This window comes from Paraburkholderia sp. DHOC27 (assembly GCF_003429005.1).
Taxonomy (GTDB): Bacteria; Pseudomonadota; Gammaproteobacteria; order Burkholderiales; family Burkholderiaceae; genus Paraburkholderia.
In genome coordinates this window covers 1,361,010-1,418,680 of the sequence record NZ_QVQV01000001.1, presented here as the reverse complement: position 1 = coordinate 1,418,680, position 57,671 = coordinate 1,361,010, and the positions used below count along the sequence as shown (strand labels likewise).

The 57,671-nt window shown below is 63.6% G+C and carries 51 protein-coding genes (2 of these 51 cut by a window edge); 18 read left to right on the top strand and 33 right to left on the bottom strand.

The window, feature by feature from the left end:
• The 5 genes from D0B32_RS06235 to D0B32_RS06215 all read right to left on the bottom strand — a co-directional run.
• Positions 1–1,160, bottom strand: the 5' portion of a protein-coding gene (locus D0B32_RS06235) for an acetoin dehydrogenase dihydrolipoyllysine-residue acetyltransferase subunit (protein WP_117332789.1). Its footprint begins 280 nt before the window's first position; the window shows 1,160 of its 1,440 coding nt (coding positions 1–1,160); the start codon lies at positions 1,158–1,160; its stop codon lies off the left edge, out of view.
• A gap of 1 nt (position 1,161) precedes the next feature.
• On the bottom strand, positions 1,162–2,208 hold the full coding sequence (locus D0B32_RS06230; RefSeq protein ID WP_117332787.1) for an alpha-ketoacid dehydrogenase subunit beta: 1,047 nt from the start codon (positions 2,206–2,208) through the stop codon (positions 1,162–1,164).
• The gene (locus D0B32_RS06225) at positions 2,205–3,245 is read right to left on the bottom strand and encodes a thiamine pyrophosphate-dependent dehydrogenase E1 component subunit alpha (protein ID WP_117333486.1); all 1,041 of its coding nucleotides are present in this window, start codon (positions 3,243–3,245) and stop codon (positions 2,205–2,207) included. Before D0B32_RS06225 ends, D0B32_RS06230 begins: the two co-directional genes overlap by 4 nt.
• A 29-nt stretch (positions 3,246–3,274) precedes the next feature.
• Entirely contained in the window at positions 3,275–4,606 is a 1,332-nt protein-coding gene (locus D0B32_RS06220) for an NAD(P)H-dependent oxidoreductase (RefSeq protein WP_220444904.1), read from the bottom strand.
• Between the two features lie 507 nt (positions 4,607–5,113).
• Positions 5,114–6,103, bottom strand: coding sequence for a sugar-binding transcriptional regulator (locus D0B32_RS06215; RefSeq protein ID WP_220444903.1), 990 nt, complete (start codon positions 6,101–6,103; stop codon positions 5,114–5,116).
• Positions 6,104–6,190: 87 nt separating this feature from the next.
• Between D0B32_RS06215 and D0B32_RS06210 the strand changes: the two genes are divergently transcribed.
• Together D0B32_RS06210 and D0B32_RS06205 are read left to right on the top strand one after the other, a co-directional pair.
• Positions 6,191–7,072 carry a hypothetical protein gene (locus D0B32_RS06210; protein WP_117332783.1) on the top strand — a complete coding sequence of 294 codons (882 nt, stop codon included), beginning with the start codon at positions 6,191–6,193 and terminating at the stop codon, positions 7,070–7,072.
• Positions 7,073–7,106: 34 nt separating this feature from the next.
• Complete coding sequence (locus D0B32_RS06205) at positions 7,107–7,709, top strand: hypothetical protein (protein ID WP_117332781.1); 603 nt, start codon at positions 7,107–7,109, stop codon at positions 7,707–7,709.
• 12 nt (positions 7,710–7,721) lie between these two features.
• Here the strand turns inward: D0B32_RS06205 and D0B32_RS06200 are convergent, their stop codons facing one another.
• Both D0B32_RS06200 and D0B32_RS06195 read right to left on the bottom strand, forming a co-directional pair.
• Entirely contained in the window at positions 7,722–8,510 is a 789-nt protein-coding gene (locus tag D0B32_RS06200) for a phytanoyl-CoA dioxygenase family protein (protein ID WP_259294894.1), read from the bottom strand.
• Positions 8,511–8,611: 101 nt separating this feature from the next.
• Entirely contained in the window at positions 8,612–10,636 is a 2,025-nt protein-coding gene (locus tag D0B32_RS06195) for an arabinofuranosidase catalytic domain-containing protein (protein ID WP_259294893.1), read from the bottom strand.
• A 139-nt stretch (positions 10,637–10,775) separates the two neighbouring features.
• On the opposite strand from D0B32_RS06195, the gene D0B32_RS32240 reads away from it, so the two are divergent.
• On the top strand, positions 10,776–11,033 hold the full coding sequence (locus D0B32_RS32240; RefSeq protein ID WP_147329500.1) for a hypothetical protein: 258 nt from the start codon (positions 10,776–10,778) through the stop codon (positions 11,031–11,033).
• Positions 11,034–11,228: 195 nt separating this feature from the next.
• Here D0B32_RS32240 and D0B32_RS06190 read toward each other — a convergent pair whose 3' ends face one another.
• Entirely contained in the window at positions 11,229–12,101 is an 873-nt protein-coding gene (locus tag D0B32_RS06190) for a class I SAM-dependent methyltransferase (protein ID WP_117332777.1), read from the bottom strand.
• Between the two features lie 33 nt (positions 12,102–12,134).
• Positions 12,135–12,764, bottom strand: coding sequence for a nucleoside/nucleotide kinase family protein (locus D0B32_RS06185; protein ID WP_117332775.1), 630 nt, complete (start codon positions 12,762–12,764; stop codon positions 12,135–12,137).
• Between the two features lie 243 nt (positions 12,765–13,007).
• On the opposite strand from D0B32_RS06185, the gene D0B32_RS06180 reads away from it, so the two are divergent.
• The gene (locus tag D0B32_RS06180; protein ID WP_404935522.1) at positions 13,008–13,643 is read left to right on the top strand and encodes a nitrogen fixation protein NifQ; all 636 of its coding nucleotides are present in this window, start codon (positions 13,008–13,010) and stop codon (positions 13,641–13,643) included.
• Positions 13,644–13,672: 29 nt separating this feature from the next.
• On the opposite strand, the gene D0B32_RS06175 is transcribed toward D0B32_RS06180, so the two are convergent.
• From D0B32_RS06175 to D0B32_RS06160, 4 genes are all read right to left on the bottom strand, one after another.
• Positions 13,673–14,743 (bottom strand): substrate-binding domain-containing protein, encoded by a 1,071-nt coding sequence (locus tag D0B32_RS06175; protein ID WP_117332773.1) that lies wholly within the window; start codon positions 14,741–14,743, stop codon positions 13,673–13,675.
• 48 nt (positions 14,744–14,791) lie between these two features.
• The gene (locus tag D0B32_RS06170) at positions 14,792–16,030 is read right to left on the bottom strand and encodes an SfnB family sulfur acquisition oxidoreductase (RefSeq protein ID WP_117333482.1); all 1,239 of its coding nucleotides are present in this window, start codon (positions 16,028–16,030) and stop codon (positions 14,792–14,794) included.
• Positions 16,031–16,142: 112 nt separating this feature from the next.
• Complete coding sequence (locus tag D0B32_RS06165) at positions 16,143–17,198, bottom strand: ABC transporter permease (protein WP_117332771.1); 1,056 nt, start codon at positions 17,196–17,198, stop codon at positions 16,143–16,145.
• Positions 17,198–18,703 (bottom strand): sugar ABC transporter ATP-binding protein, encoded by a 1,506-nt coding sequence (locus tag D0B32_RS06160; protein WP_117332769.1) that lies wholly within the window; start codon positions 18,701–18,703, stop codon positions 17,198–17,200. Before D0B32_RS06160 ends, D0B32_RS06165 begins: the two co-directional genes overlap by 1 nt.
• 383 nt (positions 18,704–19,086) lie before the next feature.
• Here D0B32_RS06160 and D0B32_RS32455 point away from each other — a divergent pair, with 383 nt between their 5' ends.
• Entirely contained in the window at positions 19,087–19,257 is a 171-nt protein-coding gene (locus tag D0B32_RS32455) for a hypothetical protein (RefSeq protein ID WP_181969728.1), read from the top strand.
• 39 nt (positions 19,258–19,296) lie between these two features.
• Here the strand turns inward: D0B32_RS32455 and D0B32_RS06155 are convergent, their stop codons facing one another.
• A complete protein-coding gene (locus D0B32_RS06155) occupies positions 19,297–20,187 on the bottom strand; it encodes a LysR family transcriptional regulator (protein ID WP_117332767.1) in 891 nt (296 codons plus the stop codon).
• A gap of 108 nt (positions 20,188–20,295) precedes the next feature.
• Here D0B32_RS06155 and D0B32_RS06150 point away from each other — a divergent pair, with 108 nt between their 5' ends.
• The gene (locus D0B32_RS06150) at positions 20,296–20,763 is read left to right on the top strand and encodes a cupin domain-containing protein (protein ID WP_181969727.1); all 468 of its coding nucleotides are present in this window, start codon (positions 20,296–20,298) and stop codon (positions 20,761–20,763) included.
• 37 nt (positions 20,764–20,800) lie between these two features.
• Here the strand turns inward: D0B32_RS06150 and D0B32_RS06145 are convergent, their stop codons facing one another.
• The gene (locus D0B32_RS06145) at positions 20,801–21,829 is read right to left on the bottom strand and encodes an AraC family transcriptional regulator (RefSeq protein WP_117332763.1); all 1,029 of its coding nucleotides are present in this window, start codon (positions 21,827–21,829) and stop codon (positions 20,801–20,803) included.
• 56 nt (positions 21,830–21,885) lie between these two features.
• On the bottom strand, positions 21,886–22,857 hold the full coding sequence (gene tehA, locus D0B32_RS06140; protein ID WP_117332761.1) for a dicarboxylate transporter/tellurite-resistance protein TehA: 972 nt from the start codon (positions 22,855–22,857) through the stop codon (positions 21,886–21,888).
• A gap of 243 nt (positions 22,858–23,100) precedes the next feature.
• Between tehA and D0B32_RS06135 the strand changes: the two genes are divergently transcribed.
• Positions 23,101–24,690: an FAD-dependent monooxygenase gene (locus tag D0B32_RS06135; RefSeq protein ID WP_117332759.1), complete on the top strand. Its 1,590-nt coding sequence runs from the start codon at positions 23,101–23,103 to the stop codon at positions 24,688–24,690.
• A gap of 282 nt (positions 24,691–24,972) precedes the next feature.
• On the top strand, positions 24,973–25,236 hold the full coding sequence (locus D0B32_RS06130; RefSeq protein ID WP_117332758.1) for a hypothetical protein: 264 nt from the start codon (positions 24,973–24,975) through the stop codon (positions 25,234–25,236).
• A gap of 46 nt (positions 25,237–25,282) precedes the next feature.
• On the opposite strand, the gene D0B32_RS06125 is transcribed toward D0B32_RS06130, so the two are convergent.
• Positions 25,283–26,329: a LuxR C-terminal-related transcriptional regulator gene (locus D0B32_RS06125; RefSeq protein WP_117332756.1), complete on the bottom strand. Its 1,047-nt coding sequence runs from the start codon at positions 26,327–26,329 to the stop codon at positions 25,283–25,285.
• A gap of 344 nt (positions 26,330–26,673) precedes the next feature.
• On the opposite strand from D0B32_RS06125, the gene D0B32_RS06120 reads away from it, so the two are divergent.
• From D0B32_RS06120 to D0B32_RS06095, 6 genes are all read left to right on the top strand, one after another.
• Complete coding sequence (locus D0B32_RS06120) at positions 26,674–30,012, top strand: adenylate/guanylate cyclase domain-containing protein (protein ID WP_181969726.1); 3,339 nt, start codon at positions 26,674–26,676, stop codon at positions 30,010–30,012.
• Positions 30,013–30,222: 210 nt separating this feature from the next.
• Positions 30,223–31,254, top strand: a complete 1,032-nt coding sequence (locus D0B32_RS06115) for a gluconate 2-dehydrogenase subunit 3 family protein (protein ID WP_117332752.1) — start codon at positions 30,223–30,225, stop codon at positions 31,252–31,254.
• Positions 31,255–31,274: 20 nt separating this feature from the next.
• Positions 31,275–33,098, top strand: coding sequence for a GMC oxidoreductase (locus D0B32_RS06110; RefSeq protein WP_117332750.1), 1,824 nt, complete (start codon positions 31,275–31,277; stop codon positions 33,096–33,098).
• Positions 33,099–33,102: 4 nt separating this feature from the next.
• A complete protein-coding gene (locus D0B32_RS06105; protein ID WP_117332748.1) occupies positions 33,103–34,296 on the top strand; it encodes a cupin domain-containing protein in 1,194 nt (397 codons plus the stop codon).
• Positions 34,297–34,313: 17 nt separating this feature from the next.
• The gene (locus D0B32_RS06100) at positions 34,314–35,576 is read left to right on the top strand and encodes a cupin domain-containing protein (protein WP_117332746.1); all 1,263 of its coding nucleotides are present in this window, start codon (positions 34,314–34,316) and stop codon (positions 35,574–35,576) included.
• 14 nt (positions 35,577–35,590) lie between these two features.
• Positions 35,591–37,543, top strand: coding sequence for an alpha amylase C-terminal domain-containing protein (locus tag D0B32_RS06095; RefSeq protein WP_117332744.1), 1,953 nt, complete (start codon positions 35,591–35,593; stop codon positions 37,541–37,543).
• Between the two features lie 9 nt (positions 37,544–37,552).
• Here D0B32_RS06095 and D0B32_RS06090 read toward each other — a convergent pair whose 3' ends face one another.
• The 16 genes from D0B32_RS06090 to D0B32_RS06015 form a co-directional block, all read right to left on the bottom strand.
• A complete protein-coding gene (locus tag D0B32_RS06090; protein WP_117332743.1) occupies positions 37,553–38,212 on the bottom strand; it encodes a DUF3800 domain-containing protein in 660 nt (219 codons plus the stop codon).
• 204 nt (positions 38,213–38,416) lie between these two features.
• Positions 38,417–39,079, bottom strand: coding sequence for an ankyrin repeat domain-containing protein (locus D0B32_RS06085; protein ID WP_117332741.1), 663 nt, complete (start codon positions 39,077–39,079; stop codon positions 38,417–38,419).
• A 15-nt stretch (positions 39,080–39,094) separates the two neighbouring features.
• The gene (locus D0B32_RS06080) at positions 39,095–39,715 is read right to left on the bottom strand and encodes a cytochrome c (RefSeq protein ID WP_117332739.1); all 621 of its coding nucleotides are present in this window, start codon (positions 39,713–39,715) and stop codon (positions 39,095–39,097) included.
• Positions 39,712–41,445, bottom strand: coding sequence for a PQQ-dependent dehydrogenase, methanol/ethanol family (locus D0B32_RS06075; RefSeq protein ID WP_117332737.1), 1,734 nt, complete (start codon positions 41,443–41,445; stop codon positions 39,712–39,714). The genes D0B32_RS06080 and D0B32_RS06075 overlap by 4 nt, the downstream gene beginning before the upstream one ends.
• A 269-nt stretch (positions 41,446–41,714) precedes the next feature.
• Positions 41,715–42,668, bottom strand: coding sequence for an MxaL protein (locus D0B32_RS06070; RefSeq protein ID WP_404935521.1), 954 nt, complete (start codon positions 42,666–42,668; stop codon positions 41,715–41,717).
• On the bottom strand, positions 42,665–43,258 hold the full coding sequence (locus D0B32_RS06065) for a tetratricopeptide repeat protein (RefSeq protein ID WP_117332735.1): 594 nt from the start codon (positions 43,256–43,258) through the stop codon (positions 42,665–42,667). The genes D0B32_RS06070 and D0B32_RS06065 overlap by 4 nt, the downstream gene beginning before the upstream one ends.
• Complete coding sequence (locus tag D0B32_RS06060) at positions 43,255–44,241, bottom strand: VWA domain-containing protein (protein ID WP_117332733.1); 987 nt, start codon at positions 44,239–44,241, stop codon at positions 43,255–43,257. Before D0B32_RS06060 ends, D0B32_RS06065 begins: the two co-directional genes overlap by 4 nt.
• The gene (locus D0B32_RS06055) at positions 44,238–45,107 is read right to left on the bottom strand and encodes a calcium incorporation protein MxaA (protein WP_259294932.1); all 870 of its coding nucleotides are present in this window, start codon (positions 45,105–45,107) and stop codon (positions 44,238–44,240) included. The genes D0B32_RS06060 and D0B32_RS06055 overlap by 4 nt, the downstream gene beginning before the upstream one ends.
• Before the next feature lie 116 nt (positions 45,108–45,223).
• Complete coding sequence (locus D0B32_RS06050) at positions 45,224–46,087, bottom strand: DUF58 domain-containing protein (protein WP_117332729.1); 864 nt, start codon at positions 46,085–46,087, stop codon at positions 45,224–45,226.
• A 3-nt stretch (positions 46,088–46,090) separates the two neighbouring features.
• Positions 46,091–47,110 carry a MoxR family ATPase gene (locus tag D0B32_RS06045; RefSeq protein WP_117332728.1) on the bottom strand — a complete coding sequence of 340 codons (1,020 nt, stop codon included), beginning with the start codon at positions 47,108–47,110 and terminating at the stop codon, positions 46,091–46,093.
• Between the two features lie 288 nt (positions 47,111–47,398).
• Positions 47,399–47,950, bottom strand: coding sequence for a DUF3280 domain-containing protein (locus D0B32_RS06040; RefSeq protein ID WP_259294892.1), 552 nt, complete (start codon positions 47,948–47,950; stop codon positions 47,399–47,401).
• Positions 47,947–48,909, bottom strand: a complete 963-nt coding sequence (locus D0B32_RS06035) for a LysR family transcriptional regulator (RefSeq protein ID WP_117332726.1) — start codon at positions 48,907–48,909, stop codon at positions 47,947–47,949. The genes D0B32_RS06040 and D0B32_RS06035 overlap by 4 nt, the downstream gene beginning before the upstream one ends.
• 15 nt (positions 48,910–48,924) lie before the next feature.
• The gene (locus tag D0B32_RS06030) at positions 48,925–49,737 is read right to left on the bottom strand and encodes a hypothetical protein (RefSeq protein ID WP_404935520.1); all 813 of its coding nucleotides are present in this window, start codon (positions 49,735–49,737) and stop codon (positions 48,925–48,927) included.
• The gene (locus D0B32_RS06025; RefSeq protein WP_117332724.1) at positions 49,734–50,645 is read right to left on the bottom strand and encodes a substrate-binding domain-containing protein; all 912 of its coding nucleotides are present in this window, start codon (positions 50,643–50,645) and stop codon (positions 49,734–49,736) included. Before D0B32_RS06025 ends, D0B32_RS06030 begins: the two co-directional genes overlap by 4 nt.
• 82 nt (positions 50,646–50,727) lie before the next feature.
• Entirely contained in the window at positions 50,728–51,147 is a 420-nt protein-coding gene (locus D0B32_RS06020; protein WP_117332723.1) for a c-type cytochrome, read from the bottom strand.
• A gap of 227 nt (positions 51,148–51,374) precedes the next feature.
• Positions 51,375–53,192, bottom strand: a complete 1,818-nt coding sequence (locus D0B32_RS06015) for a methanol/ethanol family PQQ-dependent dehydrogenase (RefSeq protein ID WP_117332722.1) — start codon at positions 53,190–53,192, stop codon at positions 51,375–51,377.
• A gap of 544 nt (positions 53,193–53,736) precedes the next feature.
• Between D0B32_RS06015 and D0B32_RS06010 the strand changes: the two genes are divergently transcribed.
• From D0B32_RS06010 to D0B32_RS05990, 4 genes are all read left to right on the top strand, one after another.
• Entirely contained in the window at positions 53,737–54,126 is a 390-nt protein-coding gene (locus D0B32_RS06010) for a 4a-hydroxytetrahydrobiopterin dehydratase (RefSeq protein ID WP_117333480.1), read from the top strand.
• Positions 54,127–54,223: 97 nt separating this feature from the next.
• Positions 54,224–55,267, top strand: a complete 1,044-nt coding sequence (locus D0B32_RS06005; protein WP_117332721.1) for a beta-ribofuranosylaminobenzene 5'-phosphate synthase family protein — start codon at positions 54,224–54,226, stop codon at positions 55,265–55,267.
• Positions 55,268–55,350: 83 nt separating this feature from the next.
• The gene (locus D0B32_RS06000; RefSeq protein WP_117332720.1) at positions 55,351–56,316 is read left to right on the top strand and encodes an NAD(P)-dependent methylenetetrahydromethanopterin dehydrogenase; all 966 of its coding nucleotides are present in this window, start codon (positions 55,351–55,353) and stop codon (positions 56,314–56,316) included.
• Between the two features lie 69 nt (positions 56,317–56,385).
• A protein-coding gene (locus D0B32_RS05990) for an ATP-grasp domain-containing protein (RefSeq protein ID WP_259294891.1) crosses the window boundary here: on the top strand, positions 56,386–57,671 show its 5' portion. It continues 142 nt past the right edge of the window; 1,286 of the gene's 1,428 nt are visible here — the first part of the coding sequence; the start codon lies at positions 56,386–56,388; its stop codon lies off the right edge, out of view.

Genomic DNA, 57,671 nt, shown 5'->3' with positions numbered 1-57,671 from the left:
GCCGCGAGACGCTCGCGCACCTCGGCAGGCTCCAGTTGCTGCACCGCCGTCGCGAGAAAACCTTCGTCCATGCGGGCCGGGTTCGCGAACAACTGCTTGAGCCAGGCGGCCAGACTCGCACGCTGCGTGGCCTGCGTGACGCCGCGAATGAACGCCCCGTTGCTCTCCGGTCCGAGACCCGCCGGTGCGAGCAGCGTCAGCGAAGCGATTTCCAGGTGCGGCCGTTTTGCATTCCCGATGGCGTTGTTCTCCAACGTATTCGACGCCAGTGCCAACGCCAGCGCACCGCCAAACGAATGCCCTACAAGGTGACAACGCGTGATGCCCGCGTCAAGCAGGGTTTGCGCGAGCGCGCCGACCATTTCTTCGAGCGAGCCGGCTGCGTCCGCACTGGATTTGCCGTGCGCGGGCAAGTCGATGGCCAGCATGCCCTGGGTGGGCGCGGCGATGCGCGCGACGGCCTGCGAGAACGGCCGCCAGCTATTGGACTCGGCCGCGAAGCCATGCAGCAGAACCAGCGGGTCGCCACTGCCCTTGCGTAGGGTGATGCTGTGCAGCGGCGCGTGTCGTGTGCCGCTGGGTGTGCCACCGCGTGTGCCGCTAAGTGTGCCACCGCTTGCAGACTCGCCAGTCAGCGCGGCCTTGCGCAGGACGTCTTGCGCGGCCACGCGTCCGTGCGGTCCCGAGCCGCTTATGTCGACCAGCCAGAGCCCATGCTCGCGGGCCAGCCGTCGGGCCGCCGGCGTCGCACGCAGGGGTTGCGGCGCGTTGGGTGCGAGGGCTTCCACTGCATCCGAAGTGCCTTCCGCTTGCGTCGTCTCTACCTGCTCAGCTTCACCTTGTGACGCTGCCACGGCAGCGTCATCCGCCCCACTCTCCCGCTCCTGGTCTCCTGCTCCATCTCGTTCTACCAGCGCCTCACCCGCCGCATAAATCCACGCGACCGCCGTGCCCACCGGCACGGTCTTGCCGACCGGCGCGTTGATCTGCCGGATGATGCCGCTCGCCGGCGCGTCGATTTCCATCGTCGCCTTGCTGGTCTCGATCTCGAAGATGAGTGTGCCTTCGCGCACCTCGTCGCCTTCGCTGACATGCCACGCGGCAATCATGCCCTCGGTCATGTCCATGTCGACGCGCGGCAGAATGACTTCGGTCGGCATCTCAGCCCCTCCCGCCGACGATGCGCCGTGCCGCCGCGACGATGTCGTCGATCTGCGGGACCGCCGCCTTTTCCAGCTCCGGGTTATATGGCAGCGGACAGTCGGCGCCGCCCAGCCGGATCACCGGCGCATCGAGATAATCGAAGGCTTCGCTTTCGCAGGCAATCGCGGCGATCTCCGCGCCCACGCCGAGTTGCTGCACGCCCTCGTAGACGCAGATGAGACGCGAGGTCTTGCGGATGCTCGCGATAATCGCCTCGCGGTCGATGGGCCGGATGCTGCGCAGGTCGATCACTTCGGCGTCGATGCCTTCCTGCTCCAGCACGCCCGCCGCTTCCAGCGAACGGACCGCCATCATCGAGGTCGCCACGATCGTCACGTCCCGGCCCGCGCGGCGCACTGCCGCCTTGCCGATCGGCACCGTGTAGTAGCCCTCCGGCACCGGCCCTTTGCTTTTGTAGAGCAGCTTGTGCTCGAAGATCAGCACCGGATCGGGGTCCTCGAGCGCGGCGAGCAGCAGGCCCTTCGCATCATGCGGGGTGCTCGGCTGCACCACCTTCAGACCCGGGACGTGGGCGAACCACGCTTCGAGACTCTGGCTATGCTGGGCCGCCGCGCCGGTTCCCGAGCCGGCGGGGAAGCGCATCACCACGGGCACCGATGCTTCACCGCCCAGCATGAAGCGCATCTTGGCCGCCTGATTGACGATCTGCTCCATCGCCAGCGTCGCGAAGTCGGAGAACTGGAATTCGTAGATGGGCCGCGAGCCGGTCATCGCCGCGCCCACTGCCACGCCCGCGCCACCCAGTTCGGAGATCGGCGTATCCATCACGCGTTCGGCGCCAAAGCGCTGATAGAGATCGCCCGTGACCTGAAATGCGCCGCCGTAGACGCCGATATCCTCGCCCATCAGAAACACGCGCTCGTCGCGCTCCATGGCGATGGCCATCGCTTCCTGAATGGCCTGCGCGTAGGTCAGCTCGCGCACCGCATCCTGCGACCCGCTTTGTTCCGCCGCCTGTACTTGCTCCAGCACGTCCGTGGTCATTGCTCGCTCCCGCCGCTGGTTGCATACACATAACGGGTCAGGTCGGCGCGGGTCGGCGCCGGGCTGTTCTGCGCGAATTCGAGGCCGGCTTCGATCTGCGCCTCGACTTCTTCGCGTAGCGTGGCGACGCTCGCGGCGTCGAGCACACCGCACTGCACCAATTCGCTTTCGAAGCGCACGATCGGATCGCGCGCGCTCCATGCGTCGATTTCCTCACGCGTGCGATAGCGGTTGCGATCGCTCTTTGAGTGCCCGCGCAGCCGGTAGGTCTCGCATTCCAGCAGCGTCGGCCCTTCTCCCTTGCGGGCGCGGGCAACGGCCTGCTCGCTGGCATCGAGCACGTCCGCGAAGCTGTTGCCATCCACCGTCACGCCGGGGATGTCGTAGGCCAGCGCGCGCTGCGCGATATGCGCCACCGCCGTGGAACGCTCCACCGACATCGACATCCCGTAGCGGTTGTTCTCGCACACGAAGATGACGGGCAGCTTCCAGATGGAAGCGAAGTTGAGCGACTCGTGGAACGCGCCTTCGTTGTTGGCCCCGTCGCCGAAGAAACACATCACCACGTTGTTCCTGCGCTGTTTTTTCACGGACAGCGCCGCGCCTACCGCGATCGGCATGCCGCCGCCTACGATGCCGTTCGCGCCGAGGTTGCCACGGCTCACGTCGGCGATGTGCATCGAGCCGCCGCGGCCGCGGCAATAGCCGGTCTCCTTGCCGAAAAACTCCGCGAACATCCGCTTCGGGTCCGCGCCCTTGCCGATGCAGTGTCCGTGGCCGCGATGCGTCGATGTGATGTAGTCCTGATCGGTTAGCGGCAGCGTCGCGCCAATCGCGCTCGCTTCCTGACCGATGGACAGATGCATGGTGCCGTGGATCAGCCCGCGCATATAGGCCTGCTCGGCGCTTTCCTCGAACCGCCGCACGAGGTACATCTTGCGCAGCGCTTCGCGCAACGTTGCCGGATCGTGACGGCGAAGCACCGGCGGCAACGGCGTGGCCGTCATGGCCGGCATCGCTTCCAGGGTTTGCTGCATGTCCATCCTCCCAAACTCGGTTGTGCGGCTCAGGCGACGGCGAGCGGTTTGCCGTACACCATTTCGTCCTGCAGGCGGCGCAAGGCCACGATGGGCGAGCTGGTATCCACCGCGCAGTTCCGATAGGTCAGCAGTTCGCCGCGACGGATCGGCTGCATAACACGGCCATTTTCGATCAGCCCACACGGCACCGCATGCTGCGTGCGTGCATCGCCCACGGTCATGGCCCACGCGCGATAGGTGTATTCGCCGATCGCGTCGAGCCGCTCGCCCGGCTGCAGATCCTTCTTCGCCACCGCGCACACCTCGACCACCGGCACCGGCAGCGGCTCCATGTCGGCGCGGCGATACAGCACCGAACGGGCGCAGGTGAGCGGCACTTCGAGACTGGTCAGGTGATACGGACGGTAGAACGTGTAGTACGGTCCCTCGCCAAGCTTCAGGTCTTCCATGCGTTCGCGCAGACGCGGATGCGCCAGCTCCGCGACCACGAACACGCCGGGCGCCACGCCCTTGCCGATCGTGTAATCCACCACGCCCTTGCGCGACAGGATGCCGCCGTCGGCCTCCGGACACAGCACCTTGTGCAGTTCGTCGAGCGTCGCCGACGGCCCGTGCATGCCGGGCACGTCAGGCGTAAGACCCGTGGCGTTACCAATGGCCGCCATTTCCACCGCCGTTTTCGAACCGTCGACGAACTCCACCAGCATGCGAGGGTTCATGTTGCGACGCTTCGCTTCGTCCATATAGAGGTCCGGCGTCGCGTCGATATTGAGCGGGTTGTTCTTGCCCTTGCCCGCGGCGACGATCGGATAACCCAGCGCGCTGACGAACTGGATCAGCTCGATGGTGGAACTCGGTTCGTCCCCCGCGCCGAGCGAATACACCACGCCCAGACGCTCCGCTTCGCGCCGCAGATACGCGCCGATGGTCACGTCCGCTTCCACGTTCATCATCACGAGGTGCTTGCCGTGCTCCATCGCGACGAGGCCGATCTGCGCACCGACCGCCGGCTTGCCGGTAGCGTCGATCACCACGTCGATCAGGCCGCTCGTGCACACCGCGTCCACGTCCTGCGTAATCGCGATCTCGCCCGCTTCGATGGCCTGCTCGACGCCGGCGCGCGTATCGACCATCCGGTAGCCGGTGTCCGAACCATTCGCGACGCGCACCGCCGCGCGGGCCGCTTCGGGACGCAGATCGGCAATCGCGCCGATCTGAAGGCCGTGCATCTGCCGCACCTGGGTCACGATATCCGTGCCCATTTCGCCGCTGCCAATCAGACCAATGCGGATCGGGCGACCAGAGGCGGCGCGCTTTTCGAGGTCGGCCGCGAGGCCGCTGGGGGTGATGTTATGCATGGGCATAGCTCCTGAATTGCGGCGCATGAGCGCCCGACGAAGTGCGGATAGACAGTGAACCGGTCTCGACCTGATGCAGAACTTATGTATTTCACAATAGCACTTTGTTCACACCAGGGACAAGGACGTGTTGCGCTGAAAAGGGTGTTTTGGGCTCGGGATTAACCCGTAGGCGAGTGGCGCGAATTCGCGCTTTGGTCGAGGTGGTGGGGACTTGCGGGGATGGGCCGGATTTTCTGCGCGGTGCGCTTCGCGTGGGTCGAACACGCGCGAGAAGGCGGCGGAGGCAAGGCGCGACGCCTTGATCCGTCAGGATTGGGGGATACGTTCGAGGAAAAGCCGAGGCGTGTGCCAGATGCGCACGTTGATCGCGCGGTGATAGCAAGGTAATAGCCGCTGAGCACTGGCGTCAGTCAGTGACAGTCACGGAGGCATGCAGTATTGAAGGATGCTGCTCTACGACGTTGCTTTAACCAGCTAACAAGCCGGTCAGCGCATCGCACGCACTCAACCCGGCCCTGCCAGTTTCAGCACGTCTTTCGCGGTGTACTCATCGGTGATGAACACCGTGGGCCTGACGATCTTCAAGGCACCGGCAATCGCCTGCACCTTGCTCGCGCCACCGGCTGCCAGCACGCGCACGGGCACCTTCGCGATGATGTCGAGCGGCACCGACATCACGCGCTCATTGATCGGATGATCGACCAGCTTGCCGTCGGCGTCGAAGAAGTTGAACAGCACGTCACCCACCGCGCCCGCCTTGATGACCGAGGCGCGGTCGGCATTCGAAATGAACTTCGACACATGCGAGGTAGCATCCGGCCCCGTGCCGGCGGCGCTGAACACGACCGCATCGAGCGACTTCGCGAGTTCGAAAATATCGCCGAGTCCACAGTGCTCGATCAGCGTCTGACGGGTGGCCGCGCTATCTACCACCAGCGGCGCGGTCATCAGATAGCAGTCGGCCTGATAGAGCGAGGCGAAGCGCCACGCGAACTCGGCCGGATTGAACTTGCGCGCCTTCATGATGCCGCCGAGCAGCGACACCACCGACACGTTCTCCACGGTGCGCTCGTTCATGAACGCGAGCGAATTCACGAGCGTACGACCCCAGCCCACGCCGATGCGCATGTTGGCGCGCACCAGCGACGAAACATAAGCGCCGGTAGCAGCCGCCACCGGTCCAGTGGCATCCGCGCCGCGCGCCGACAGCGGCACGACGATGGCCTCGTCGATACCGAAGCGGCTTTCGAGCAGTCGCTCGGCCTCGACGCAGTCCGCCAGGCGATCGCCAATGGTGATCTTCACCTCATTGCGCTCGCGTGCGGCAGCCAGCAGACGCACCACCGTCACGCGCCCCACGCCCAGTTTCAGCGCGATTTCGTTCTGGGTCATTTCCTCGACGAAATACATCCACGCAGCGCGCAAACGCAGCCGGCGCGCGGGGTTTTGCTCGTCGTTTTCGACGCCCTCCGTGGCAACGCTCGCTTTCTGCAACCTCGGCTCCCATGATGAAAAAAAGTCAGTCTAACGGCTGAACACTTGTGCTATCTTAACTTCAAATGTTGCAACATTGAGACGCTCATGGAGTCAAAATCGCCTTTGCCGCAGCATCTGGGCCGCGACATCAGTCAAATCGGGCTGGCGCTGCGAGACTGTGCGCGTCAACTGCGTTACGCGGCGCGCAACGTGCCGGGGCCGGTGAAAAACGACAGACCCATTGCCACGCGCGCAACCTCATCCGCAGCAGCGCCTCTCAAACCCCCTTCTTATTTGTCGCTCGAATCGGTCGCGCATCTGGCGGACGATCTGATCGAGACGGCTGAGTCATTCGCGAGTCACGCGGTCCCTACCTTGCAGGACCACTGGAAGTCGCCGGTTCCGCTCGAACCGCTCACCACGTACCTCGAACTGTCCACGGGTTCGGCGAAGGCACAGCGCAAATTCTCGATGACGTTTTACGCCGCCGCGAAACGCATGATCATGCAAAGCGGCGCAACGGATGTGCTGATCTTCGAACACCGCATCAGTGCCACGCTCGAACGCATGAGTGTCGCGCTGACCGGGCCTGAACTCGCCACGGAAACCGGCAAGCCGGCGGAGAAGATGCTGACTGCGGCGATTGCCTCGCGCAGCGCATTGTGCCTCGCATGCGCGCAACTCGTGCTGTCGTTGCTCGAAATGCAGCCCATTCGCAGCACGCGTTTCGATTCGCTGCCCGATGCAAATGCACCGTGGTGGCTCGTCACCGAACCGAACGAATATGTGTTCCTGATGCTCGCGCTGACCTCGCTTGCCAAAGATACCTGCCCGTCAGGTGTGCCAGGCGAACCCGATGCGGCCGTGCGTTTTTTCTCCGACGTGGTGGGCGCGCGCGAATCAGCCTTCAGACAGGCCCTCAAAGGACCCGAACCGCTGCAAGCGTTGAGCCGCGAAATCGAATACGTGATCACGCATCTTTGCTGAAACCGGCGCTTGTCCGCGCCGAGGAGCCGTGTGAATGAGTCAGCCGATCTGCAGCATTGGAGCGCAGGAAATCGCCACCTGGAAGCGCGTGCAAAAGCTGACCTTGTGCCGCCAGCTACTGCAACGCTGCTGCGACGAGTACGGCGAGCGCCACGCGCTGCAAATGGAGATCGACGACCGCAACTTCACCACCGCGTTTTTCGCGTGGCTGGATGTGGTCACGCATCATGCGGACTATCGGCATCAGAACCCGCTCGACTATTTTCACTTCGCGTTTGGCGTGCTGCTGCGCGACCTGCTGCGTGAAAAAGCGGTGCGTGTGAAAGGCGATGCCTCCACGCAGTTGCGCCCCTCGCCCGGCAATATCGCGGACTGGTGGCCGGCCGGCTACGTGCTCACCTACTTTTGCGCTGGCACGTTGAAGCTGACGGTGCGCGAAGAATGTGGCGTCGAGGTGCAAACCTCCGACGCGCTGACACAACCCACGGTGTGGCAATCGTTCCGCGAGAATATCGTCGAGGAACCGGGTCTCGCCATCGCCTACTTCGACAAGTTCATGGGCGTCGAGCCGAACTGGCGCGAACCGAGCCAGCTCATGAACCGGCCTGCTCTCGCGCGGAGTGAATCGAAGGTCTGAGCGCAGACACATTCAGTAGGCGAAGCGCAGATAGCTCTCGCCACCCTCCAGCACATCGACACCATCCACCTGCGGCATGTAGCGCAGCAGGCGTTTGCCGCGCGCGCTCAGCGTCTGATACACATTACGTGGCACGTCGATGTGCACCTCGGGCCTGAAATACCAGCTCCGGCTGTAACCGATCACCACCATCGGACGCGGCGAATCCGTGTTGTTTGGCGTGCCGCGATGCAGGGCCCTGACATCGCGAATCATCACGTCGCCCAGTTGCATGGGAATGGCATGCAACGGCAACTCGCCCGCCGCATACGCCTGCATGGCATCCTGCGCATTCATGCGGTGCGTACCCAGCGTGGTTTCGAACGGACCGTTCTCCGGCGTGACATCGCACAGCGGAAAATTGACGGCCAGCTGAAACGACGGCGTCTCCGGCAGATCGTCGAACAGCGCGGGCGTGTCGCGATGGATGTCCTGATAGGTCGAGCCTCGCAGCGGCGTATCCGAAGCGAGCTGACACATGACCGGGTCCTCACCCGCCACGCGTTCGACGATGGCGAGCACATCCGGGTCGCAGAAGATCTGCTCATCGGCGAACACACCGGCAAACGGCAGCGTGATGTAGTGACGGTTGGCACCGCGCACCGCCGTGGTCGCGTGCTCGAGCCGATGCGCGAGAATGGCGTCGAACGCCTGCCGCCACAACACCAGTATGTCTTTGCGGAAATGCTGTTTCAGCAGCACCATGCCATCACGTTCGAACTGGCTCGCGTAGGCGTCGAGCGCTTCGTTTGAATAACGCACTGAAACGGTCCCCCTGAATGAAAAACACCATCCTGCCTCCACAGGATGGTGCCATGAAACAACCTCATCAACAACGAGACTCAACCCAGCGACTCAAGACTTCAGGACGACGCTCCCGGGGTAGGCGGCACGATGGCCAGCGCCGGGCAGTAGTGCGTCGCGCTCAGATACGGCGTTTGCTGTGCACGCACGCCAGCGGCGCTCGAGGTGGGCGGGTCGATATAGACGGTGGCGTTGTTCGAACCAGCCGGGGCCGTGAACGTCATCGTCACCTTCCACCAGTTGCCCACCTTCACCGCGCTGATCGACGTGGCCTGACCCGAACCCCACGTGCCGCGCACCGCAGCACCCGTGTTGGTATTGATCACCCAGCCGAACTCCGTGCCGTTCGAGTCATCCGTTTGCACGGAACCGCCCGGGAACACCGTTGCGTTGGTCGTGGCCGCGACGTAGTCCGTGAACGTGTACGTTTGACCACCCTGCACACGGATGATGTCGTGGATGTTGGCGACTGCCGAGCCGTTGGTTGCCGTCACGGCTGCTGCGTCCTGCTTGTTGCCCGAGATACCCGTTGCAGCCACCGCGGTACCGCCATTGGATTGCGTCCAGGCATCAGGAACAGCGAGATTCAGCGGCGAATTGACCAGATTGTTCGCATAGCAGGCGGCCTTGACCGGATCGGCCGGCGGCCCGTAGAAGCTGGCGATGCTGGTCTGGATCTGGTTGTCCGTTGCATCCGACGACATCTTGGTCAGCACGGCGCCTTCGAAGAATTCGATCGGCGCTGCGCTGCCGTCGCCGCCTTCGCCGAGCGACAAACCACCTTGCCATTGGCCGTTAAAGGCATGACCGGCCGGATTGCTGAAGATATACGCTTCCGGCGGCGCGGCTTCGAAGTCCGTCGTCAAGGTCGCCTGACTCGATGCCCCGCCCTTCACCGCGAACAGATTCGACGCCGTTACCGGAGAGTATTTGGCGAGCACCGTCATGAACTTCTCGCCCTTCGGCTGCTGAGGTCCGTACAGATACACGCCTGCCTCTGCGTCGACACCCGGCCAGTTGATATCGAGGCCATTACATACCGGGTCCTTGGTCGTGGGCGATTGCGTGGTATCGCCATCGCAGTAGCCGAACACTGCCGCAGCGCCGTTCGAGTAGGCGAGCGCAAACATTTCGCCTTCGATTTCGCCCTTGGCGTAAGTGGCGGGATTCGCGCTGCTTTCCATGTTGCCGTACGTGCCGCAGCAGGTGGACGACTGGTCATAGTGCGCGCCTGCCACCATGTATTCGGAGATCTCGCTGTCGCCAATCGACTGGTTCACCGTGCCGAAGCGATTGCGATAGGCCTGCCCCGCCAGCGTCGCGAGAGCCGGAATCTGACCGCCTTGCAGGTTCATGAAGGTGAGTTTGGCAGGCGTGCCAGGCAGTGCCGGCAAGTCGTTACCAATCGAGACCTGCTGCGACGGCGCCGCCGTGGTCAGTGCCGTAGGCGGTTGCAACAGTTGCACCGTCAGCGTGCCCGTACCCGGCAGCGTGATGGTCGCAAAACCGTTCAGCACCGGTACGCTGATTGCCTGCGAGGTCGCGCTGCGCGGGATGGTCAAGGTTTGTCCACCGCTCGCGGTGAGCGACAGCGTGCCCGTCACGTTGCCGAACGCGCCGCCCTTGAGTGCCGCGACCTGATCGATCTGGTCGTACAGATAAGTAATGGAACAGGTCGTGTTGTTGCAGAAGGAGTTGATGCTATTGACGTTGGCCGAGCCGATCTGGCTGCCGCTACCGCCGCGCGGCAAAGTGCTGGCGGTGTACGGATAGATGTTCTGGGTCTTGCCGTCAGAGGCGCGTTGCAGTTCGAACAGCGGGCCCGCGTAGTTCTTCGTCAACAGACGCACCACGCTATGGGCCGCGGAACACGCCGTGCCTGCCGTAGCAGCGGCGTCGCAGGGTAACGGCGTCTTCGACGCGAAGTCGGCTGAGGCATCGGCATTCGCCTCTGCCGGTGTACTGGCCGCCGGCGTGCTGCTGGGCGACGTACTGGTATTCGCCACGCCCGCCGCCTGCGAGCCCGCGCCGCTGTCGCCGTTACACGCGGCGAGTGCGACGGTCATCCCTAACAAAAGGGACATTAATCCCATTCCTCTGGACATCATGACTCCTCCTATGAAACCAAGCTTCGGATTGGACCCAGCAAAACATTAGTTGTACAAACTTATCTGGAAACGTCACTACTCAAGCAAGTGGTTCGGAACTGTCGATCGAGCGCCAGTGTTTTCTATCAAGCCGGAATGGAACGATGCGTTGCGCGCGTCGCGCCATACCCGGCATGCGGTTGAAACGGCAGTGAAACGTTTGCGCAAAAGCGCAGGGTTTAACCGCGTCATTCGTCGCGGCACGCCGCAACCCAGACTCGTCGTCTCCTGTACGTGGTTTGAAGCCTTCGTCCGGATGGACGCTACGCCGGTTGCCGGATACGGTCTGACGCTGCGTGCGGAATCATCGAGTAATAATATTACTCAACATTAGTGATTTTCATTGTTGGGACAATCCCCTATGCCGTGGGCTGAATGATGCAGTGCAGCGTCGCGCGGCAGCGCGGTGGGACACGGCAACGGTCAGCACGGCTGAATATTATTGCTAATATCACCGCGATAATTTTCTGGATTTATTACGTTTTTATTGCAGCCGTTCCAGCGGGCCGTTGCTCTCGCTGCCCTTCATTTACGACCGGTCAGCGTTCGCCACCAGCAGTTCCTCGGCATGGTTGGGTGGACGCAAGCCATCGGTGCGGTCCGCAAAATAGCGCTGGGTCAAATCTGCGGCTGAGACATGCCGGGCAGCGCCGAAACCTGCGTCATGGGCGAGCCTCAACATGTCTTGCGGCGTGAAGAAACTCAGAAATGGCGTGCCGCTTGCGCGCGCGCCCTTCTCCGCCATCTCGAGACCGGGACGCACCTCGGGGTCAGCCAGTTCCAGCGGCAACAGAAACGACATGACGAGCGTCGAGCCTGGCGCGAGCGCCGCAACCTCGCGCAGCGTGGCCGCGTTGGCCTCTCTCGTGAGATACATGCTGACGCCTGTGGACACCACCACGGCCGGCCGGTGCGCGTCGAAACCAGCCTCGACGAGTGCATCGTGCCACGACGAACCGGCCTCGAAATCGACCGGTACGAAACGCAGCCAGTCGGGCTGCCCGAAGCCGCATTCGATCAGCCGTTGACGCTTCCACGCCTGAGGGCCCGGCCGGTCGATCTCGAACACGCGCAGATGCGACGCCACCTCCGGCCTGCGCTGCGCGAAGCTGTCCAGCCCGGCGCCGAGAATCACGTATTGACTCACACCGTGGCGGGCCTGCTCGATGACCAGATCCTCGATGAAGCGCGCCCGTGCAACGATCGAAGCACGAAACGGCCGCGTGAACTGCGGGTTCATGTCGCCGCGCGCACGCCAGTCGTCCGGCGGCGCGAGCAACTTCAAACCGACATCGTCTTTCAGCACAGGCGGCACGGCGTCGACTTCGAGGTGCAAGGCGCGCCACAGGGCGACGCGCGCGGCGGTGCTGTCAGGACCTTGGTTCGATGTGTCACTACTCATGATTCTGGCTTCCCTGCAGCGACCCGGCGGCGACTAAACCGCCGCGCCGTCTTCGTCGATCACATAATCCGCGCGCGGACGGGTGGACTGGATGAGCCGCGCGTTGACTTCATCCGTGGCTTCTACCCAGTCCCGCGCGGCCTCCGGCGAACGGCCAAAACGCACGTGACGCGCGATCAGGCGTTGACGGCGCACTTCGTCGTCGATATCGACGAACCAGACTTCGTCCAGCAGCGGGCGCACCTTGCTCCAGTGGCCGCGTTCGAGCAGCAGATAGTTGCCCTCGGTGATGACGATGGGCGTGTCGGGTTGTACGGGAATGGCGTTGGCGATCGGCTCCTCGATCTCGCGGCGAAATACCGGCGCATAGACGATCTCATCGGGGCGCTGCGCCCGCAGACGTTGCAGCAAGGCTGCATAGCCCGCGCTGTCGAAGGTATCCTCCGCGCCTTTGCGCGCCGCCCTGCCGAGCCGCGCGAGTTCGACGTTGGCGAGATGGTAGCCGTCCATCGGCACGATCACGGCCTGGGCGCCGAAATGCTCCGCCACGCTTTCGGCCAGCGTCGACTTGCCCGCACCTGGCGCGCCCGTCAGTCCGATCATCACGCGGCCGCCGCGCGCAACCTGCGCGCGGATCCGCGCCAGATGAATTTCGATTGTCATTGTTCGAGTCCAGCAGAATCAATTAGGGGTTAAATGCGTCGCTGACTGCGAGCGTGCCAGCATGACGGCTGGCGCAGGCGCAGTGCAAAGTCATTGAAGCGAATGGTACCCGAGCCGGGAGCGAATGGTCGACATTCGCGGGTAACATAGATGCAAGGGTAGACGTGCGGGTGCGCACGAGCAACCCGGGGCATCGCCCGACGCGCTGCCCCACATCCACAACCGGCGCTGCAGGAGTCAAGCATGAGCGCGAGCAGCAGCACGAACGGGGCAAGCATCGACGCCACCGTCAAACACGCCACGGCCGACGAGTTCGCCTCTTCCAGCCGTGCGCGCGTCGAACAACTGATGCTCAGTTGTCCGGATCAAACTTCATTCGCCGCTCGCCTGTTTGCAAAACTCATCGCCGCACGCGAGGTGCGCGGCGAATTAGCCTTACTGGGTCTGTCGCATGAAGAGTTGCGCGCGCTTTTTCATCGGCATTTCGGGCTTGAAAGCGCTCCTCTCGATGCGACGAGCCAGGCGACCCGCGTGCTTGTGCAGGAACAAGCCGGGTTCGTCGCCGCGTTACGCGCGTTGATTCTGCAGTATGCCAATGCAGCGGTTGACGTTGACGATGCGCGTTGCCTCGCCGGCATCATCGCGCACGCCTGCCTGCGGCCCGATCATCTTTGGCGCGATCTCGGCCTCGCCGGGCGTGACGAAGTCTCCGCGATGCTCGAGCGCTTCTTCCCTGCTCTCGCGGCACGCAATGTCGATAACCTGCGGTGGAAAAGATTTCTTGCCCAGGAGCTTGCCTTGTCGCTGGGCCAAACGCCTGGCCCAGCGCCCGGCTGTCCGGGTTGCGAGGACTACCGGTTTTGTTTTCCGCTGGCGTAAGCCGGAATCGCCTCGCGACGGCGCTTACATCACTCGGCGACGGGAATCCACGGCGCCGTTGCCGCGTCGCTCGAACGGAAGGCCGGGAATTTCGCACCCAGTTCCGCCACGGTCTTGATGTTGTTCTTCACGAGGTCATTGCGCGTGATCAGCGTGGGTTTGACGATGATCGAGTGACCCGGATCCTGGCCGGCCACCAGCAACGCAGCGGTTCGCACCGACACGGCCCCCACCACGGCCGGATTGGTCGCCGCCGTTGCCACCCACGCGCTGTTGGGCGCGCGGATCGCTTCGATATCCGCCGTCGAAATATCCGCGCTGTAGATGCGCACCTTCGACGACAGTTTGGCCTCGTCCGCGGCGAGATTGGCGCCGCGCGCAAACTCGTCGTACGGCGCAAATACCACACGGATATCCGGATGCGCGCGATACACAGCGGCCGCCTGATTCGCCACCGATTGCGCAATCGGATTGTCGACCGTGCCCCAGCGCGCTTTCTCTTCGACCTTCGGATGCGCGCTCTTGAACTCACGCCACACCGCATCACGCCGGTCCAGCGGCGCAAAGCCCGCCACGTACACATAGCCCGCTGAAAACGCGTCGCCGTTGTCCTTCACGGCCTGATCGAGCAGCAAGGCCGCCAGATCGTGATCGCTCTGTTCGATCTGCGGCACTTTCGGATTGGCGAGATCGACGTCGAACGCCACCACCTTGATGCCTTTATCGAGCGCGCGTTGCACGACGTCCTTCAGCGATTCCGGCAAACCGTGATTGACGATGATCGCCGACACGCCGAGGCTGATGGCCTGCTGAATCTGCTCGCGCTCCTCGGCGGCATCCTGACGTCCTTCATAAATACGCAGATCTACCCCTAGCGCTTTGGCCTGCTTTTGCGCGCCGGCTTCATAGGCCTGGAAAAAGTCCCCTTCCGACAAATAATTGATCAGCGCGATTTTCACGCCACCCTTGTCGAATGGTGCCGGTGCACCCTTGAGCGAATCGGCGTGTGCATGCAAGCCGCCCAGCACGGTAGCGGAGAGCACCGTCAGCGCGCCGACGACGCGGCGAACCGAGGCCCTTTGGCGAAGCAGAGATTTCATGTCAGTCTGTCCCAGCAGGTGTGAAGTGAACTGCAACGAGAGCGCGGATTAATTCCACGGATGACGGGCCGGTTTGACGCCGTTCAGATAGTAGTTACCGACGAGGTGATACTTCCAGCGCACAGGGTCGTGCAGCGTGTGCGTGCGCGCGTTGCGCCAGTGGCGGTCGAGTCCGTGCTCGCTGAGCGTGGCTTGCGTGCCCGCGAGTTCGAAGAGCTTTTCGCTGGCGAGCAGCGCAATCTCCGTGGTCAGCACTTTGGCTTCGCCCACTGCCACGGACGCGCGCGCCACGTCGTCTTCGGTCGTTTCGGCTTGCGCCGCTACTGCGTCGATCACGCGAGCTGCGCGTTCGAGCAGTGCTTCAGCCGCATGCAACTGAATGTGCAGATGACCGATCTCGCGCACGGTGAGCGGATCGTCGCTGGCACGCTCAACGCTGCTATCCAACCACGGCCGCGAACGGGTGCGCACGAACGCGAGCGTATCGGCGAGCGCGGCTTTGCCAATACCCGCGTCGATCGCCGCCTGAATGATCTGCGAGATCGGGCCGTTGAGGGTCGGCAAGTCGGATACCTGATGCGCGGGAAACACATGCGAGGCCGGTACGCGCACGTCTTTCAACACCACCGTGCCGCTCGCCGTGGTGCGCTGACCAAAGCCCGACCAGTCGTCGATTACCGTCAGCCCAGGCGTGTCTTTGGGAATGTAGGCGAGCCAACCCTTGCGCCCGGCATCCAGCCCAAGCACCGGCACGAAGTGCGCAAACAATGCGCCGGTCGAATAGAACTTGGTGCCGTTGACCACATACTCGTCGCCATCGCGATCCACACGGGTTTTCAGATCAAGCACGTTTTTCGTGCCCTTTTCCGAAAACCCATTGCCAAAGCGTTTGCCGCTCAGCACCTCGGAGAAGAAGTATTGCTTCTGTTCCTGCGTGCCCGTGAGTGCGATTACGTCGACGAGGCCGAGATGGTTTTGCGGCAACTGCCCGAGCGACGGGTCAGCCGCCGCGATGATCTTGATGACCTCGGTCAACGTCACGAACGACACACCCGCTCCGCCATAGGCCTTCGGCACCGTGATAGCCCACAGTCCCGACTGCGAAAACCACTCGATCTCTTCATGCGGCAGACGCCGTTCGCGGTCGCGCTCGGCCGCGCCCTCGGCGAGCCGCGCCGCCAGTTCGTGTGCCACTTCGATGGCCTGCGCGTCGCTCGTGATAACCCGCGCAGTCCTGGGCTGCGCGCCCTGCGCATGTAATGCGCTTGCCTCATCTGATTCTGCCATCGCCATCTCCAGTTCGATTTTCGATGAGTCAATTTATCAGCGGCGCACGCCCGGACAAACTGACCGATTCGGCAATCCATATTCCTTCGGATGGCAAAACGATTTCAGAAAATCAGTTTCGCACCTCACCACGGCCGCCCACACTGAACGTGAAAGCCAGCGCCAGCACCAGCAGCACGCCTTTGATGAAATCCTGCATGTAGTACGGCGCATTCAGCATCGTCAGACCGTTGAGCAGCACGCCGACGAACACCGCTCCCACCACCGTGCCGAATACGTTGGGCCGTTTGACGCCCCACACTGCGTAGCCCACCAGCGAAGCCGCCACCGCATCGAGCAGCAGCGAATGACCCGCGCTGACATCGCCGCGTCCCACGCGCGCTGCGATCAGCACGCCACCGAGCGAGGCGAGCGTCGCTGAGGCGACGTATGCGGCGATCCGGTAGCGCGCAGTGGGCGCGCCCGCCAGCCGCGCCGCAGTCTCGTTGCCGCCAATGGCGTAAATCACACGTCCCCAGCGGGTCGTTTCCATTACGAACCATGCCAGCGCCGTCAAGACGGCGAGCAGCACGACCGGCAACGGCACGACGTCGAACAGACGCAAACGGCCGAGCGCAAGAAACGCATCGGGAAAGATGCCGCTCGCTTCCGTGCCGTCCGGCATGATCGTGCCGGTGGCGAGCGAGCGGCCTCCGGTGGGAATCAGTTGCAGACCTGCGAGCAGGAACAGGGTGCCGAGCGTGGCAAGCTGATCGGGTACCCGCAGGCGGGTGATCAGGAGTCCGTTGAATAGTCCTGCCGCCACGCCGAGCGTAACGCAAGCGGCCACTGCCGCCAGCGCGCTGCCGTGCCAGACGACCAGCACATAGCTCGCGGCCATCTGGGCCGTCGCCGCCACGCTGCCCACCGAAAGATCGAAGCCGCCCGCTGCCAGTGTGATGGTCACGCCGATCCCGAGCAGCGCGACAATCGAAACCGCCTGCAGAATGCTGAAGAGATTGTCGACGTTGAGAAACGCGGGTTCCTTGATGGCGAACACGGCGACGAGCACCGCCAGCACGACGACGATCCCCGTGCGTTCGAGATGCTCGCGCACCCGGCGTGAAGTGACCCGTGGATGCTGGCTCGCGGCTACGTCGGGAGCGATGGAAGGTGTGCCGGATTTCATCACGATGCGAGAAGAGTGTGAGGGGAAAGGGACGAACCATTGAGCGTGGCCCGATCGAAATGAATCACGCGGTCCGCGATCTCGAAGGCTTCCTCGAGGTCGCTGACGAACACCAGGGTGGCGCGTTCAGGCGCATGACGCCGCAAGGTATCCACGATATCCGCACGCGCGCCGGCGTCGACACCCTGAAACGGCTCATCGAGCAGCAGCAGACGCGCGCGCTCCGCATGCCAGCGCGCCAGCACCACTTTCTGCTGATTGCCGCCAGACAGACGCGTGAGCCGGTCAGCCGGATCCGTGCAACGGATGCCAAAGCGCGCAATCGCATCACGCGCGGCTTCATGCTCCTCGCGGCGGCGCACCGTGCCGCCTGCGAACCAGCGCGGCAAAAAAGGAAAGCTGAGCGTGCCGGCAATGGAAGCGAACGGCACGCTGTCGGGAAAGAGCGAGGTCCGCCAGCGGTCCTCTCCCGCGAGGAACACGCCGGCACGGATCGCGTCTGCCGGCGAGCGCGGGCGCCAGGGCCGGCCGTCCAGCGTCATGGCTCCGCTGACGGCCTGCGTCGCCCCGAAGATCGCGCGCGCGAGGCGCGATTTGCCGCCACCCACCGGACCGGCGATAGCGACGATCTCGCCGCGCCGCACGTCCAGATCGAACGGCATGCTCGCGGGTGTGAGTTGCAGGTCGCGCAGGCTGAAATACGGTGCCTGCGACGCCGCTTCCGCTAAATCTCCTGAAGACCATGTTGGCAACGGCTTGCGCTGCTTCGGCAGGGGCCGCCCGATCATCGTTTCGATGGCGTGATCGAAGTCGATGGGCGGCTTCAGATCGGCCACGAGGCGGCCATCGCGCACGATCGTCACGCGATCCGCGATACGGCGCAAATCGCCGAGCCGATGCGACACCAGCAGGATCGCCACGCCCTCCTCGCGCAACCGGTCGAGCAGCGCGAACAGACGTTCCGCTTCGGGCGCCGACAGACTCGCCGTGGGTTCGTCGAGGATCAGCAGTTTGGGAAGCGTGGCGAGCGCGCGCGCGAGCGTCACGAGTTGCTGGTTGGCGAGCGACAGCGAACCGAGCGGCGCGGCCAGATCCACCTCGAGGCCGACTTTCTGCGCGAGGGGCCGGGCGGCTGCCAGACGCGCCGCCGGCGACACGCGCCATGACGATGCGGGGTCGCACAAACGGTCGAGCAGCAGATTGTCGGCAATCGAAAGCGTGGGTACAACCGCGTCCGCGACGGACTGATGGACCGTCGCGACACCGAGCTGCTTCGCGGCCTGCGTCGAAGCAGGCCGGTAAGGCTCGCCGCAGAATGTCAGCGAGCCGCCGTCGGGCGCATAGACGCCGCTCAGGATCTTCACGAAGGTAGACTTGCCCGCGCCGTTGGCGCCCATCAACGCGACCACTTCGCCGCGTTCAATGGAGAGATCGAAGCTGGCGAGAGCCGTGGTGGCACCGAAGGAGCGGGAAACAGCGACGGCTTTCAGAACAGGCGATGGCATCGGAGTAGTGGCGCAAGCCGCCTTGCATGGCACAGCGGGCCATCCTAGCGCCCCGCCTGCGCACTGCCAACGAAGCGTTGTTCATATCGTTAGGTGCGCGCGTACACATGGAAGAAATTGCCACTACCCGGCAAACAGTAACGCACGCGTTCCGCTGGCGAAAAGCATGTCACGCGTGACTTCGCCTGGTTCACGCCGCTTCAGCCTGCTTCTATGCCGCGAGTGGCATGCCTTTATATCCGCCACGCTGTCCAGGCGCGAATTCTGCTTGAACAGAAACCGGCTGTTCACTCGCGCCAGACCGCTGGCCCGACGGCGGCACCGGGATGAAGCGTCGTATCGCAGGCAACCCGTCGCCGAAGTCGACCATAAAGGAGAAAACAATGACCCTGGTCATCTATCTAGTTGGATGGATCATTCTGATTGGCGGCGTCTGCTGGGCGCTCGTCGCCATGCACGTCTCGCAGCACACCATCGAAATCGTCGCCGTGATCATGCTCGGCCTCGCCATCATCACGGGCGCGACCCGCACGCGCAATCGCGACCGGTCGTAGGGTTCGCTGCCGCGTGGAGCGGCGCGGCGCAAGCGCACGTTAACGGCTGCCTTGCGCCGCCAGTTCATCGATCAAGGCACGCACGCGCGCCGGCATCATGCGCGTGCCGGGCACCAGCACGTTCACCGGTAACGGCGCAGGCCGGCAGGCGGGCAGCAATTCGATGAGACGTCCCTCGCGAATGTGATGCTCCACCATGTGCTCGAGCACCTGCGCGATACCCGTTCCCGCCAGCACGGCTTCGACCATGGCATCGCCGTGGCTGCTCGAGAAACGCGCGGGCGGCCGCAGTTGAACCGGCTCGCCGTTCTCCACCAGTTCCAACGGACGCGCGCGGCCCGAGGTGGGCATGCGAAAGGCGATGACGGGATGCGCCTCGATATCGGTGACCGTGCGTAACTTGCCATGACGTTTGATGTACTGCGGCGTCGCGCATAGCATCAGATGCTGTTGATCGAATTGCCGCGCCACCAACGCTGAATCTTCGTTGTGGCCAATCCGGATCACGGCATCCAGACCCTCCTGTACGAGATTCACGCGTTCATCGCTCAGGCGCATTTCAACGTCGAGCGAGGGATGCTGTGCCAGCAGGCGGCTAAGCACCGGCACGATCCTGCGCGTGCCATAACCGATTGGCGCGCCCACACGCAGCGTGCCAGCCGGGCCCGCATCGCCGCCTGTGACGAGCGTCTCCAGCGCGTTGATTTCTTCGAGGAGCGACGCGCAGCGCTCGAACAGCCGCGCGCCTTCTTCCGTGAGACGCAGCGAACGCGTGGTGCGATGGAAGAGCCGCGTCCCCAGATCGCTTTCGAGCCGCGCCACGCTCTTGGCCACGGACGACGGCGCGAGGCCGAGTTCGCGCGCAGCCGCGGCGAAGCTGCCGTTCCTGGCCACTGCGGCGAAACTCAGGAACTGGTTGAGGTTTTTCATGTTCGATTCACGATATTGTGTCGTCAGTCAAACGACATGAGCGTTATTTTTCCCGAAGGGCAGCCGCACTATAGTGGCCTCTCACATAGCCTGCTCTTCGAGGAAACCATGTTCGTACTGAATACCGATGCACCTGAGTACAACTTCGCGGGCACCCGCGTTCGTCTGTTGATGTCCGGCCAGCAGACCGGTGAGACGTTCTGCATGATGGAGATGTTTAGTCCGCCCGGCAAGGGCACGCCGCTGCATGCCCACTCGCGCGAAGAAGAAACGATCACGATGCTCGAAGGTACGCTCGATGTGCTGATCGAAGGCGAGACGGTAAAGCTGCACGCCGGCGACACCCTGCTCGTGCCGCGCAACGTGCCGCACAGACTCGCCAACACGGGCGAGGTGCTGTCGCGCTACCTGGTTGTGTGCACACCGGCCGGCTTCGACGGCTTCGTTGGCGATTGCGCCGACGCCCAGACAGGTCCCATTACAGCAACCCCGCCGCGCCCCGAAGACATCGCCCGCATGCGTGAGGCCGCGCCGCGCTTCGGCATTTCGCTGATGCCGATGCCGCAACCCAGCTAATCATCAGGTTTGCTAAAGAAATAGCAGCACGGCTTGCCTAGCCGTCCTGCTGCGCATCGATCTTGCCGCCCAGGCTTCGATACCGCGATGGCGTCACGCCGATCAGCCGCTTGAATACGCGCTGAAACGCCGCGTTGGATTGATAGCCCACCATCTCGCCGATTTCCGGAATGCCCAGTGACGACTCGGTGAGCTGGTGACCCGCCAGCGTCATGCGAATGTCGGTGAGCATGTCGGTTGCGGAGCGTCCAATCACGTCCTGGAACTGGCGCACGAAGGTGGCACGCGACATGTTGCAGAGCGCCGCGAGTTGATCGAGTGTCCACGGTTTCTCCGGCGCGTCGAACATCGCGGAGACCGCCGGCTGCAGGCGTGGCCGTGCGGCGAGCGCCAGCAAGCCGTGCGGCGGCGCGGTGCCGGTGCTCGCGAAGCGCAACGTCAAGGCGAATAGCGCCGCGGACAGATGGCTCACCAGCGCGGTACTGCCGGGGCCTTCGTCCACGGACTCTTCGCGCATCAAACCAACCAGCCGCGCCAGCCGTGTGCCGGTGAGCGCGTCCGCGCTTTTGTCGTGGCTGTCTTCCGCGCTGCTGTGGTCAGCGCCGTTGCCGCCACCACCGCTCGCCCCATTCGCGCCCGCATCGCCGGGCTGGGCGCTGCGTACGACGAGACGCCCCGGCAAATGCTCACGCAACAGCCGGTCGGGCACCGCGCCGATCAGAAACCGTCCGCACAGAATATCGGCGCGTGGCCCGGACCCTTCGTTCTCCTTGACCATCAGCGCAACCTCGCGCCGTTCCGCTGCGGGCACGGGCGATCGCCCGCTGCCATCGTGAATCCGATGCGCGCTGCCCGTCGGAAAGAGCACGATGTCCCCTGCTCTCAGTTGCTCAGTGGGACCCCCGCCGTATTCCAGCACTGCCTGACCGGATAGCAGCACATGATAGGGAATCTCGCGCACGGCGGCTTTGCCATGATCGATTTCCCACGGCGCGCCGAAGTGGCAGCGCACGTCCAGACGGCCGCTGACGGGGATGAGAGACAGCACACGACTAAGCAAATCCATAAGGGCCGGTTGAATGGAATCTTGTGTAGGGTGACGCGTCGAACGCTCACGTCATGTCACTTCATGAACAGCTTGCCGAGCACGAGCAGCCGCAGCGTCGCGAGAAAGAGAACGGCGATCGCGAAGTTGAGCAGCACGAAGAGCGGCAATGCCAGCACATCCACCAGCGGATGCGCATGCACGCTGGCGGCGTGCATGCTGGCGAGCACGAATGCCGTCGCGCCGAAGCTGAACGCCCAGTACGAAGGCGCAAAGCCCGTCTCCATGAACCACGGCAGCAAACGCACCAGCAAAAGCAATTGCAGCGCAGCGTAACCGAAGAACGCCAGAAACACCATGTCGATGCTGTTGTGCGTTAGCGAAACATAGGCAATCGACGCCACCGCCGGCGGCGCAAGCTGAATGCCCAGCGTCGGCCGGATTGCGGGCGCGAGCGGCTCGGCCGTGTAAAGCCGGTTGATGATGACCGACTCCAGCGCGAACCATGAAAAGAGCCCGGCGCCGAAAAACAGCCTGGCGGCGTCCACGTAGCCCAACGAACTCAGTGCGATGGCGGAGACGAAATTACCGGCGACGGTCGGCAAATACATCACGGCGGTCGTATCTTCCAGCTTGCGGCCGCCGCGTAACAGCGCGCCAGAGCGGTAGGTCGAGAAGCCCAGTTGCGCGGCGGCGCCCAGCATCACGAGCATCGTCCCCAGCGCCTCGTTCCACGTGGCGAACCACGCACCCACCAGCACCGTGGAGACCGGCAAGAGGCCGATGAAACAGCATTGAACGGGATGGGCGAACTCGGTGAGCGCGTCGTCGCGGTCGCGCCACCACTTCGCTGCATAGCCGACGAGCAGGAACAGCCACAACACAGCGGTCAGCGCGAACAACGCGTCGCCGATCCGCTCGTCCACGCCCCACACGACATGCGCGTAACGCCAGCAATTGCTAAAGCCTGCCATTCCCAGGACGATTCCAAACGACGACGCCGGAATCGAAAAGTGCCGCACCTGCGGCGACACTGAAGCAGTGGACATGATGGCCTCCGCAGTTTGTCGTGGATCGGGTGGGACCGGGCCGCCCGGCGAGACGCCTCCACACTAGCGAACTCATTGTCGTCCGGCAACCGGAAGATAATCAGCATCCCATAGTTTGGTCGCATGTCTCTCGCGTCATCTTTGAGCTTGCGTTCCGCGCCGATGCTGACCAGGCTAGAAGTATTCCGCGCGGCCGTGGTGCACCGCCGCACCGGCGCGCATCACTTTTACGAGGAGTGAGTCATGAATCAGCACGCCCCCGTTTTGATCGTCGGCGCTGGGCCGACCGGCTTGACGCTGGCGTTGACACTGCGCGGTTACGGCATCCCGGCGCGGGTGATCGACAAACTGGACAAACCCGCGGATCTCTCGAAGGCGCTCGCCGTGTGGCCAGCAAGCCTCGAGGTGTTGAGCAGCCTTGGGGTTGGCGCTGCGTTCGAACGGGAAGCGGCCGCGTTGAACGCCGTGGTGTTCGGTGACGGTGCGCGGCGGCTCGCACGCATCTCCATGCAGGACGGCATCGACAGCGCTCATCCAAATCCCGTGTTGCTGCCGCAATCCCAGACCGAAGCCATTCTCACTGCGCGCTACCTCGAGATGGGTGGCGTGATCGAGCGCGGCGTCGAACTCACCGCGCTAAACGACGCCAACGGTACGAGCGACGTCGTCACGGTAACGCTCAAGCATGCCAACGGCGCAAGCGAGACTGCCACCGCGGCTTGGCTGATCGGCGCGGACGGCGCACGCAGCGCGGTACGGCACGCACTGAACATCGACTTCGAGGGCGACACCGAAACCGACCTGTACCTGCTCGGTGACGTGCGCATCGAAGGCGCCGAACTCGATCGGCACAGCATTCATATCTGGTGGCACGACGGCGGCACAGTCGCGCTGTTTCCGTTTGCACATGACGTGTGGCGCATCATCGCCCGGCGCGTCGGCGACGATGCGGCATCACTCAAGGACAAGCCACCCACCCTCGACGAACTGCAGCAGAAAATCACGCGCCACGGGCCGCCGGGTGCAACACTCTCTGATCCTGGCTGGCTCTCGACGTTCGGCATCAACGAACGGCTCGCGACGCGTTATCGCGTGGGCCGCGTATTTCTGGCTGGTGACGCTGCGCACATTCACAGTCCCGCCGGTGGCCAGGGCATGAACACCGGCATCCAGGACGCCGCCAATCTCGGCTGGAAGCTTGCATACGTGCTGCAAGGCCGCGGCGATGCTGCCACGCTGCTCGACAGCTACGAAGCCGAACGGCGCCCCGTGGCGCGCCACGTAATCGACAATGCGGCGCGGCTGCTGCATGTGGGCATGGCGCCGCATCCATTTGCACGTCTCGCGCGCGACGCCGCCGTTTCCGTGCTCGACCACGTCCCTGCATTGCAGGAACGTTTGCGAACCGAAATGGCGGAGACCGACATCACCTATCACGATGGTCCCCTGCTCGCGCTCGCCGGCGTCTCGGGGCATCAGACGCGTGGCTTGCCCGGCACCCGCGCGCTCGATCTGCGCTGGACCGACACGTTAGAGGGAGAAACGCGTACGTTGTGGCCGATGCTGGATGCGCGCCACACCTTGATCGTGTTTGCCGACAACGACACGTCGCGCGCTGCAACGCTGGTTGCACCGTTCGACGACGCCGTGCAGGTCGTGACGCTCGCGGCCGCCAGCGACCCTTCCGGCGAAGCGCGCCGGCGCTACGGTTTCAGCGACGCCGGCTGGGTGTTGATACGCCCTGACCAGGTCGTTGCCGCGCGCGGCGAGCCCACCCATCTGAGCGCGCTCGAACGCTATCTGAAAGACGTGATCGGCTTGCGCGTGCATTGAACGAAATCATCCCGCGTGCAGCACTTTGTATTCAGACGTTGATGATCGCTGCACGCGTAGTCATCTTGCCGCTGAGTATCACCTAAGTGATATAGGCAAGCGCGCGCACGAAAACCATACTCGGTTAATCCTGCCGCGTGCTCAACATTCCACTCCTGCCTCGCGATCCCACTCGACATCGCAAGACAGCGCGACAGGTCGTCCTGGTGGACGCGGTTCGCGCGTTTGCTTTTTGTAATTCGCAGCTTGCTGTTGCGTCAAGATGATCTAAAGGAGGTCCGCATGAAAACCATTTCACTCGTTGCTGGAGGACTGCTCTGCGCCTGCGTCTGGCACGCCAATGCACAAGACAATCCCGCCGGCACGACCACCACCGCGCAGGCCGGCGCCGTCACTTCGGAAGGGCCGGACGTTGCGGCCACTTCCATGTCGGGCGGTCCTGCCATGATGCATGGAAAAACGCGCGCGGAAGTCTATCAAGAGCTCGTACGTTCGCAGCAGGATGGTGAAGCCGCGCGCATCCAGGAACTCTACAAGGGCAACTGAATTCGCTCATGCAGCGGCGGGCGGCGGCAGTGTCGACAAAGCGCGCTTACATCCTTGTACGCGATTTGTCAGCCTCGAGCCGCCGCGTGATGAGACGGATCAGATAGGTCGCAAACTCGGGGTCCTGGTAATACATCCGCATCGCGTCGGTCGCCGAGACCACCAGCAATTCGCAGTCGCTCTTGCAACGCGCCGTACAGGTACGGCGATGGTCCGGCGAAAACAGGCCAATCTCTCCGAGTATCGTGCCCGCCCCGACTTCCACACCGATTTCCTGCAGGCCGATGGTCCCGCGCATGATGTAGTAAAGCGCGTCGCTCGGCGCGTCCTTGTGGAACAACACATCACCGCGTCTAAAGTGGCTCGGCGACAAGTGCGAAAGCAGACGCCTGATGGTGAGTTGCGCATCGAGCGCATGATGAAGCTGCGCATCGCCCACCTTTTCCAGCCGTGCTGCCGCGATGCTTGCCTGACCACGGCTGCCCACCTTCAGCGCCTTGTACACGGTATACAGATGCACCTTGACGGTGCCTTCCGCAATGTTGAGCTGACGCGCAATCGACTTGTTCGATTCTCCGCGCGCGGCCAGCGCCAGCACTTCGATCTGGCGCGGCGTGAGCACACAGGCGTTGTTGCCAGCGCCAGCGCCAGTGCCGCTGGCAGGACGTGAGGCTCCATGCGCTGCGGACGGTGAACCGATGGTGTTGGTGAAGGTGAGCAACGCGGGCGGCAGATAGGTCGCCCCCGCCTGCACGACCCGCAACGCGCTGGTGAGCGCGCTGGCCGGTTCCGACTTGTCGAAGCAACCTGTCACGCCCACGGCGATGAACGCGTCGATCGTCGCTTGATCGATCTTCGTCAGCAGCGCGAGCACGGGCAGGCGCGGCATGACGCGACGCAACGCACCCGCGGCACCGAGCGATTCGCCCTGCTGATCGCCATCTATGACGAGCAGGTCCGCGCCCGTTTCGCTTTCGGGCGCGTCGGTCCCGTAGTCGAAGCATTTCACTTCGGTGTGCGCCTCCAGTTCACCGAGCAGACGCGCAACGCCTTCACGAAACAATCCCGGCGGCGCGACGAAAATAATCAGCATGGGCCTCACTTGTTTCGCAATGTTGGATACGCAGGCACTCACGGCGCGCGTTTCGTACGACGATTGGGGTAGGTGCCTCGGGCCGGATTTCGCGGCTGTCCGCTGACGCAACGCTATTCGTTATACATCACACTTAAGGAACGCCAATTAAATCGTAATGCAACACGAAGCCGTGTTTAGCGCTATCGTAAACATATTACGAGAGCGATCCGGCCCCACTCCTGAGTGCAGGGCGCCGGCTCGTTGCGTAGAGAATGACGGCACTGAGGCAACGTCCTCCCTTTCATAACCCCGCCGCTTCGCTACGCGAGTTCATCGTCCGAGCCCGACAGCGAGCCCGAAACATGAAATGTGCCTTGTGTCATCACGAGTGCCCGGCAACCGCCAAGTTTTGCGAAGAATGCGGTGCGGGTCTCACGAGTCAGCCGCTCGCGGATGATGGCACGCCCGCGCCCGGCCCCACGCCGCCCTCCGCTGCGGCGCTGGACGCTGAGCACCTGAAGCACGCCGAACCTGAAGTCCGTGGCGTCCATACGACACGGCAGGCCGCGCCCGTGTTCGAGGACCGCCGCCAGGTCACCGTGCTGTTCGTGGACATTTCCGGCTTCACCGCGCTGTGTGCGCGCAGCGATCCCGAACAGGTTCGGGACATGCTGCGGCGCTTCTATACGACGATGGAAACGGTGGTCGCGCGCTACGGCGGGCAGGTGTTCGACCGCATCGGCGACGCGGTGATGGCCGTGTTCGGCGCGCCGGTGGCGCATGGCAACGACCCTGAGCGGGCGTTGCGGGCCGCGCTCGACATGCACGAGGCCGCGGCGGAGGTGCCGGACTGTCATGCGCAACCGTTGCGCCTGCACGTCGGCGTGGCGCGCGGCGAAGTCGTGGCGGGTGTGATTGGCGGCGACAGCGCCGAGAGTGGTGCCCACTACTCGATCACCGGCGACACGGTCAATCTCGCGGCGCGTCTGCAAAGCCTGGCCACAGCGGGCGAAACGCTGATTTCGGATGACCTGTACCGCTCGGCATCGACGCTGATCGAGGTCGACGCGCACGGCGCGCACGACGTCAAAGGCCTGCCCTCGCCCGTGCAGGTGTGGCGGGTACGCAGTCTGCGGCCCGCCGCGCGTGCCTTGTCGCCGTTCGTCGGACGTCAGGCGGAATTCGCGCGGATCGTCGCGGCGCTCGCTGCGCTGTCGCAGAGCGGCAGCGGCGTCACCATCCTGATTCGCGGCCAGGCCGGCATCGGCAAATCGCGCCTCGTCACCGAAGTGCGCGAGCGCGCCGCCGCGGAAGGCTTCGCCGTGCCGATCGCGCAGGTGCTGGACTTCGGCGTGGCGCGAGGCAAAGGCGCCGTGCCGGCCTTGCTCAAAACCGCGCTCGGCGTTGTGCCGGATGACGAGGCGGCCTGTCGTCTCGCGTTGCGCCAGGCACACGAGCGGGGCGTAATCGTCGGCCAGGAGGGCCTGTTTCTCGCGTCGCTGCTGGAGCTGAGCCTGTCGGCGGCGGAGATTGCCGTCTACAACGCCATCGACAACGCCACCCGCTCCCGCCGTGAAACGGAGGCGCTCGTCGCCGTGCTGCGGCGGGTCGCCCGAATCCGTCCCATGCTGTTGACGGTGGAAGACGTGCACTGGGCCTCGGCCGAATTTTTGCGGCAGTTACAGGCCATCGCGCGCAGCGTGGCGGACACACCGCTCATCCTGCTGATGACCTCGCGCGTGGAAGACGACCCGCTCGACGCCGCGTGGCGTGCCGCGCTAAACGCGCCACCGCCGGTCGAGTTGATGACGCTCGATCTGGGCCCGCTGCGGCCACACGAAGCCGCCGCGCTGGCTGACACGTGGACGGATATCGAAGTGGAGATCGCCCAGCAATGCGTCGCGCGGGCCGACGGCAATCCCCTGTTCCTCGAACAGTTGCTGCGTTCGCCTCAGGCGTGCGAACTGACGGCCGTCCCGCCCACCGTGCAGAGCCTCGTGCTCGAACGCATGGACCGGCTCGCACCGCCCCAGCGCATGGCGCTGCAGGCTGCATCGGTGCTGGGCAAGCGTTTCGCGGCCAACGCGTTGCGCACCCTCACCGGCGAGCCGGAGGATCACTGCGACGTGCTCACCACGGCGGACCTGATCCGTCCGGACGGCGAGGCGTTCCAGTTCACCCACGCGCTGATTCAGGAAGCCATTTACGCGTCGATTCTCAAGAGCCGCCGCAGCGTGCTGCACAGGCAGGTGGCGCAATGGGTGGGCGACAGCGATCCCGTGCTGCGCGCCGAACACCTGGATCGCGCCAACGATCCCGATGCCGCCGCGGCGTATCTCTCAGCCGCGCGCTTCGAAACGCGGCGCTTTCGCATCGACGCGGCCATGCTGCTCGTGCAACGCGGCATCACGCTCGCCGCAGAACCCGGTGTGAAATGCGAGCTGACCTTGTTGTTTGCCGAACTGCTGCGCGAAGCAGGCCGTTCTGCGGATTCGATCGACACCTATCGCACCGCGCTCGATCTCGCCGCCAGCGACCTGCAACGTTGCCATGCGCAGATGGGCGTCGCCGCGGGCTGCCGTGTGACAGGCAACTTTACCGAAGCCATCGACGCGCTGGCTGAAGCGCAGGCCATCGCCGACCGGCTCGAACTGGACGTGGAGTGCTCGCAGATCCACAACACGCGCGGCAACATGTACTACGCACGCGGCGACGCGCCCGCCTGCGAGGTCGAACACACGCTCGCGCTGCAACACGCCAAACTGAGCGGCGACGCAGAATGCGAAGTCCGCGCCTTGAGCGGTCTCGGCGACGCGCAACTGGAACTGGGCCATCTGCGCCAGGCGCTCGAATCGTTTCGCCGTTGCGTGGCACTGTGTACGCAGCAGGAACGCATTGCGCTGGAAATTCCCAACCGCTGCATGCTCGGCCACTGCCTGCGCTACGACGCGCAACTCGGCGATGCATCATCCGAAGTGCGGCGCGCGTGGCTCGACGCACAGCGCGTGGGTCTGGTGCCAGCCCAGGTATTCGCATTGATGACGCTGGCCACCGTGCTGATCGACGCGGGCCAGTTCGATGAGGCCGAACCCGCGTGTGTCGACGGCATTGCGCTGGCGCGACGCTCGGGCGCGCGCCGTTTCGAATCGTCGCTGCGGCTCTCGCTGGCGGATCTACGGCTACGGCAGGGGCGCCGTCAGGAAGCGCGACTCGAACTCGACGCGGCCCTTACCCTCGCCCGCGAAACCGGCATGGGATTCGCCGGCGCGGCCACCTATGGAATGATGGCGCGCGCGGCCACCGACCCCATCGAACGCGCGCGCGCCTTGCACGACGGCGAAGCGCTACTGGTGCATCCCTGTCTGGCGCGCTCCGTTTTGCGTTTCCACGTGAGTGCGATCGAAGCCTGTATCGACGCAGCCGAATGGGACAGCGTGCTGCGCTACTGCGCGTCGCTGGAAACGTTCACGCATGACGAGCCATTCCCGTGGGCGATGCTGCTGATCGAACGTGCCCGCGCACTGCGCGAGCTTGCCGTGGGTCAGGATCGGCTCATGGCCACGCAGCGTCTGCAACGTGTGCGGCAGGATATCGCCGACGCGCAATTCGGTTCGGCACTGGGCGCGATCGACAGCGCATTGGCCGCGTTCCCGTCAGCCGCATTTGCACCGCATGCGCCGGAGAACCGCGTTGCTCCTTGATATTGAGGCAATCGTCATCTAGATTAAGCTGTGGCTTTAAATTGCGGCCGCGTGTTTCGTTTATGTGTTGTACCCGCGTGTTGCGGCATCGAGGCCACGATGATCCACGCAATACGCTGCCTGTTTTATTGAGTCCGTTAGTCCAGCCGGTGTAAATCACCCAATCGTCCATGCAGTTGACTCACTTCACTGTGCAGGTGGAGGTGCGAATTGCAAGCAGACCCGCTGGATCACACCCACGTCCTGAACTTCACCGCGAAGTATCTTTCGCGTGGGAGCACGTCGTCGGGATTTAGCGAAGCATGGCGTTTTCCGATTATCGAAAGTACGCGCCTTACTGACGTCACGGCTGCGCAACATGCGCTCAATCAGGTGACCTTTGTATGGCGCGCCGCGGATCGCGACGACGAACGGCATGTGACTGTGGTCGGGAATTTCGACAACCTGTGGGATTCGACGCTGCTCGAACCCGTGATGTTCGACAAGCGCCGCACGTTCTATCGTGCCGCGACCGTGCGCGTGCCAAGCGGCCGTTCGTACCTCTACAAGTTCATGGTGGACGGTCAACCCGTGCTGGACCCGATCAATCCACAACGCGTGCTGCTCGACACCGGCGCGCAATGGTCACGCTTTTTCACCAACTACTGTGCCGTGCCGGTGAGCCTCGAAGGCTGGGAGATTTCCATTCTCGCGCGCCTCACCAATGAAATTCTGCCCTTCACCGAAGGCGCCGCGCAGAAATTCATGGACAACTATTACTACAACGCCGACAACGCGACGCGGCAGAGCGCGTATCGGCTCGAACAGCCTGTGGGCGCCGTCAATTTCATCGACAACATTCTCGCGCGCGAGGAGCATCATCGGCTGGTCGACTACAAGATCTGTCTTGCGCAGATCGATGCGGTGCTCAGAAAACGCTACCCGTCGCTCGCGCCGTCGCAGGTCGGCTCGGACGGCTACCAGCAGTTATACGCACAGATGTCGGCAGGCATTGTGCCCGACTGGGACACTTCGGCCTATCAGAATCCCCGCTTCTTTCTGCAGCTGCTGCGCCGACACACCTTTTGCGGCGCGTTCTCGCATCCGAAATACGGCGGCAACGTAGGCGGCGCAGGCTGGGCCTATCTGGAGGACACTTTTCGCGATCAGGCCAAACCCGACGGCACGCGCGGCGAAAACTGCTTTCACTGGCGCGAGGCCATTGAACGGCCGCTTGGCGATAACCTCGAGTATTTCGGTTGACTGTTCCGGGACCCCGACGCATGGACGAGCTCTACGACATCGTGATTATCGGCAGCGGCGCGGGAGGCTCGCCCATCGCGCATCAACTGGTGCTGGCCGGCAAGCGCGTGCTGATGCTGGAAAAAGGTCCGCTGATCATGCCGCAGTATCAGGTAGAGGGACGCGTCAGCGGCTTCAAGCGCGACGAACTGATCTCCGATGGCGCGGAAAAGATCTTGCGTCTGGACGTCGACAATCACGGCGCCTCCTATTACTCCAGTCATGTCGAACCTGACCTGAACGACGAACCGCATGTGTACAGGCGCAGCGACGATCAGGGCAAGCCGATCGACGCCGCAACCATTGAAGGCTATACCGCGCAGGTGGTGGGCGGCGGCACGCAACTGTACGGCGGCGTGTCGCTGCGCTACACGCCTCGCGATCTGACGCTTGCGCAATGGAACAACCGCGAAGGTGCGGCGCTGCTCGACGACCCCAACGAGGAAGTGCGCCGCGCCGCACGCGACTGGCCCATCACGTATGAGACGCTGGAACCGTACTACGCGCGCGCCGAGGAACTGGTTGGCATCAACGGCGAAACGGTCAATCAGCTCAAACCGTTCACGAGCGGCAACCACTATCAGCCGCCGTTGCAATACAACCCGATCAGCGAGCACGTCAAGACCGGCATGGACGCGCTAGCAATGAAGTACTACCGCACCCCGCTCGCGGTCATCACCCAGGATCACGCACCGAGCGGCCGCCAGGGGCCGCAAAACGGCGATCTTGCGAGGACCTCGTACGTAAACCGCTACGGCGACCCGATGGGTTTCAAGTCGAGCACCTGGGTGTCGCTGCTGAGCCCCATTCACGAGCGCGACAACTTCACCTTGTTGCCTAACTGCACGGTCACGCATCTGCAGTCGGAAGGCTCGCGCGTCAGTGCGGTGCACTTTCTCGACCCGGATGGTGTCGAACACAGCGTGTCAGGACGTGTGGTGGTAGTGGCGTGCTCGGCGATTGAAAGCGTGCGCCTGCTGAAGCTCTCCGCGGAGCAGGATAAAACGGGCTTTGCGCCACATATCAATCAGGACAACAACGGCATGCTTGGTGCCTATTTCCTCACGCACTGTTTTGGTGGCGCGTCGGGGCTGGTGTCGAAACCGTCGCGCTTCGATAAATCGCAGTCGCTCGACAGCGATTTTGCTTCGGACTACTGTCATAGAGACGAATTTCTCGCCGCTGAAAAATTGTGGGCGGGCGCCGTGATCTATAACAACACCTCCGACCGCGCGTTGCCGCTCGCACTGGCGCGCAATGTGGACAGTCACGATCTGGATACGCTGTGGGACGGCTTCAACCAGGCGACCAATATCTGCGGTCAGGCCATGCATGAATTTCTCGACGACAGTTTTGGCCGCGGCCTGTCGCTCACGTTCATGGCCAACCAGGTGCCGCAGAAAATCAATCGCATCGAATTGCATCCCACCGTGCGGGATAAATGGGGGCGCGCCGTTGCCTACATCATCAAGGACTGGCACCCGCACGATCACGCCTTGATGGAGCGACTGAGCAAGCAATGCTATGACGTGCTGTCGAAAGGCGGCATTGAGAACGCGCTCAGCGCGGGCGAGGTGTACGGCAAGGACGAACTGGCCCGCTGCGCGAATCACATTCTGGGCGGCGCGCGCTTCGGGCTCGACAGCACCGATTCGGTACTCGACCCCGACTGCCGCGCGTGGGGCTTCGACAATCTGTATGTCACCGACGGCTCGTTCATGCCGACCTCGGGCGGCGCCAATCCGACCTTGACCATCGAGGCCAACGCTTTTCGCGTCGCCGACATTCTGCTTGGGAGACTGTAGCGCCATGGACCCACGACTCGAAGCACTGAGCACTGATCCCTCGAACCAGATTTTCGGCATTCTGTTCTTTCCGGACCGCATTTATCACCAGGCGTATCTGAACGCCACGCGCAGTCCGCGCTACCGTTACAACGTGAAGGACGTGCGCAGCTATTACGAAGTGATGTGCCTGAAGGGCAGCGTGTTTCTCGACGGCGCGTTCTACGCGAACTTCGTGCGCATCGAGTACCGCGGCTCGCGGCTCACCGAGGCCATGCGTGTGCGCAACCGCTTCCTGCGCTGCCGCTGCGCGGCGTGGCTGAAACTGACCGACAAGGCCGGCAACTCAGCGCAAACGGACGACGCACATCCGCTGACGCTGCACTACGACGAATGGGTCAACGCGTTTCAGGCAGAGATCTGGGACCGCCTCGAACCGCCGGACAGCGCCCGTCACGATGCATCGGTACTCGCGCTGATGGGACGCGGTAACGAGATCACGCGCATGACGCAGTTTCTGCCGTTGATCAACGACGTCGATTCGATCGTGAAGGTAGAACTGGCGTTTCGCGAGGAGTCGCGGCAATTCGCGTTCGGCAATCTGATCGAGAAAGACGACCTTGCCTGGGACAACGACTTCGGCCGCACGCACCAGCAACCTGTACTTCCCAACGTGCCGAGCGCCAACGAGAACACCGTGAGCGACATGAACTACCTGCTCGATTTCCAGCGCGGCTGGTTCAAGCAGGCAAGCGCCGTGACACCCGTGTTGTATCGCAACGCGATGATGCTCGGGCAAAACGGCGTCTACACGAATCCGGATGCATCCGATACCAACATCATCCAGATGCGCTGGCTGTTTCAGCGCGAACTGGGCGGCTCGATGATTTTCTTCCACGAGGTGACCATTCCGCCTGGCAAGGTCGAAGGGAATCATCAGCATGTCGGCTCGGAAGAGCTTTACTACATCGTGCAGGGCAAAGGAATCGCCTATCTGCGCGTGGGCGACGACCCCGAACTGGGCGACGAGAAGGACGAAACGAAGTACAAGACCGTGCCACGCGAGGTATTCGGTCTGGGCACGCAGCAATTCAAGGAATTGCCCGTGCAGCCCGGCAGCATCATCTATACGAAAAGCGGCGGCATGCACGGCATTCGCAACCCGCCCGACAGCACGGAAGACCTGAAATTCGTTGCTTTCCTCTACCACAGCGCCTGATTCAAGAGACCGACGCGATGGAAATCCTGCACGAAGAAGTGATCCCGGTTCGCCCGAACACGACGCCTGACTACAGCCATGACAATCCTGTGGTCCGCGTGCTCGGCATGATCGAAAACGCCGTGCTGGCCGCGGCGCGCGAGTGCTATCACTTCGACGAGCTGCAATATCTGTTTTCGATCCGCTCGATTCATCTGTATGGTCCCAGCGCGCCGGACAGCAACGTGCTCGATCCCCGCGCGCAGGACAACAAGTGCGATTTCCAGAAGCAGAATGTGCAGTCGTTCACCGCAGGCGACACGCATCTGATTCGCGGCAAGGTGTCCGTGGGAGACTGGACCGGTTCCTTCATTCGCATTTCGTATGCGGCCGGCCCCGATACCGTGCTTAGCGCACGCATGAACGGTTCGCTCGGACCCGCTATCCGCCTGTGGATGAAGGTCGGCAACGTGGCATTGCCGGGACTTGCGAGCGTGCCCTACGACGCCGAGTCGGGCCGCTATGCGATCGAGTTCTGGAGCTGGCCGGGCTCGCCCGTGGATCTGCGCGCCGCGCTCGATGCACGCGGCCAGGCCGCCTTCGATCGCGGCGCGCTGGTCGCCAATCCGAGCCTCGTGCAGGCGAAGGGCGACTTCACGCGCGAGGGCCTCGACGGCAGCAAGGTAGGGAGCGCGCTCGACGTGGCGCCAACCGACGCGCTGCACCCGGTCCTGCCGCTGCACATCGAAGTGGCGTGGGCCGACGCCTCGGGCAGCGTGTGGGATTCGCTGGACGGCGCGAATTACCAGTACGAGTTCAACATGATCCTGCGCGGCTGGGAAAACTTCCTCAGCGTCGGCACCAGCCCTAACGCGCATGGTGGCCCAGGCGCGCTCGAGTACCGCAACCTGCTGTCGAACTATGCCCAGTATTCGAACATGCGCGAACTCGCCCGCACCCTGCCGTCATGGAGCTTCGATGCGTTCGGCAACAAGGGGCCGGACGGCCGTTTCGAACCGTTCATGGCGGTGGATTACGCGGACCTGCACATCATCCGTCCCAACTCCGCGATCGGCCTGCACCGGCACCGCGACAACCTGGAAATTTTCATGACCATCGGCGATCGCGCCGGGCTGATGGTGATCGGAGATTGGGCGAAGATGCCAAACCGTGAACGCTGCTTCGAAGTGCGCACGCTGCGCTCGGGCAGTCTCGCGCTGCTGAAGGGCGGCAATCTGCATTCGCTGATCAATCCCTCGGACGAGGATCTGTTCCTGTTCACGTTTGGCGGCTACGACTAGCGCAAGGAAATGCCATGCCAACGAGCCAAACCCAAGGCAATGTCAGGATGGGTGCCACCATCGTGCCGGGTGGCGTGACCTTCCGGGTGTGGGCGCCAGCCGCGCAACACGTCTACGTGCTAACGGGTCTCAACCTGCAGAACGCGCAGCAGCCCGGCTTTCTACCGGCCGCGACCGATACCCTGTTCCCGCTCGGCGACGGCACGTGGAGCGGCTTTCTACCCGATGCGGGCGAGGACACGCCGTTTCGCTACTGGGTGGTCGGCACCGGCAGTACCGGATTGAAGCGTGATCCACGTGCGCGTGAACTCGGCACGCAGCCCGCTTATCCCGCTTGCGATTGCATCGTACGCGATCCGCAGGCCTACCCCTGGCGCTGCAACAATTTCCGCCCGCCGCCGTTCAACGATCTGGTGCTGTACCAACTGCATATTGGCACTTTCTATGCGGTCGATGCGAGCGGTCAGGACAAACGCCGCTCCATTGGCAAGTTTCTCGATCTGCTCGACCGCGTGGACTACTTTTGCGCGCTGGGCATCAACGGCGTGCAGTTGATGCCCATGCAGGAGTATCCGAGCGAGACCAGCCTCGGCTACAACGGCACGGATCTGTACTCGCCCGAAATCGACTATCAGGTCAACGACCATCAGGAACTCGCCCGCTACCTGATCAAGGCCAACACGCTGCTGGCCGCGCGCGGCCAGCAGCCGGTGACGATCAACGACCTGCTGCCGGGGCCCAATCAATTGAAGTGCGTGATCGACATACTGCATCTGAGCGGCATTAGCGTGCTGCTCGATCTCGTGTTCAATCATGCGGGGCCGGGATTCAATGACCAGTGCCTGAAGTTCATCGACCGTCAGCCGACCGGCGACGACAACCGCAGCACCTATTTCACCGACCAGAGCTGGGCGGGCGGCAGTGTGTTTGCGTACTGGAACGAGGACGTGCGCGGTTTTCTGATCGACAACGCCAAGCAGTGCATCGAAGAGTATCGCGTGGACGGCGTGCGCTACGACGAAGTGACGGTCATAGACACGCACGGCGGCGGCCAGCTCTGCCAGAACCTCGCCGATACATTGCGTGCCGAACAGCCTCAGGCCGTGCAGATTGCCGAGTACTGGGGCGACGATCGCGCTGCGGCGATCCGCGCGACGCCCAACGGTCTCGGTTTCGATGCCGCCTGGTCCGACCGCTTGCGGCTCGGCATTCGCAGCGCGCTCGTCGAGGCAACCGGCGGCCGCGATGCGTTTGTCGATATGAATGCGCTCGCGCAATGCCTGACCATCCCGCCGGGTTTCGATGCGGGCTGGCGCGCGGTCAACATGCTGGAAGATCACGACGTGGTGTTCGCCGGCCGCGACCTGCGCATCGCGGCGCTCGCGGATCCCAATGACCACCGTTCGTGGTTTGCCCGCAGCCGTGCCCGTTGGGCACTCGGTTTGATGTTCTGCGCGCCGGGAATTCCACAGCTTTTCATGGGCGAAGAAATCTTCGAAGACAAGCAGTGGAGCGACGACATCAACTTTCACGCGAATCTGTTGATCTGGTGGGATGGCCTCGCGACGGATCACGTGATGAGCGATTACCTCGCGTTCTGCCGTGATCTCGTGCATCTGCGCAACGACTGGGCGGCATTGCGCGGCGACGCGCTCAACGTGTGGGTGGTGAATGCGCTGGACCGCGTGATCGCCTTGCAGCGCTGGATTGACGGTGTGGGTGGTGACGTGCTGCTGGTCGCCAATCTGCAGGAATTCAACCGCTATGGCTACCGGGTGGGATTCCCTTCCGGCGGCACATGGCGCGAGATTTTCAACAGCGACTTCTACGATGGCTTTCCGAATGCGCAGGTGGCCGGCAACGGTGGTCAGGTCGATGCGCAATCCGACGTGCCGTGGAACGATATGCCCGCATCAGCGGAGATCACACTGCCGGCTAATGGCTTCGTGGTGTTTGCGCGAGGTTGATATGAGTGTCTAGTGGAGATCGCCGAAAAACAGCCGGCGCTGGACGATGTGAGGGTTCGCAGCACGATAAGCCGCACCGTTGCCGAACTCGTAGTGTGACCACACAATGCCCGCAAGAATGTCGACAAACTGGAGCGGCAGACAATCTTTGCTTTCCCACGGCGTAGTCTGTAAAAAAGTGTCTCCCAGCGAAGCAAGCTCTGTGACGAGATACTCATGGAGTGAATGCCTTAGCTCGGTCTTGATCGAACGTGCATCAGGGATGAAGGACACACTGTCCTGCTGCGCCATGATGTCGATCAACAGGCATTTCACCATGTAGTTGTACAGACCATTAGGATGCCGTCTAAACGCGATTCCGACATTTTCTTTGCGCACCGTGATGGTCGCGAACTGGATATCCGTATGCCGCCGGCGAATCTCGCCGAGCGCATTGGCAAATCGCTCGCGCTCACCGCTCTTCAACGCCACCGATTTCAGTTCGTTGGATGTGCTTCGCCCACGTCTTTTGTACATGCCGCGGACCACACGATTCAGGATAGGCTCATTGCCGTCCGGAATGATCGCGGCGGCAAGCGTGAAAAACCGGCTCGATCCGCCGCGCAGATAAGGTTGATCCAGCCGCCAGCCAAGACAGCCGCTTTCGTCGAGATAGATTGTTGCTGCCATCGCTGATCACAAAAAAATAGCCTCCCGCAAGGGAGGCTATTCAAAAATTCTGCGATACCCGGACCTGACGTACTGAGCCTAGTACGCTTACGATTGCGCGCGCAGATTTGTCGCAGGCAACCCGGGCATATTTAAATCGCTACGCCGCTACGGAAGTAATTATTACAATTGCGCGCCCCAGTTGCAAGCACTTTTTAACGCGCCTCACCCCTCCGACAACAACCGCGCTACCTGCTCCGATTTCGTCTGCACTGCGATGTCTTTCGCCGTCATGCCGCGGTTGTCCTTCAATGCCCGATCAGCACCTCGGGCGATCAGCAGACGGGCCGTATCCGCGCGGTCGTATCCCGCTGCCCACATCAGTGCGGTGAGCTCGTTCTTGTAGGTGCGGTTGACGTCCACGCCGGCATCGAGCAACCGGCTCACCACCTTCGTCTGCCCCTGCCCGGCCGCGTATTCCATCGCCGTCTTGCCAATGCGATCCGTGGCAAGCAGGTCCGCACCATGCGCCAGCAGCAGCGCGACGATTTCATCCGAGCCACCGTACGCGGCAGCCATCAACGGCGTCACGCCTGGCGCATCGGCATGCTGGACATTCGCGCCGTGCTCGATCAACGTGCGCGCCATCGCGAGATCACCTTTCTTGCACGCCATGATCAGCCCGGTATCGCCAATGCGGTTCATCGCATCCACGGCGGCGCCGCGTTGCAGTGCCGCGAGCGCCGACGTCTGGTCGCCGTCCTTCGCAGCGGCCAGCAGTTGCCGGTTGATGTCGCCCGCCTCCTGCGCGCGCGCGGGCAATCCCGCGCCCATCGCGCCCACCAGCAATACGAGCACCGCCGCACTCCGAATCCACTTCTGTTGCATGCTGTCCCCTCCCCGCTATTGCAGATTATTGATGTAGGCCGCCAGATTCCGAATGTCGTCGTCGGTCAGATTGCGCGTCACGCTGGTCATGTTGCCGGCATCGTTGGTCCGCGTGTGCGAGCGGAAATCCTGCAACTGCTTGACGATGTACGGATACTGCTGGCCGGACACGCGCGGAATCTCGTTCTGCCCGGCAAAGCCGCCCAGATGACACATCGTGCACAGCACCTCGGCGGCTTTCTTGCGCCCCGCTTCGATACTGGCAGCGTCCGACTTGTTCGGCACCGACACCAGCGTCTGCGCGGCGAAGTAATCGGCGAGATCCTGCATGTCCTCCTTCGACAGATTGGCCGCCATCGGCGACATGCGCGGGTCGCTGCGCCGTCCTTCCTTGAAGTCCTTCAACTCCAGGTAGATGTAGCGTGCGCTTTGACCCGCGAGGATCGGATAGTCACCGCTGGTCGAATTGCCCATCGGTCCGTGACAGGCCACGCATACCTGCGCTTTCGCCTTGCCTGCTTCGGCGTCGGCGTGCGCGGTCGACGGCAGCCACGCAACGGCGAAGCTGCCCCATAGCAATGCGATCCATGCGCGGCGTGTCGAATTCGCTGCTGCCCGCAGCTTTCGCCCCATCATGGCAACGCGAACACAAGCACCGTGTTGCCGCGCTTGAAGTCGAGTTGCGTGTTGCCGCCCGCCGCGACCGCGACGTACTGCTTGCCGTGCACCATGTACGACACTGCTGGCGCATTCACGCCGGCGCCGCACTGGAATTCCCAGAGCTTCTTGCCGGTGGCGGAATCGAAGGCGCGGAACAGGCCGTTGCCTTCGCCGTTGAAGACCAGTCCGCCCGCGGTTGCCAGCACGCCGCCAATCAGCGGCTGATCGGTCTTGTAGTCCCACGTCACCTTGCCGGTGTCCACGTTCACCGCGGACAGCTTGCCCCACTGCTGTTCGCTCGCAATCGTCTTGAACGCACCACCCAGCCACAGCTTGCTGCCGCCCGGATACGAGGCTTCTTCAACCTGATACGTCATCGGCTGATGCAGATTGGCCGCATACACGAGACGTGTGTGCGGATCGAACGCCATCGGCGACCATTCCACGCCGCCGTTCGCGCCAGGCAGCATCCGTGCACCTTCGGCAGTCGGCAGGGTCCACATGTTTTCCTGCGGAATCATCGCTTCCGAGTAACGGATCAGCCGGCCGGTCGCGCGATCATGCACGTACACATGGCCGGTTTTGCCCGCATGCACCACGCCGGGGATCATCTTGCCGTTTTCGTCACGCACGTCGATCAGCATCGGCGGGCTCACGGCGTCCAGATCCCACACGTCATGCGGCACGTACTGGTAGTGCCATTTGTATTTGCCGGTGTCCAGATCGATCGCAACGAGCGAATCCGTATAGAGGTTGTCTCCCGGACGAATCGCGCCATACAGGTCCGGCGACGGATTGCCGACCACGAAGTACACGGTATGCGTTTGCCGATCCACAGCGGGCGCCATCCACACGCCACCGCCGAGCGTCTTGTAGAAGTCGCCGCCCTTGTCGGCCAGCTGCTTTTTCTCCGCTTCGATGTCGCGCTTCTCGTCGCGGCCGGTCGCGTCCTTGGTCGCCCATACGCCTTCCTGGCCCGAATCCGGAATCGTATAGAAGGTCCACAGCAACTGTCCGGAGTTGGCATCGAACGCCTTGAGGAAGCCGCGAATGCCATATTCGCCGCCGTTGGTGCCGATCAGCACCTTGCCGTCGACCACCGTCGGCGCCATCGTTTCCGAGTAACCCTCGTCGGGATCGGCGATCTGCGTTTGCCACACCACGGCGCCGGTTTTGGCATCGAGCGCTACCAGCTTGGCGTCGAGCGTGCCCATATAGAGCCGGTCACCGTCAATCGCGACGCCGCGATTGTTAGGCCCGCAACAGAAGGTCGTGACCGACCCCAGCTTGTGCTTGTAGTGCCAGAATTCCTTGCCCGTCACCGCGTCGATTGCATACACGTGGTTAAACGAGGTGGTAATGAACATCACACCATTCGACACGATGGGCGCCGTTTCCATCGACTCGTTGACCGCTGTCTGGAAGATGAAAGCCGGCCGCAGTTTCGCCACGTTGGTTTTGTTGATCTGCGCGCCACGGTAGTAGCGCGTTTGCGCGTAGGAACCGTTGGAAAGCAGCCAGTCGCTCGACGTGGTGGCGGCGTGGTCGAGTTGCTCCTGGCTCACCGGCTGCAGCGTGGAAGGTACGGGTGAGTTGGTCGTGGTCGAACTGTTTTGTACTTCGTCCGCGCCATACGCGGCAGGCAGACCTGACGCGATGGCGAGCACCGCTAGACCGACAGCTAGGGGAAGGCGGAAAGTGGGCATGACTGTCTCCTTGGTTTGTTATTGTTCAACAACATCAACGCTGGATTACAGTGAGCATCCACGCAACGGGCCGCGTGGCAATGCACGGTGGCACAACCCTTCAGACTACAAAAGCAGGTGATTTTCAAACGGTTGATTGCTTCGCCGGAACAAGCCGGCCGCGCATCGAGGGACGATAGAAGATTAGGGTCCCAAAAGACTGGCTCGCTTAAGCGTAGGCGATGCGCCCGGTATTTTCCAGACGCCCGGCGAGTTTCGCAGCGTGACTTTTACACATAGGACGACTGCACACGTTTGCGGGCCACGGCAGACCGTGTCCAGCCCAGTTCCGGTGCAAATCGTCCGACCAGCAGCAGCAACGCAAGCAACGCGGGACACCAGCGCAGATCGGTCGGCACGGGTTCACGGTGCGCGTAGCGCGCATCGAGCAGCGCATCGCGCAAGGCGGCCGCATCCGTCAGACGCCGGTATCCAAAGCCAATCTGTTGTGCCACCGCCGTGAGGTACTGACCGCGCAATTCGGACAGTTCCTCGTGACTTTCCGCCTGCGGCGCCGAGCCCGGCAGACGGGGCACCTGAATCACGTCGTCGGCCTGCCAGTAGCCGGTGCGGTGGCCCTCGTCATCCGTGCGAGGAATGGGCGCGGCCTGGTTGCCGCCCACGCCGATCAGCCAGCCCTTCACATGCGCAGGATTGATCTCGAGCATCATCGGATCGGTCGGCAGCACCGGCGGCGCCTCCTGGCCGTCGGTGACGAACACCACGGCCGCGTCGTGACTGACCTGCTGCGCGACGCGCGTCGCCGAATACACGCCGCCTTCCGCGATACGGCTCCAGTTGGTCCAGCGCATGTGCCAGTCGATCTGGTCGAGCGCGGACAGCAGCGCGTCGTAGTGGCTGCAGACCTCGACGGGCGGCAGCAACAGCAAAGTGCGTTGCCCCGTGAACACGCTCCAGCCCACTTTCGAGCCGCACGGCAGTTGCCCCAACGCCTCGCGCATCATCGCTCGCGCAAACGCCAGCCGGCTCGACGGCGCGCCGTCGCTGGCGACGTCCTCCACATCCATGCTCTGCGTGATGTCGAAGGTGACGATGTAGCTGAACGCATCGCGCGACACCATGACCGGCGGCATGACGACAGCGGCGATCAGCAACAGCAACGCCAGCGCGGTCATCCAGTGACGCCGGCGGAAAAAGCCATGTAGCAGCGCGCCGGCTCTCATGGCAGATCCTTGGTCGCCGGATCGACCACCTGCACGTTGTGCTGATTCTTCACTTCTGGCGACTGCGGCGCGGAACGTGTCTCGGGCGCGAGCCACAGCGCGCGTTCGAGGTTGTAACGCGCATCCCAGTCGTCCGGTGCCGCGCGCAGCAGGGTTCGATAGCGCGCCTTGGCCTCCTCGATCATGGGTGCGGAGCGCACCGTGCCGGTCTGGGTGTTGCCCATGCCTTCGCGCAGATACAGATTGCCGAGATCGAACAGCGCCGCGCGGCCGACCTCGTCGAGGTGCGGATCGCGGATCAGGTCCTCGAACAGCGAACCCGCTGCATCGTAGGCGCCCGCTTTCGAGAGCGCGATGGCATGCGCAAGTTTGAGTTCACGCGCGTCGTCCCCCGAGCGCTCGCTGCCTCGCGCGTTTGCGCTGCCTGGCTTATCTGCTTTCTCCGCGGCCTGGACCGTTTCCACAGCCGCCGCGGCCATTGCCTGATTGATATGCTGTGCCCGTTGCAGGTGCATCCAGTCATACGCCGCCACCGCGGCGCAAGCCAGCGCGACGGCTGCGAAAACGAAGTGAACCGGCGCGCGCTTCATGACCAGCCTCGCACCTGCAGCACCCGCAACGCCAGCAGCAGCACGCAGCCCACCAGTGCCACCGCGAAACAATACGGACTGAAGTTCTGGCGCGGCAGACGCTCGATGAAAGTCGTGCGCGCATTTTGCTGACGGTTGATCTCGGCCATCGCACTCTTCATCGACTGCGCGTTATCCGCCTGAAACAGCCGATACGGGGTCTTCAGCGAGAGGAAAAAACGATGCAGGTCGGCTTCCGCCGAGGTATCCGTGGCGGCAAGCGCGGCGCTCAGGTCGGGGCTGAACATGCCGCTGCGCAGGTAGATGAAGTACAGCACGATCTGGTTGCGCTGCAATCCGTCTTCGATGAGCCGGCGCATCGGCGCGTCGAGTTTCGCGCCGCCGTCCGAGACGAGCACGATGGCGCGCCGTCCCGAGGAAGCCCGCCCATTGAACTCGCCGATCGCCGCCAGCAAGCCGTGATCGAGCTGCGTATCGGGCATGCCGCGACCCACGCCCGTGCCGTCTATCGCCGCCTCGATCACACGATGATCGTAGGTGAACGGCATCGCCAGCACGGGGCTCGTGCCGAACATCATGAAGGCGAGCCGATCGTTGGGCCGCTGCGCCACGAAGTTCGTCAACGAAGCGCGCGCCACCTTGTTCTTCGATTCGCCCGCCGGCGCCTCCACGCCCTTGCTGTTCATTGTCTGGTCCATGCTGGCGCTGCGATCCATCAGGATCAGAATCTGCGCGCCGCTGCCGGTGCGCAGCAACTGCCGGTTGGCGCGTCCCGGTCCCGCGAGGCCCACCACGATCGCCGCCATCGCCAGCACGGCGGCGCCCCGCCCGAGCATGCCGACCCATTGGCCGACCCAGTCGCGCGGCAACCACGTCACCCACGAGAAGGCGAGCGTGTCGCCACGGCGCCGCAACAGCGGCAGCACCGCCAGCGGCAGCAGAAGCAGCACCCAGGGATAGGCGAGATCGAAGCCCATGTTCATCGCTGATGGCGCTGTTCGGCGCGGTACAGGTCGCGGCACAGTCCACGCAGTGGATAAGGCGCAGCGGGTGTGATCGCTGCGGCTGGCGTGAAAAAGCGCTCGGTGGATTGCCGGTAAAACTGTTCGAGTGGCTCGCGCAGCGGCTGCAGATACGGCGCACGCGCCAGCAGGCCAGGCAGTGAGCCCGCATGCACGACATGGCCCGCCGCTTCGTTCAACGCATGGTGCAGACACAGCCAGGCATCCGCGGAGGTGTCGGCATGTGGCCCGTCGAGCCGTTGCATCTGCCGCCACGCGCGTGCGAACGGCAGGCGTGACGATTCGCGCCAGTTGCGCCACAGCCACCAGCCGGCCCACGCGACCAGCGTCAATAGCAGCAGACCCAGCGCGATGCTCGCCTGACGCCGCAGCGGCGCAAGCGGGATGGGTGGCGCGAAGCGGTCGGGGCGCATCAGTTGCAGATCGCCGGCATTGAAGGCGTCGCTGGCCGTGATCGGGCCAATGCTGAGCGGCCATTCCGGCACTTGCAGCGTCGCGCCGGAGGCCGTCGTCAACGTCAGTGCGGGTACGGTGATTTTGCTGAGCGTGGGCGCGACGTTGACGACCTGATAGTCGATCGCCATCCAGCGGCGTCCCTCGGCATCGGTCTCGAAGCGCGCGGGCCGCCGTTCGAGCCAGTCGCCCGTGCGGCCAATCGAAGGGGGCGTGACCGCGCCCCAGCCGTTTTCGCCGGAGGGTAGCAGGATGCGTTGCGTGAGCACATCGCCAAGCAGATAGCCGAACGCGCGCGGCTCCTGAACGACGGGTTGATAGACGTTGCTCGCGGCGGATGTCGCGTAGGCCGCACAGGCCGTGGGCGCGAGCATCGCGCCCATTGTCAGCCCGGCGCTCAACGCGCCTGCTGCCAGCGCGCCGCACAGCGGCTTTCGCAATGCACCGCGCCATGCACTGCGCCACGTCCTCGTCCGACGTCCATCAGCGCTCATGCGATCGCCTCCAGGAAGTAGCGCGACATGGCCTCCGGATCAAACGCGCTCTCCACATAAAACGGCTGAATGCCGCGCTTGCCGAACAACTGCGCGAGTTCGGCGCGCCGCCGCACCACCGCTTCGCTCCACCGCGCGCGCACGCTGCCGCGCAACCACAGTGTGCGTTGCCCGCCGGACTCGGCATCGTTGACGGCCAGCAGCGCGCCATGCCGGGGCGGAGCGATTTCGGCGGCATCCCAGATCACGATCGGCACCACGCAGGCATGGACCAGCAGATCGAGCACGGACGGCAATTCCACCAGCGGCCAGTGAAAATCGGATACGAGGAACACCAGCGCCTGGCGTCCCGCCAACGTCGCGGCCGCCCGCCGCAGGCCCGCGATGCTGACGCTCGCGGTGACCTCGCTCGTGCTCTCGCGCACCTTCGTCGCGAGGACATGGCCCACGCCCCGACCATAGCGCGCCGGCACGAACAGATCGTCGCGCGTGGTGCTATCGAAAGCCAGCAGGCCTAACTGATCGCCGACCCGGAATGCGCTGTGACCCAGGGCCTCGACAAAATCCGCCGCCACCTGCAGCTTGGTTTGACGCGTGCCGAAGTGCATCGACGCGGACACGTCTGCGATTACCTGCACGGGCACCGCGGCGCGCTGCAAATGCACGCGCACCAGCCACTCCGAGCGCGCGGCGCGCACGCTCGCGCGCAGATCCAGACGGCGCGGGTCCGGGTAGTCGAACAGCCGCCCGTGCATGGCGAACTCCTGACCGACCCCGAAGCTCGATCCCGGATGCGAGCCCGGACGAAAGCCGCCCGCGCGCATCGGCAAACGGTAGTGGAATTCCGCTGGCGCGTTCATGGTTCAGGGCACCGCGAGCCTGTTCATGATCTGCGCGGTGAGCGCTTCGGCAAGTTCCTGGCGGCGCAGTTCATAGATGGGAGTAAAGAACACGCGATGCCCGAGCGCGGGCATCAGCACCGCATGAATGTCCTCCGGCACGAGATGCGTGCGACCGGCGAGCCACGCCACCACGCGCGCGGCGCGCAGCAGCGCGCTCATGCCACGCGGGCTCGCGCCGGCCAGGACGAGACGGTCCATATCCACCCCGTCGAGCACGATGCCAAAGTGTTGCGGATCTTCCGTGGCCTGCCAGATCTCGAGCACATAGCGCTCGATGGTTTCACTCGCCTGCACGCTCTCCTGAATCGCCGCGCCCACCTGGTTCAGTTGCTCCCAGGGCACGAGCCCTGGCGAGAGCCGCGCGAGCAGCCGGTCGACATCGTGGAACGCCTGGTCGAACACCAGCGCGCGCCGCACCTCGTGTTCGCTGGGCGTGGGCATGCCCAGTTCGAACAGGAAGCGATCGCGCGCCGCCGACGCCAGCTCGAAGGTCTCTTCCTTCTCCACCTTGTTGCGATCGGCGAACACCGTCATGTGCGGGAAGCGGTACTCGCGGTCGAACGCCCACACCGAGCGTTCGGCCATCGCCCGTAGCAGTAGCGATTGAACCTGCGGACGCGCGCGGTTGATCTCGTTGAAGAAGAACGTGGTGAGCTGTTCGCCGTGTCGAAGCAACGGGCCAGGGTCGATCCGCGGCTTGCCGTCGGCATCCACGTAGGTGTGATAGACGAGGTCGCCCGGCATCAGATCAATGGTGCCTTCCACCCGCTCGAATGCGCCGCCCACCACGCGCGCGAACGCGCGCAACACCGTCGTCTTGCCGACCCCCACGCCGCCTTCGAGGAGCACATGCCCGCGCGCAAACAGCGCCACGTTGATGAGACGGATGGTCTGCGGCTGGCCGATCACGACACTCGAGATCTCGTGTTCGATTTGCAGTGCATGCAGACGCCAGTCCTGAAGCAGTTCGCCAGAACCCATCGATGCAATCCCCTATAGCGGTCGTACAGGAGCCGGGTCGTCACGAACGGCGGGACGAGCGCGCGCCTCATTGGAAATGTGCGGACCTCCTTGCAACCTCTGTGCCAATGCCTGGCACTGCGCGAGGTACGCCGTCGCATCGAAGCGAACATCAAAACGTGGGGTCACTTTGTTACGCCGCTCGGGTCGCTCAAGTACAGAGTGTGCCGCCGATTGCCTGTTGCCGGTTGCCTGTTCAAGACGAAACCGCGCCACGAAGCGTTTGGGGTGAACCCGCGCCGCAGCACATCACGGCGCGGCGCCGCTCGTGGGTGCAGCGGTCGCCGCGCCATCCACGAGCAGCTTCACGAGTGCCGTCGCGCCACGCTGCCACGAGAGATCAGTATTGCCGCGAATGTCGACGGAGCGCTGAAACAACGTGGCGCCGCTCGCCACGTCCTCCACATGCAGATTGATGTTGAGGATCAGATTGCTGACTTTCTGTACCCAGCAGCGCGCCACCTGCGCAACGCCGAGCTGGCGTCCCACCTGGCGCGCACAATCCGGGCAGGCGTTCAGATCCTGTGAGGCGCCAAGCTGGGCAATCAAAGCCGCCGCCGGCGCATTGTCGGCCACCTGATAACGCTGACTGGCGCGCAACTGGTCGCGCAGCACGCCGCTGGTCGCATTCAGCCGCGCCTGCTGGAGGCGATTGGTTTCGGCGTCGTTGAAAGACGCGTTATCGTCGATCAACACGCAGTCCATCACCGCAATCGAAGTCGGCGCGCTGATCGCCTGCGACGAGACGAAGGCCATGCCGAGCACGGCCGCCACCAGAAGGCACCGCCCGAACCCGCTCATTCCAGCACGCCCCATTTCGCCGGCAAGGTAATGTACGGCGCGTACTCATGGTCCAGATACGCAGCCGCCTGTTCGAGCAGAAACTGTCTGAACACCACGCAGGTTGGCGAAAGCTGTTTGGCGCGCAGATGCACGACCTGCCACGTGCGCTCGATCGGCGTGCCGTTCACGTCCAGCAAGGCGATCTCCCGGGTGCGCAATTCCAGCAGCAGCGTATGCAGCGAAATCAGGCTCACGCCCAGCCCCGCTATCACGGCCTGCTTGATGGTTTCATTGCTGCCGAGCGTGACCACCTTGGCAGGCGTGAACAGATGCTGCCGGAACATTTCCTCGGCGGCCATGCGCGTGCCCGAGCCGGGTTCGCGCAACAGGAACGTGTCGGCACGCAGCTCCTGCAGATCGAAGCGTTTCGCCTCGCACAACGGATGGCTGAGCGGCGCGATCATGACCTGCGGATGCCAGGCCAAAGGCTCGGTGGTGGTGTCGAGTTCGGGCGGCGGCCGTCCCATGATGGCGAGATCGATCACATTGTCCTGCAGCATGCGCAGCAGTGCGTCGCGATTGCCTACGGAAAAATGCACGTCCACCTTCGGATACAGATGCGAGTACATCGCCAGCAGCTTCGGTGCGAAATACGTCGCTGAACTGACGATGCCCACCGCAATCGAGCCGCTATCGGCCTGCTTGAGCGAGGTCATCGCGTCTTCCGCGTCCTTGATCTCGCCCAGAATCCGGCTGGCGTGATGGCTCAGCTTTTCGCCGGCTTCGGTCAGCGTGAGCTTGCGGGCGATGCGCTCGAAGAGGCGCAACCCCACGGCCTCTTCCAGTTGATGAATCTGCATGGAAACCGCCGGCTGCGTCAGATGCAGTTCCTCCGCCGTGCGGGCGAAGCTGGTGTAGCGGCTCGCCACCACGAAGATCTGCAACTGACGCAAGGTCAGCGAGCGGATGAAATTCACCGGGCTGCGGCCGCGCTAGCGGCTCGCCCGAGGCGCGTCACCCGGCTTGGCCGGCACGTTCGGCGCATTCGGCGCGGGCGCCATCTTCTGCACCGCCGCCTGGAAGCTCAGCGTCTCGGTATGGGTGGGATGCGCAAAATCGTTGTTCGCGCCGGGCACGTCGGTGCGGATCAATGCAACCTGACCGGGCACGGTATCCGCGAGCAGGAAGGTGTAACGCTTGCCGGTATATTGCGCGAAGCGCTCCGCGTTCGGATCGTTAAGGTAGGGCTGCACGACGATCTGCTGTGCTTTCACGGATTTGCCGTTCACCGTGCTCGTCACCGTCTCGATCTTCGGGCCCGCGGCGAGCGCAAGCCGCAGACGCTGCTGGAAGTAGCGGCGCTGGCCACCCGTCAGATGCTCCATATCCGCAATATCGCGCTCGAGAAAATAGATGATGACCGGATTGCACTGCAGGTCGCCCACCGGCACCGGCACCGCGCCGCTGTGATCGGACACCTGGGCATCCCCTTTGGCGTTATCCGCGCTCACCACCAGCACCCGGATCACATCCGTGCTGTGCGCGGGCTGGTCGGAACTGAGCAACGCGTAGTCGAGTTCGGTTTGCTGCGGCACGCCGTGCAGATGATCCGTTGTGAAGATGAGGTGCTCGGCGGGCGAAATCTGGTCGGTGTCCGCTGCCAACGCCGCGCCAGGCATCATGAGCGACATCATGGGCGGCACCAGACAGGCCGCGCCCACGACGCCCATCGCGAACGCGCGCCGTGCGGCACGCCCCCATCCCTTCGACCCACCTCTGAAGGCACCGCTGAACGCAGCCCTCATGGCGAAGCATCCGCGGGTTTGCCCGCGGCCGTGTCGATCGGCTTCAGCAACGGCACGTCGTAACTGGTGAGAATGCCGTCGATCTTGTCGTGGTTCGCGCCGATCCATTGATCGACCTTGTCCTTCCACGCCTTCTCGCCGTAGCGCACGCCCATCGAGATCGTGTAGTCGAAACGGATGCCGGGTTGCGGCGGGAACGGCACCAGCTTCACGGAATCGCCGGAGCGCTTGGCAAAGTAGCCGGCAATCGGTCCCCACAGGAATACGACGTCCACATTACCCGCCTGCAGATCGTGCTCGATCATCTGACCGGGATACTCCCCCGGATCACCGCTTTGCACCTGGTACGACACCGCCTGGTCGATCAGGTTGTGACTGAGCAGCCAGTCCACGGCAGGGGTCTGTGAAAAGATGCCGAACCGCAGCTTGTGCAGTTCGTCCGGCGGCAGCTTGAGCAGATCGTCCGGCGTATTGATGCTGGCCAGCTCGGGCCGTTTGGTGAAAACCATTGCATACGTGGAGCGCAGATAGGGCTGCGTGGTCGAGGTCATGTCGTAGCCTTTCGGCACGCCGATGATCAGATCGCATTTGTACTGCTCGCTATCCGGCACTTTCTCGCGCAAGGTGTGGCGCACGAAGCCCATGCGCTGCGGAAAATAGGTGTATTCGAGTTTGTAGCCGAAATCGCTCGCCATCTGGCTCGCGATGCGGTTCTCGTAGCCTTCGCCCTTGGTATTCGAAAGCGGCATGTTGTTGGGGTCCGCGCAGACCCGCAGCACGCCGTCGGCGCCATCGTTGTTGGGCAACGCCTCGCTCTGCGCGCTCACCGCGGCGCTCGCGAGCGCCGCGTAGCATAGGGCGGCCGTCACGATCACAGCGTGCGCGGGCATCCATTTGCCATGACGCATCGTTTACCTCCTGAAGTGAAGATGTGGACGCTATCTAGTCTCGTTGTTTTGCGTCCTTATTTGGCAGCCTTATTTGGCGTCCTTATTTGGCATCTATGGCCTGCAGATCGCCCGGCTTGATCTGGCCGTCGGAGCGCCCTTTCAGATAGGCGTAAAGATTCTCCCAGTTTTTCTGCATCATCTGGCTCGAACTGAAGTCGGGCATGCCCTTGTCCACCCGCCCACCGAACACGGTGCGGTGAAACTCGTTCTTGTCCAGCGTCTTGAACGCATCGACCAGCGACGGGCCGACGAGCCCTTGCTGCTGCGCGCCGTGGCAACGCTCGCAGTCGAGCGCACGCCAGGTCCGCCAGCCTAGCAGCGTATTCGGGTCGACCTTGCTGCCGTCTTCCACCTTGTAGGTTGCTTGAGCAATGGCGGGATTGTTCTGGGCGAACGCAACAGGCAGCAAGACGAAAACGGCGGGCAATGCCGCCCGCAACAAGATGGATCGGCCTTTCATATACAGATGTCTCCCTTCAGGATAAAACCGCGCCTTCCATACGCTGCGTCATGCTCCTGCGCTCGACGCAGCGGCCAGACGGCGCGGTTCGGATAATGCTTCGTAGTCCAACAGAATGTCTGATGACACTGCCGGTTGCCCTGCCCCTGTAGACGTAACGGGGCAACCAGCGAAGTGTTCAGGCAAATGCGGCTTTGGTCGGGCTTCACCCGGGCTTCAACCGGGCTTCAGCTGTTACCGCCAGGAATGGCGAACACGAACAGCGTACCGCCCAGCGCCGTGTATTTCGCCAGCTCGCGGTATCCACCCACTGCACCGAGGCCTTCCGTCGACTTCTCGAGACCTGCCGCCATGCCGATGCCGGCCCAGCCGCCAATGCCCGAGTAGACGCCGATAAACTGCTTGCCCTGATACTCATAGGTGAACACGTTTCCGATAATCCCCGACGGCGTCTTGAAGCGCCACAGTTCCTTGCCGTCGCGGATCCGCACGGCCTTGATGTAGCCTTCCAGCGTGCCGTAGAACGCGACGCCGCCCGCGGTGGCCAGCACACCCGACCACACCGAGAAGCGCTCCGGCTTCGAGTACACGATCTTGCCCTTCGCCGCATCCCACGCGATGAAGTTACCCATCGAGTTGTTGTCGTTCGGTCCCGGATACATCGACAGCGTGGCGCCCACATACGGCTGGCCCGACACGTAGTCGACATCGAACGGCTCGTAGTCCATGCACACGTGATTGGTCGGCACGAGGAAGAGGCCCGAGTTCGGATCGAATGCTGCCGGTTGCTGATCCTTCGAACCGAGTGCCGCCGGACAGATGCCCTTCACGTTGTGATCGGCGCCCGCTGCCTGGGTCGAATACGCCGCGTTGCGAATCGGCTTGCCGCTTTGCAGATCGACACGGTCAGCCCAGTTCACTGCGGGGTCGTACTTCTGGGCCACCAGCAGTTGTCCCGTTTCGCGGTTCAGCGTATAGCCGAAACCATTGCGGTCGAAGTGGACGATGGCCGGCACTTTCTTGCCGTCGATGGTCAGGTCCGACAGGATCATTTCGTTGACACCGTCATAGTCCCATTCGTCGTGCGGCGTCATCTGGTAAACCCATTTCGCTTCACCGGTGTTCAGATCACGCGCGAAAATCGACATGGACCACTTGTTGTCACCCGGCCGTTGCGACGGATTCCACGTGCCCGGATTGCCCGTGCCGTAGTAGACAAGGTTGAGTTTCGGATCCCACGCATACCAGCCCCACGTGGTGCCGCCGCCCAGTTTCCACTGGTCTCCCTTCCACGACTTGAGCGACGAGTCCGCGCCCACCGGCACCATCTTGCCGTCGGCATAGGTCATCGTCTTGTCGGGGTTGAGCAGCATTTCGTTGTCCGGACCGGTGCTATATGCCGTCCAGGCCGGTTTGCCGGTCTTGATGTCGTAGGCAATGAGACGCCCGCGCACGCCGAACTCGCCGCCCGAGATGCCGGTCAGCACCTTGTCGCCGAATACGTGCGGCGCGTTGGTGTTGGTTTCACCCGCTTTCGGATTGCCGTTTTGCGCGGTCCAGACCACGTCGCCGGTCTTGGCGTCGAGCGCCACGAGCTTGGTGTCGGCCTGCTGGAGGAAGATCTTGCCGTCGCCATAAGCGAGGCCGCGGTTGACGGTATCGCAGCACATCACGGACACGACCTGATCATCCTGCTTGGGCAGGTATTGCCAGATGAACGTCTGATCCTTCAGGTTGATCGCAATTACCTTGTTCGGAAATGGCGAGTGGATATACATGGTGTCGCCGATCACGAGCGGCGCGCCTTCATGGCCACGCAGCACGCCGGTCGACATGGTCCACGCGACCTGTAGTTTTCCGACGTTGTTTTCGTTGATCTGCTTGAGTGGGCTGTAGCGATGATTCGCATAGTCACCCGCCTGGGCCGCCCAGTTGGACGGATTTTTTATGAGCCCATCGAGCTGCGAATCGGCCTGCGCAATGATAGAAGTCAAGGCTGCCGACGCGAGGATCGCGAGCCCAAGAACCGTGTTGCGTAAGTTCATGTCTCCTCCGGAATGGTCTTGCTGTTCAACTCACGAATGACCCACGCTACCTCGCCGCACCGGACGCGCCTTCACGAATGCAGGGTAACGATCCGCGCCCTCTCCCAATCGTTGTCGGGCTTTTCAGCGCATGACGGCCAACGCATATTCCATGCCGGAATGGCACTACCGTACGCATCGTTGCGCGCCATGAACCGGTCCATTCACGCCGCGTGGCGCACGGCGTGGTGCGTTGAGTCGATTCACGCCATACGGGCGTCGTTCTCACGCCAGGCCGTATTGCCTTCAACTCACTTACGTTCCGCCACAACGGTGTCACGGCCCTGATGGCTGCGTCTCACCACGTGGGACATTCTGTGTCACGCCCCGATACGAAGCGTGTCCGCCGGGTGGCACGCAGCCATGACACGGCCGGCGTCACGGCGCATGATTGACGTGGCTCGCCTATTGCAGCGCATCATGCGGTTGCGAGAATAATGAGGGTGGTGAAGGTGATGGCACGCATCTCGAAGACAGCGAATTCCACACGAGCGGAGCAACGGTCATGGCAAACGCAGAGCAGGTCTATTCCGACGAGGAGATCCAGCAACGCCTCGTTGGACCGTTACAGCACTGGTATCTGGAAGATGGCTGGCTGCGGCGCAAATATCGCACCGAAGGCTGGAAAGGCACCTTGATGGTGGTGAACGCGGTGGGCCATCTGGCGGAAGCCGCGTGGCATCACCCCGATCTCACGGTCTCCTATGCATTTGTGACGGTGAAGCTGAAGACGCATTCCGCGAAGGGCATCACTGACAAAGACTTTGCGCTCGCCAGCAAGCTCGAAGCCTTCATTCAGTGGCAACCGGCAAGCGAAGGCGGCCCGCTCGAAGGCACCCCCTCCGACGACCAGCGCTTCCGCTATATCAAGTACGACGCGCCGAAAACCACGTGAGGCGTGGCGCGCTGCGCGACGCCGCTCACTGCGTCCCTGGTATGGGTTTCGCTTGAGGTCCCGACCCACCCGTCACGCACCCACGAGGACGCTCACGATGCAGCTACACAGCCGCCGCCTTCATCCCGATGCCTGCGTGAGCGTCGATGCCCCCGCGCGGCTCCACCTGGGTTTTCTCGATCCGAATGCGTCGCTGGGGCGCGCATTCGGCAGCCTCGGGCTGATGATCGACGGCGCCGGCACCCGGGTCGAGGCCCGTCTTCCTGGGCACGATCATGCCGGGCACGATCAGATTGAAGGCGCAGTAAGCGAGGCGGAACGCGAGCGCATCGCGATCTGTCTGGAACGGCTGCATGCGGCCTTCGATCCGACGCCGGTCGCCATCGAGGTGCTGCGCACACCGCGCGCCCACAGCGGCCTGGGTTCGGGGACGCAGCTCGCGCTGGCGGTCGGCGCCGCTTTCGCACGCCTGCTCGGCCACGCCGTCAGCAGCGCGGAACTCGCGGGCCTGCTCGGACGCGGCGCGCGCTCCGGCATCGGCGTACTCGGCTTCGAATCCGGCGGCCTGCTGGTGGACGGCGGACCGCCCGCCGGACTGCATGCGGGCGTGCCGCCGCTGCTCGCCCGGCAAGCGTTTCCGGACAACTGGCGCGTGCTGCTGGTCAGCGACACTTCGCGCGAGGGGCTGCATGGCGCTGAAGAACGCCGCGGCCTCGCGACGCTCGCACCGTTTCCCCAAGCCCTCGCGGCGCATCTGTGTCACCTCGTGCTGATGAAGATCCTGCCGGGCGCAGCGGAGCGCGACATCGTGCCGTTCGCCGAGGGTTTGACGCAGATGCAGCAGACCATTGGCGAATACTTCGCGCCGGTGCAAGGCGGCGTGTTCGCGAGCCCTGCCGTCGAACATGCGCTGCGCGCCGTGGCCGCGCAGCGCACCGCGGGTATCGGCCAGAGTTCATGGGGACCGACGGGCTTTGCGATTCTCGCGAGCGCGCGCGACGCCGAAGCTGCGCTCGCCACGGCCCGCGAGGCGACGCGCGGCATGCCGCAGATCGAATGCACGGTGGTCGCGGGCCTGAATCGCGGCGCAACGGTGCGCGCCGTCGAGGCGCGCCAGCACCAGCGCATCGACGCCGCCTGATGGGCCACTCGATGAATCCTGTTTGCGCGCCGCCATGCTCCAGTGCCGTCCGAAACGAACATCATTGAAACGAGCCTTCTGCCATGTCCGATACCGCTGAAAAACTCGCTGAAAAACCCGCCGAAAAGCCGATCGAACGTCCGTACATCCTGCACATGTTCACGGCCACGCCGCAGATGAGCCCGTTCGACGTGAACATGGCCGCCGACGCCGGCTATCAGGTCATCGTGCCGTACTGCGGGGTCGAGGCCGGGATGGTCGCGAACCTGACGCAGGACGCGATCTTTTCGCGTGGCCCGAAAGGCGTGTCGCGCACCGGCATTTTCATTGGCGGGCGCGACGTCATGCTCGCCGCCGACATGCTCGACAGCGCGCGCAAGGCGATGGTGCCGCCCTTCGCCGTCTCGGTGTTCGCCGATCCGAGCGGCTCGTACACCACCGCTGCCGCGCTCGTCGCGCTGGTGGAGCGGCATCTGGGCAAGGCGTTCGGCATGGAACTGGGCGGCAAGCGCGTACTGATTCTCGGCGGCACAGGTGCCGTAGGGCGCGTGGCCGCGGCAATGGCGGCCTCGCTTGGCGCTGATGTGTCGATTGCGAGCCACTCCGATCCGGCGCGCGCCGTGCGCGTCAGCGACGAGATCAACCAGCGCTTCGGCATCGTCACCAAGGGCGTGGGCACCGGCGAGGCCGCCGACCTGCACGCGGCGCTCAGCGAAGCCGAGATCGTGCTCGCCACGGCGGTCGCGGGCGTACAGGTAGTCAGCCGCGCCGATCTCGCCCACGCCCGGCACCTGTTGATCGCCGCGGATGTCAACGCCGTGCCGCCGGAAGGCATTGCCGGCGTCAACGTGATGAACGACGGCAAGCCGATCGAGGGCGCGCCGACTGCCGGCGGCGCCATCGGCATCGGCGCGCTGGCAATCGGCAACGTGAAATATCAGGTCGAGCACCGGCTCTTCATCCAGATGCGCACGGGCGGCAAGCCGGTCTATCTTGGCTTTCCACAAGCCTTCGACGAAGCCCGCGCCGTCGCGGCCGGTCTCGGCTGAAGGCCGCGCCGGTCCTGCGCCGCCCGACGTGTCATCGCCATCGCCATCGTCATCGCTAATGGAACCGCCATGAACTCGCGTCCTTCGCTCGCGCATGCGCCCTTCGTGGCGGTGGCGGGGCTGTCCGCGCGGATGCTCGCGCAGTCCGCCGCGCGGGCCGGGCTGCGAGTGGTCGCGCTGGATGTGTTCGGCGATCGCGATACCCGCGAAGCCGCCGAACTGTGGTTTGACATCGGCGCCGGCCAACTGTCGATCGACTACGCACGCCTCGTGGCGGCGCTCGAACGTGCGGCGCGCTTGCCGGGGATGCTCGGCTGGATAGACGGCAGCGGGCTCGAACCGTTCGTCACGCAGTTATGCCGCACGCCGGGTCTGCCGCGCTTCATCGGCAATCCGGTGGAAGCGAGTGCCCAGGTGCGCGATCCGCAGCGCTTTTTTGCGTTGCTGGATGCGCTGGAGATTCCGCATCCTGCGGTCGCGTTTGCGCGTCTGGAGGAAGCCGATATGGCGCAGGCCACGCCGGGCATCACGGCTGACGCTACGCTGGGCAGCGCCGCAAATATCACGCGGGACGCCGGCACTGCCACGCTTTGCAGCGCGGCGAGTACCACGCCGTGCGCCGACGCCACGTCCGTCACGCCCGACGCGCCCGCCTGGCTAATCAAACACGCGGACGGTTGCGGCGGCACGCATATCGAACCGGCCTCCTCGCTCAGCCACTTGCCGCAAGGTGCGTACTTTCAACGGCACAGCAAGGGCCGGCCGATGTCCGCGCTGTTCGTCGCGGCCCGCGGCCGCGCGCAGGTGCTCGGGTTCGCCGAGCAGCTCACCTGCCAGATGGGCGCGTTGCGCTTCGTGCACGCCGGCTCCGTCGGGCCGCTCGACGCCGTCGATCTACCGCCGTCCGTCGCGGCACGCGTGTGTGCGGCGATTGCCGCGCTGTGTGCGCGAACCGGCCTCACCGGCATCAATAGCTGCGATTTTCTGCTCGACGGCGACACCTTCGAAGTGCTCGAAATCAACACACGTCCCTCGTCGACCATGACGCTCTACGAGACCGCGTCGCCGCAAACCTGGCCGCGCGGACTGCTCGCCTGCCACATCGAGGCGTGCCGCTATGGACGCCTGCCTACGTCCGATTCGAGCCAGCAACCTGAGAGAACCACAGCACATTCAACCGCAGCGCCTTCGACTTCCGCAAGGCCGCCCTTGTCAACACCGTCCCGTTGGCGCGCCGGCCAGCAGGTGCTATTCGCGCCAAGGCCGTTCGCCGCCTCCCAGCATTTCAGCGATCTCTGTCTGCATGATCCGCGCTGCCGCGACGTGCCAATGCCAGGTACGTGGATCGAAGCCGG

Excerpts from the sequence above, each read along its gene's own strand:
- D0B32_RS06230 (WP_117332787.1), bottom strand. The coding sequence starts at position 2,208 with ATGACCACGGACGTGCTGGAGCAAGTACAGGCGGCGGAACAAAGCGGG.
- D0B32_RS06225 (WP_117333486.1), bottom strand. The coding sequence starts at position 3,245 with ATGCAGCAAACCCTGGAAGCGATGCCGGCCATGACGGCCACGCCGTTG.
- D0B32_RS06220 (WP_220444904.1), bottom strand. The coding sequence starts at position 4,606 with ATGCATAACATCACCCCCAGCGGCCTCGCGGCCGACCTCGAAAAGCGC.
- D0B32_RS06210 (WP_117332783.1), top strand. The coding sequence starts at position 6,191 with ATGGAGTCAAAATCGCCTTTGCCGCAGCATCTGGGCCGCGACATCAGT.
- D0B32_RS06205 (WP_117332781.1), top strand. The coding sequence starts at position 7,107 with ATGAGTCAGCCGATCTGCAGCATTGGAGCGCAGGAAATCGCCACCTGG.
- D0B32_RS06195 (WP_259294893.1), bottom strand. The coding sequence starts at position 10,636 with ATGTCCCTTTTGTTAGGGATGACCGTCGCACTCGCCGCGTGTAACGGC.
- D0B32_RS06190 (WP_117332777.1), bottom strand. The coding sequence starts at position 12,101 with ATGAGTAGTGACACATCGAACCAAGGTCCTGACAGCACCGCCGCGCGC.
- D0B32_RS06185 (WP_117332775.1), bottom strand. The coding sequence starts at position 12,764 with ATGACAATCGAAATTCATCTGGCGCGGATCCGCGCGCAGGTTGCGCGC.
- D0B32_RS06180 (WP_404935522.1), top strand. The coding sequence starts at position 13,008 with ATGAGCGCGAGCAGCAGCACGAACGGGGCAAGCATCGACGCCACCGTC.
- D0B32_RS06175 (WP_117332773.1), bottom strand. The coding sequence starts at position 14,743 with ATGAAATCTCTGCTTCGCCAAAGGGCCTCGGTTCGCCGCGTCGTCGGC.
- D0B32_RS06170 (WP_117333482.1), bottom strand. The coding sequence starts at position 16,030 with ATGGCAGAATCAGATGAGGCAAGCGCATTACATGCGCAGGGCGCGCAG.
- D0B32_RS06165 (WP_117332771.1), bottom strand. The coding sequence starts at position 17,198 with ATGAAATCCGGCACACCTTCCATCGCTCCCGACGTAGCCGCGAGCCAG.
- D0B32_RS06160 (WP_117332769.1), bottom strand. The coding sequence starts at position 18,703 with ATGCCATCGCCTGTTCTGAAAGCCGTCGCTGTTTCCCGCTCCTTCGGT.
- D0B32_RS32455 (WP_181969728.1), top strand. The coding sequence starts at position 19,087 with ATGACCCTGGTCATCTATCTAGTTGGATGGATCATTCTGATTGGCGGC.
- D0B32_RS06155 (WP_117332767.1), bottom strand. The coding sequence starts at position 20,187 with ATGAAAAACCTCAACCAGTTCCTGAGTTTCGCCGCAGTGGCCAGGAAC.
- D0B32_RS06150 (WP_181969727.1), top strand. The coding sequence starts at position 20,296 with ATGTTCGTACTGAATACCGATGCACCTGAGTACAACTTCGCGGGCACC.
- D0B32_RS06145 (WP_117332763.1), bottom strand. The coding sequence starts at position 21,829 with ATGGATTTGCTTAGTCGTGTGCTGTCTCTCATCCCCGTCAGCGGCCGT.
- tehA (WP_117332761.1), bottom strand. The coding sequence starts at position 22,857 with ATGTCCACTGCTTCAGTGTCGCCGCAGGTGCGGCACTTTTCGATTCCG.
- D0B32_RS06135 (WP_117332759.1), top strand. The coding sequence starts at position 23,101 with ATGAATCAGCACGCCCCCGTTTTGATCGTCGGCGCTGGGCCGACCGGC.
- D0B32_RS06130 (WP_117332758.1), top strand. The coding sequence starts at position 24,973 with ATGAAAACCATTTCACTCGTTGCTGGAGGACTGCTCTGCGCCTGCGTC.
- D0B32_RS06125 (WP_117332756.1), bottom strand. The coding sequence starts at position 26,329 with ATGCTGATTATTTTCGTCGCGCCGCCGGGATTGTTTCGTGAAGGCGTT.
- D0B32_RS06120 (WP_181969726.1), top strand. The coding sequence starts at position 26,674 with ATGAAATGTGCCTTGTGTCATCACGAGTGCCCGGCAACCGCCAAGTTT.
- D0B32_RS06110 (WP_117332750.1), top strand. The coding sequence starts at position 31,275 with ATGGACGAGCTCTACGACATCGTGATTATCGGCAGCGGCGCGGGAGGC.
- D0B32_RS06105 (WP_117332748.1), top strand. The coding sequence starts at position 33,103 with ATGGACCCACGACTCGAAGCACTGAGCACTGATCCCTCGAACCAGATT.
- D0B32_RS06100 (WP_117332746.1), top strand. The coding sequence starts at position 34,314 with ATGGAAATCCTGCACGAAGAAGTGATCCCGGTTCGCCCGAACACGACG.
- D0B32_RS06095 (WP_117332744.1), top strand. The coding sequence starts at position 35,591 with ATGCCAACGAGCCAAACCCAAGGCAATGTCAGGATGGGTGCCACCATC.
- D0B32_RS06090 (WP_117332743.1), bottom strand. The coding sequence starts at position 38,212 with ATGGCAGCAACAATCTATCTCGACGAAAGCGGCTGTCTTGGCTGGCGG.
- D0B32_RS06085 (WP_117332741.1), bottom strand. The coding sequence starts at position 39,079 with ATGCAACAGAAGTGGATTCGGAGTGCGGCGGTGCTCGTATTGCTGGTG.
- D0B32_RS06080 (WP_117332739.1), bottom strand. The coding sequence starts at position 39,715 with ATGATGGGGCGAAAGCTGCGGGCAGCAGCGAATTCGACACGCCGCGCA.
- D0B32_RS06075 (WP_117332737.1), bottom strand. The coding sequence starts at position 41,445 with ATGCCCACTTTCCGCCTTCCCCTAGCTGTCGGTCTAGCGGTGCTCGCC.
- D0B32_RS06070 (WP_404935521.1), bottom strand. The coding sequence starts at position 42,668 with ATGAGAGCCGGCGCGCTGCTACATGGCTTTTTCCGCCGGCGTCACTGG.
- D0B32_RS06065 (WP_117332735.1), bottom strand. The coding sequence starts at position 43,258 with ATGAAGCGCGCGCCGGTTCACTTCGTTTTCGCAGCCGTCGCGCTGGCT.
- D0B32_RS06060 (WP_117332733.1), bottom strand. The coding sequence starts at position 44,241 with ATGAACATGGGCTTCGATCTCGCCTATCCCTGGGTGCTGCTTCTGCTG.
- D0B32_RS06055 (WP_259294932.1), bottom strand. The coding sequence starts at position 45,107 with ATGCTCGCGCCCACGGCCTGTGCGGCCTACGCGACATCCGCCGCGAGC.
- D0B32_RS06050 (WP_117332729.1), bottom strand. The coding sequence starts at position 46,087 with ATGAACGCGCCAGCGGAATTCCACTACCGTTTGCCGATGCGCGCGGGC.
- D0B32_RS06045 (WP_117332728.1), bottom strand. The coding sequence starts at position 47,110 with ATGGGTTCTGGCGAACTGCTTCAGGACTGGCGTCTGCATGCACTGCAA.
- D0B32_RS06040 (WP_259294892.1), bottom strand. The coding sequence starts at position 47,950 with ATGAGCGGGTTCGGGCGGTGCCTTCTGGTGGCGGCCGTGCTCGGCATG.
- D0B32_RS06030 (WP_404935520.1), bottom strand. The coding sequence starts at position 49,737 with ATGAGGGCTGCGTTCAGCGGTGCCTTCAGAGGTGGGTCGAAGGGATGG.
- D0B32_RS06025 (WP_117332724.1), bottom strand. The coding sequence starts at position 50,645 with ATGCGTCATGGCAAATGGATGCCCGCGCACGCTGTGATCGTGACGGCC.
- D0B32_RS06020 (WP_117332723.1), bottom strand. The coding sequence starts at position 51,147 with ATGAAAGGCCGATCCATCTTGTTGCGGGCGGCATTGCCCGCCGTTTTC.
- D0B32_RS06015 (WP_117332722.1), bottom strand. The coding sequence starts at position 53,192 with ATGAACTTACGCAACACGGTTCTTGGGCTCGCGATCCTCGCGTCGGCA.
- D0B32_RS06010 (WP_117333480.1), top strand. The coding sequence starts at position 53,737 with ATGGCAAACGCAGAGCAGGTCTATTCCGACGAGGAGATCCAGCAACGC.
- D0B32_RS06005 (WP_117332721.1), top strand. The coding sequence starts at position 54,224 with ATGCAGCTACACAGCCGCCGCCTTCATCCCGATGCCTGCGTGAGCGTC.
- D0B32_RS06000 (WP_117332720.1), top strand. The coding sequence starts at position 55,351 with ATGTCCGATACCGCTGAAAAACTCGCTGAAAAACCCGCCGAAAAGCCG.